Annotated in this window: 46 protein-coding genes and 3 tRNA genes (2 of these 49 running past the window's edge); 22 read left to right on the forward strand and 27 right to left on the reverse strand. The window is 62.5% G+C overall.

The features are described from left to right. The 4 genes from AC2T4A_RS29660 to yacG all read left to right on the forward strand — a co-directional run. Positions 1–824: the 3' portion of a type II secretion system F family protein gene (locus AC2T4A_RS29660; RefSeq protein ID WP_416745725.1), read on the forward strand. 394 nt of this gene lie to the left of the window's left edge; only the last 824 of its 1,218 coding nucleotides appear in the window; its start codon lies beyond the left edge, outside the window; the stop codon is at positions 822–824. A 3-nt stretch (positions 825–827) separates the two neighbouring features. Continuing rightward, positions 828–1,700 (forward strand): prepilin peptidase, encoded by an 873-nt coding sequence (locus tag AC2T4A_RS29665; RefSeq protein WP_416745727.1) that lies wholly within the window; start codon positions 828–830, stop codon positions 1,698–1,700. Between the two features lie 65 nt (positions 1,701–1,765). After that, on the forward strand, positions 1,766–2,374 hold the full coding sequence (gene coaE / locus AC2T4A_RS29670; RefSeq protein WP_416745730.1) for a dephospho-CoA kinase: 609 nt from the start codon (positions 1,766–1,768) through the stop codon (positions 2,372–2,374). Next, entirely contained in the window at positions 2,371–2,574 is a 204-nt protein-coding gene (gene yacG / locus AC2T4A_RS29675) for a DNA gyrase inhibitor YacG (RefSeq protein ID WP_416745732.1), read from the forward strand. The genes coaE and yacG overlap by 4 nt, the downstream gene beginning before the upstream one ends. 186 nt (positions 2,575–2,760) lie before the next feature. On the opposite strand, the gene AC2T4A_RS29680 is transcribed toward yacG, so the two are convergent. From AC2T4A_RS29680 to AC2T4A_RS29690, 3 genes are all read right to left on the reverse strand, one after another. After that, entirely contained in the window at positions 2,761–2,976 is a 216-nt protein-coding gene (locus tag AC2T4A_RS29680; RefSeq protein WP_416745734.1) for a hypothetical protein, read from the reverse strand. Between the two features lie 106 nt (positions 2,977–3,082). Then, on the reverse strand, positions 3,083–3,772 hold the full coding sequence (locus tag AC2T4A_RS29685) for an energy-coupling factor ABC transporter permease (protein WP_486742452.1): 690 nt from the start codon (positions 3,770–3,772) through the stop codon (positions 3,083–3,085). Then, complete coding sequence (locus AC2T4A_RS29690; protein ID WP_486743740.1) at positions 3,769–4,203, reverse strand: FAD/FMN-containing dehydrogenase; 435 nt, start codon at positions 4,201–4,203, stop codon at positions 3,769–3,771. The genes AC2T4A_RS29685 and AC2T4A_RS29690 overlap by 4 nt, the downstream gene beginning before the upstream one ends. A gap of 121 nt (positions 4,204–4,324) precedes the next feature. On the opposite strand from AC2T4A_RS29690, the gene AC2T4A_RS29695 reads away from it, so the two are divergent. The 3 genes from AC2T4A_RS29695 to AC2T4A_RS29705 all read left to right on the forward strand — a co-directional run bounded on the left by AC2T4A_RS29695 (position 4,325) and on the right by AC2T4A_RS29705 (position 6,571). Beyond that, positions 4,325–4,954, forward strand: coding sequence for a DUF1780 domain-containing protein (locus AC2T4A_RS29695; RefSeq protein WP_416745738.1), 630 nt, complete (start codon positions 4,325–4,327; stop codon positions 4,952–4,954). Between the two features lie 94 nt (positions 4,955–5,048). Continuing rightward, complete coding sequence (locus tag AC2T4A_RS29700; RefSeq protein ID WP_416745740.1) at positions 5,049–5,219, forward strand: DUF3094 domain-containing protein; 171 nt, start codon at positions 5,049–5,051, stop codon at positions 5,217–5,219. Positions 5,220–5,272: 53 nt separating this feature from the next. Further along, entirely contained in the window at positions 5,273–6,571 is a 1,299-nt protein-coding gene (locus tag AC2T4A_RS29705) for an NAD(P)/FAD-dependent oxidoreductase (protein WP_486742453.1), read from the forward strand. A gap of 205 nt (positions 6,572–6,776) precedes the next feature. On the opposite strand, the gene cyoE is transcribed toward AC2T4A_RS29705, so the two are convergent. The 13 genes from cyoE to AC2T4A_RS29770 all read right to left on the reverse strand — a co-directional run bounded on the left by cyoE (position 6,777) and on the right by AC2T4A_RS29770 (position 27,737). After that, positions 6,777–7,664 carry a heme o synthase gene (gene cyoE, locus AC2T4A_RS29710; RefSeq protein WP_065084247.1) on the reverse strand — a complete coding sequence of 296 codons (888 nt, stop codon included), beginning with the start codon at positions 7,662–7,664 and terminating at the stop codon, positions 6,777–6,779. Between the two features lie 11 nt (positions 7,665–7,675). Then, on the reverse strand, positions 7,676–8,041 hold the full coding sequence (gene cyoD / locus AC2T4A_RS29715) for a cytochrome o ubiquinol oxidase subunit IV (RefSeq protein ID WP_478377355.1): 366 nt from the start codon (positions 8,039–8,041) through the stop codon (positions 7,676–7,678). Then, the gene (cyoC, locus tag AC2T4A_RS29720) at positions 8,041–8,670 is read right to left on the reverse strand and encodes a cytochrome o ubiquinol oxidase subunit III (protein ID WP_015475724.1); all 630 of its coding nucleotides are present in this window, start codon (positions 8,668–8,670) and stop codon (positions 8,041–8,043) included. Before cyoC ends, cyoD begins: the two co-directional genes overlap by 1 nt. Before the next feature lie 4 nt (positions 8,671–8,674). Continuing rightward, positions 8,675–10,657: a cytochrome o ubiquinol oxidase subunit I gene (gene cyoB, locus AC2T4A_RS29725; protein ID WP_486742454.1), complete on the reverse strand. Its 1,983-nt coding sequence runs from the start codon at positions 10,655–10,657 to the stop codon at positions 8,675–8,677. A gap of 6 nt (positions 10,658–10,663) precedes the next feature. Beyond that, positions 10,664–11,644 carry a ubiquinol oxidase subunit II gene (cyoA, locus tag AC2T4A_RS29730; protein ID WP_478377357.1) on the reverse strand — a complete coding sequence of 327 codons (981 nt, stop codon included), beginning with the start codon at positions 11,642–11,644 and terminating at the stop codon, positions 10,664–10,666. Positions 11,645–12,571: 927 nt separating this feature from the next. Then, positions 12,572–13,897 carry a TolC family protein gene (locus AC2T4A_RS29735; RefSeq protein WP_478377358.1) on the reverse strand — a complete coding sequence of 442 codons (1,326 nt, stop codon included), beginning with the start codon at positions 13,895–13,897 and terminating at the stop codon, positions 12,572–12,574. 283 nt (positions 13,898–14,180) lie between these two features. Then, positions 14,181–15,488 carry an HlyD family type I secretion periplasmic adaptor subunit gene (locus AC2T4A_RS29740; RefSeq protein ID WP_478377359.1) on the reverse strand — a complete coding sequence of 436 codons (1,308 nt, stop codon included), beginning with the start codon at positions 15,486–15,488 and terminating at the stop codon, positions 14,181–14,183. 6 nt (positions 15,489–15,494) lie between these two features. Then, positions 15,495–17,681 (reverse strand): type I secretion system permease/ATPase, encoded by a 2,187-nt coding sequence (locus AC2T4A_RS29745; RefSeq protein WP_486742455.1) that lies wholly within the window; start codon positions 17,679–17,681, stop codon positions 15,495–15,497. Between the two features lie 261 nt (positions 17,682–17,942). After that, a complete protein-coding gene (locus AC2T4A_RS29750) occupies positions 17,943–18,842 on the reverse strand; it encodes an OmpA family protein (protein WP_486742456.1) in 900 nt (299 codons plus the stop codon). Between the two features lie 103 nt (positions 18,843–18,945). Next, a complete protein-coding gene (locus AC2T4A_RS29755) occupies positions 18,946–27,111 on the reverse strand; it encodes an Ig-like domain-containing protein (RefSeq protein WP_486742457.1) in 8,166 nt (2,721 codons plus the stop codon). A gap of 382 nt (positions 27,112–27,493) precedes the next feature. Continuing rightward, positions 27,494–27,569, reverse strand: a tRNA-Lys gene (locus AC2T4A_RS29760). Positions 27,570–27,575: 6 nt separating this feature from the next. Further along, positions 27,576–27,652 (reverse strand) — tRNA-Pro (locus AC2T4A_RS29765). A gap of 9 nt (positions 27,653–27,661) precedes the next feature. After that, positions 27,662–27,737: transfer RNA gene (locus tag AC2T4A_RS29770), tRNA-Asn, on the reverse strand. Positions 27,738–27,954: 217 nt separating this feature from the next. Here AC2T4A_RS29770 and AC2T4A_RS29775 point away from each other — a divergent pair. Together AC2T4A_RS29775 and AC2T4A_RS29780 are read left to right on the forward strand one after the other, a co-directional pair. Next, positions 27,955–30,255, forward strand: a complete 2,301-nt coding sequence (locus tag AC2T4A_RS29775) for a DUF1631 domain-containing protein (RefSeq protein ID WP_416745759.1) — start codon at positions 27,955–27,957, stop codon at positions 30,253–30,255. 11 nt (positions 30,256–30,266) lie between these two features. Next, the gene (locus AC2T4A_RS29780; protein ID WP_416745761.1) at positions 30,267–30,620 is read left to right on the forward strand and encodes a PilZ domain-containing protein; all 354 of its coding nucleotides are present in this window, start codon (positions 30,267–30,269) and stop codon (positions 30,618–30,620) included. 127 nt (positions 30,621–30,747) lie between these two features. Here AC2T4A_RS29780 and clpB read toward each other — a convergent pair whose 3' ends face one another. From clpB to rluD, 3 genes are all read right to left on the reverse strand, one after another. Beyond that, on the reverse strand, positions 30,748–33,312 hold the full coding sequence (gene clpB, locus AC2T4A_RS29785) for an ATP-dependent chaperone ClpB (protein ID WP_416745763.1): 2,565 nt from the start codon (positions 33,310–33,312) through the stop codon (positions 30,748–30,750). 274 nt (positions 33,313–33,586) lie between these two features. Further along, positions 33,587–34,312 (reverse strand): peptidoglycan editing factor PgeF, encoded by a 726-nt coding sequence (pgeF, locus tag AC2T4A_RS29790; protein ID WP_486742458.1) that lies wholly within the window; start codon positions 34,310–34,312, stop codon positions 33,587–33,589. Next, a complete protein-coding gene (gene rluD / locus AC2T4A_RS29795; RefSeq protein ID WP_024763099.1) occupies positions 34,309–35,268 on the reverse strand; it encodes a 23S rRNA pseudouridine(1911/1915/1917) synthase RluD in 960 nt (319 codons plus the stop codon). The genes pgeF and rluD overlap by 4 nt, the downstream gene beginning before the upstream one ends. Positions 35,269–35,415: 147 nt before the next feature. Here rluD and AC2T4A_RS29800 point away from each other — a divergent pair, with 147 nt between their 5' ends. The 4 genes from AC2T4A_RS29800 (at position 35,416) to AC2T4A_RS29815 (ending at position 39,760) form a co-directional block, all read left to right on the forward strand. After that, the gene (locus tag AC2T4A_RS29800) at positions 35,416–36,441 is read left to right on the forward strand and encodes an outer membrane protein assembly factor BamD (protein ID WP_416745769.1); all 1,026 of its coding nucleotides are present in this window, start codon (positions 35,416–35,418) and stop codon (positions 36,439–36,441) included. A 143-nt stretch (positions 36,442–36,584) separates the two neighbouring features. Further along, complete coding sequence (locus AC2T4A_RS29805) at positions 36,585–36,827, forward strand: PP0621 family protein (RefSeq protein WP_416746438.1); 243 nt, start codon at positions 36,585–36,587, stop codon at positions 36,825–36,827. After that, a complete protein-coding gene (locus tag AC2T4A_RS29810; RefSeq protein ID WP_416745771.1) occupies positions 36,817–38,406 on the forward strand; it encodes a sensor histidine kinase in 1,590 nt (529 codons plus the stop codon). Before AC2T4A_RS29805 ends, AC2T4A_RS29810 begins: the two co-directional genes overlap by 11 nt. Positions 38,407–38,422: 16 nt before the next feature. Then, positions 38,423–39,760 carry a sigma-54-dependent transcriptional regulator gene (locus tag AC2T4A_RS29815; protein ID WP_416745773.1) on the forward strand — a complete coding sequence of 446 codons (1,338 nt, stop codon included), beginning with the start codon at positions 38,423–38,425 and terminating at the stop codon, positions 39,758–39,760. Between the two features lie 13 nt (positions 39,761–39,773). Here AC2T4A_RS29815 and thiO read toward each other — a convergent pair whose 3' ends face one another. Continuing rightward, positions 39,774–40,883, reverse strand: coding sequence for a glycine oxidase ThiO (thiO, locus tag AC2T4A_RS29820; RefSeq protein ID WP_486742459.1), 1,110 nt, complete (start codon positions 40,881–40,883; stop codon positions 39,774–39,776). Between the two features lie 194 nt (positions 40,884–41,077). On the opposite strand from thiO, the gene AC2T4A_RS29825 reads away from it, so the two are divergent. From AC2T4A_RS29825 to AC2T4A_RS29860, 8 genes are all read left to right on the forward strand, one after another. After that, positions 41,078–41,590, forward strand: coding sequence for a GspH/FimT family protein (locus AC2T4A_RS29825; RefSeq protein WP_486742460.1), 513 nt, complete (start codon positions 41,078–41,080; stop codon positions 41,588–41,590). Positions 41,591–41,740: 150 nt separating this feature from the next. Then, the gene (locus tag AC2T4A_RS29830; protein ID WP_416745779.1) at positions 41,741–42,262 is read left to right on the forward strand and encodes a GspH/FimT family pseudopilin; all 522 of its coding nucleotides are present in this window, start codon (positions 41,741–41,743) and stop codon (positions 42,260–42,262) included. An 11-nt stretch (positions 42,263–42,273) separates the two neighbouring features. Continuing rightward, on the forward strand, positions 42,274–42,843 hold the full coding sequence (gene pilV, locus AC2T4A_RS29835) for a type IV pilus modification protein PilV (RefSeq protein ID WP_416745781.1): 570 nt from the start codon (positions 42,274–42,276) through the stop codon (positions 42,841–42,843). Beyond that, a complete protein-coding gene (locus AC2T4A_RS29840; RefSeq protein ID WP_416745783.1) occupies positions 42,840–43,625 on the forward strand; it encodes a PilW family protein in 786 nt (261 codons plus the stop codon). Before pilV ends, AC2T4A_RS29840 begins: the two co-directional genes overlap by 4 nt. Positions 43,626–43,632: 7 nt before the next feature. After that, positions 43,633–44,118 carry a pilus assembly PilX family protein gene (locus AC2T4A_RS29845; RefSeq protein WP_416745785.1) on the forward strand — a complete coding sequence of 162 codons (486 nt, stop codon included), beginning with the start codon at positions 43,633–43,635 and terminating at the stop codon, positions 44,116–44,118. Positions 44,119–44,126: 8 nt separating this feature from the next. Continuing rightward, entirely contained in the window at positions 44,127–44,474 is a 348-nt protein-coding gene (locus AC2T4A_RS29850; RefSeq protein WP_416745787.1) for a hypothetical protein, read from the forward strand. Next, positions 44,474–48,622, forward strand: a complete 4,149-nt coding sequence (locus tag AC2T4A_RS29855; RefSeq protein ID WP_486742461.1) for a pilus assembly protein — start codon at positions 44,474–44,476, stop codon at positions 48,620–48,622. Before AC2T4A_RS29850 ends, AC2T4A_RS29855 begins: the two co-directional genes overlap by 1 nt. Beyond that, on the forward strand, positions 48,622–49,059 hold the full coding sequence (locus AC2T4A_RS29860) for a type IV pilin protein (protein WP_416745791.1): 438 nt from the start codon (positions 48,622–48,624) through the stop codon (positions 49,057–49,059). Before AC2T4A_RS29855 ends, AC2T4A_RS29860 begins: the two co-directional genes overlap by 1 nt. Positions 49,060–49,115: 56 nt before the next feature. On the opposite strand, the gene ispH is transcribed toward AC2T4A_RS29860, so the two are convergent. The 6 genes from ispH to murJ form a co-directional block, all read right to left on the reverse strand. Then, on the reverse strand, positions 49,116–50,060 hold the full coding sequence (ispH, locus tag AC2T4A_RS29865; protein ID WP_486742463.1) for a 4-hydroxy-3-methylbut-2-enyl diphosphate reductase: 945 nt from the start codon (positions 50,058–50,060) through the stop codon (positions 49,116–49,118). 97 nt (positions 50,061–50,157) lie between these two features. Beyond that, a complete protein-coding gene (gene fkpB, locus AC2T4A_RS29870) occupies positions 50,158–50,595 on the reverse strand; it encodes an FKBP-type peptidyl-prolyl cis-trans isomerase (RefSeq protein ID WP_416745795.1) in 438 nt (145 codons plus the stop codon). Further along, a complete protein-coding gene (gene lspA / locus AC2T4A_RS29875) occupies positions 50,588–51,097 on the reverse strand; it encodes a signal peptidase II (protein WP_088421667.1) in 510 nt (169 codons plus the stop codon). The genes fkpB and lspA overlap by 8 nt, the downstream gene beginning before the upstream one ends. Continuing rightward, positions 51,090–53,924, reverse strand: a complete 2,835-nt coding sequence (gene ileS, locus AC2T4A_RS29880; RefSeq protein ID WP_486742464.1) for an isoleucine--tRNA ligase — start codon at positions 53,922–53,924, stop codon at positions 51,090–51,092. The genes lspA and ileS overlap by 8 nt, the downstream gene beginning before the upstream one ends. A gap of 21 nt (positions 53,925–53,945) precedes the next feature. Continuing rightward, a complete protein-coding gene (gene ribF, locus AC2T4A_RS29885; protein ID WP_416745800.1) occupies positions 53,946–54,884 on the reverse strand; it encodes a bifunctional riboflavin kinase/FAD synthetase in 939 nt (312 codons plus the stop codon). A gap of 106 nt (positions 54,885–54,990) precedes the next feature. Then, the gene (gene murJ, locus AC2T4A_RS29890; protein ID WP_486742465.1) at positions 54,991–56,529 is read right to left on the reverse strand and encodes a murein biosynthesis integral membrane protein MurJ; all 1,539 of its coding nucleotides are present in this window, start codon (positions 56,527–56,529) and stop codon (positions 54,991–54,993) included. Between the two features lie 252 nt (positions 56,530–56,781). Here murJ and rpsT point away from each other — a divergent pair, with 252 nt between their 5' ends. Continuing rightward, a complete protein-coding gene (gene rpsT / locus AC2T4A_RS29895) occupies positions 56,782–57,051 on the forward strand; it encodes a 30S ribosomal protein S20 (protein ID WP_009617555.1) in 270 nt (89 codons plus the stop codon). A gap of 214 nt (positions 57,052–57,265) precedes the next feature. On the opposite strand, the gene AC2T4A_RS29900 is transcribed toward rpsT, so the two are convergent. Beyond that, positions 57,266–57,671, reverse strand: partial view of a CreA family protein gene (locus tag AC2T4A_RS29900; protein WP_478377378.1) — the 3' portion only. It continues 50 nt past the right edge of the window; the window shows 406 of its 456 coding nt (coding positions 51–456); its start codon lies off the right edge, out of view; it ends in the stop codon at positions 57,266–57,268.

The raw sequence follows: 57,671 nt of genomic DNA on the forward strand, positions 1-57,671 counted from the left end.
TGTACTGCAACCTTGTGGATGCAGGCGAGCAATCCGGTGCTCTAGAAACTTTGCTGGACCGGGTTGCCACCTACAAGGAAAAGACCGAGTCGCTCAAGGCCAAGATCAAGAAGGCCATGACCTATCCCATCGCGGTCATCGTGGTTGCCGTTATCGTTTCAGCCATTCTGCTGATCAAGGTCGTCCCGCAATTCCAATCGGTATTTGCTAACTTTGGTGCAGAACTTCCAGCATTCACACGCTTGGTTATCTCCATTTCAGAGGTGTTACAAGCATGGTGGTTCATCGTCCTGATCGCTCTGTTCGTCATTGCCTTCATTCTGAGGGAAGCTCATCGGCGATCAGAACCTTTCAGAGACATGGTTGACCGTGGGGTACTGAAGCTCCCGATTATCGGCGACATCATCTACAAGTCTGCTGTAGCCCGTTATGCTCGCACCTTATCCACAACATTCGCCGCCGGGGTTCCACTAGTTGAAGCCTTGGACTCTGTATCCGGTGCTACCGGTAATGTGGTGTTCCGCACGGCAGTGAACAAGATCAAGCAAGACGTTTCTTCGGGCACCCAACTGAACTTCTCCATGCGTACCACCGGCGTATTCCCAAGCATGGCCATCCAGATGGCCGCCATCGGTGAAGAGTCTGGCTCGCTGGACGCCATGCTTGACAAAGTGGCCAGCTACTACGAAGAAGAAGTCGACAACGCCGTCGACAACCTGACCACCCTGATGGAACCCATGATCATGGCGGTCCTAGGTGTTCTGGTAGGCGGCCTGATCATCGCCATGTACCTGCCGATCTTCCAACTGGGCAACGTCGTATAACCCATGTCCGTTCTTAACTTCCTGGCCAGCACCCCGCTGGCCTTTGTTTTATGCGTCACCCTCCTCGGTCTGCTGGTCGGCAGTTTCCTTAACGTGGTGATCCATCGCCTGCCGCGGATGATGGAGCTCGACTGGCAGCAGCAGGCGCGGGAAACCCTGGGCCTGCCGGAGGGCGATAAGCTCCCGACCTACAACCTGGTCCTGCCCAACTCCCAGTGCCCGCATTGCGCCCACGAGATCAAGGCCTGGGAAAACATCCCGGTGGTCAGTTGGCTGGCGCTGCGTGGCAAGTGTTCGTCCTGCAAGGCGCCGATCAGCAAGCGTTATCCGCTGGTGGAGCTGGCCTGTGGCGCGCTCTCTGCCTTTATCGCCTGGCACTACGGCTTCGGCTGGCAAGCCGGGGCGATGCTGCTGCTGACCTGGGGTCTGCTGGCGATGAGCATGATCGACGTCGATCACCAGTTGCTGCCGGATGCCCTGGTGCTGCCGCTGCTCTGGCTCGGGCTGATCGTCAATCACTTCGGGCTCTTCACCAGCCTGGGCGATGCGCTCTGGGGCGCGGTGTTCGGTTACCTGAGCCTGTGGTCGGTGTACTGGCTGTTCAAGCTGATCACCGGCAAGGAAGGCATGGGCTACGGCGACTTCAAGCTGCTGGCCATGCTTGGCGCCTGGGGTGGCTGGCAGGTACTGCCGCTGACCATCCTGCTGTCGTCGCTGGTGGGCGCGGTGCTGGGGGTGATCATGCTGCGCCTGCGCAATGCAGAAACCAGTACGCCGATCCCCTTCGGCCCCTATCTGGCCATCGCCGGCTGGATTGCGTTGCTCTGGGGTGATCAAATAACCGCGACCTATCTGCAGTTCGCCGGTTTCCGCTAGCCTTCTCCTGCGCCGAGCCCCATCGGCGCATCTGGACGGCCACCGGGCCGGCTGAAAGGAGAACCATGAAACCCTGGATCCTGGGCCTCACCGGCGGCATTGGTAGCGGCAAGAGCGCCGCTGCCGAGCATTTCGCCTCGCTAGGCATACATATGGTTGATGCCGACCACGCCGCGCGCTGGGTCGTGGAGCCCGGCCGCCCTGCCCTGGCAAAGATTGTCGAGCGCTTCGGTGACACCATGCTGCTGCCGGACGGCCAGCTCAATCGTGCTGCCCTGCGCGAGCGCATCTTCAAGGCCGAAGACGAACGCCGCTGGCTGGAACAGCTGCTGCACCCGCTGATCGGCCAGGAGATCGTCAGCAACCTGGCGCAGGCGCAGTCGCCCTACGCCATCCTGGTTTCGCCGCTACTGGTGGAGTCCGGGCAGTACCGCATGGCACAGCGCGTGCTGGTGGTGGATACCCCCGAACACCTGCAACTGGAGCGCACCATGCGCCGGGACCAGGTGTCCGAAGAACAGGTCCGCTCGATTCTCAAGGCCCAGGCCTTGCGCGATGACCGACTCAAGCACGCGGACGACGTGCTGCTCAACGATGGCGACCTCGGCCACCTGCACCAGCAGGTCGAGCGTCTGCATCAGTTCTATCTAGGCCTGCGTGGAGGACAACCATGAGCCAACCCTTGACCGTGGAATGCCCCACCTGCGGCGCCCCCGTGGAGTGGAGCCCGAAGAATGAATACCGCCCCTTCTGCTCGCACCGCTGCAAGCTGATCGACCTCGGCGCCTGGGCGGCGGAAGAGCACGCCATTCCCGGCGACAACCTTGAGGATGAGCTGTTCTCCGGTGATCTGGAGAAGCCACGCGGACATTGAGCCGTGAAAAAGCCGCCCTTCGGGGCGGCTTTTTTATGCCTGATAATTCCAGCTCGGTGATGGCGCCTTTTGCAGGAGCGAGCTTGCTCGCGAACCGCCCGAGCGCCGGGGCGGCAAGGAAGAGCGTTCGCGAGCAAGCTCGCTCCTACAACAGAGCAAAAGCCCCGCGGATGGGGGGGCCTTCAATCAGGGGCGCATGAACGAGTAGTCCCGCTCCTCGTCCAGGTTGTCGGCGAGGAAGTGCAGTTCGTGACCCAGGTCTTCCTGCGTTCGAACCTGCGAGTTGGCCTGCACCACCACGCTGAGCAGCGCGCGCACCACCAGTTGCGGGTCCTGCCCGGCCGCTTCGGCTTCGATCAGCAGTTCGTTGAGGCGCTGTTCGGCCCAGCTGTGAATGCTCATCGGCAATCTCCTTGCGAATGGGGGCCAAGCTTCCCTGATCGCAGGACGTTTCCGAACTGACCTGGGTCAAACCGCGGGGGCAATGGACCTAGCAGATGGCCGAACATCAACGCGACTCATCGTCATCCTTCCACGGCGCTTGCAGGTAGCGCGTACGGTTGAAGGTTTCCAGCCAGTCCGGATAGAAGACCACCAGCCCGGTGACGATGGTGCCGTTGATGAAAGCCTCGGGGAACATGATCAGCCACAGGTAGCCAATGAAGTCCTCGATCCACGGCGGCATGGGGAACAACCCGTCCATCCACAGCAGTCCGAGGCCCAGCAACAGGCTGCACACTGCCGCCAGCGCCGCTGGGAAGAAGCCCGAGCAGAAGATGTAGACGAACAGGTTGCGCGGCTGCCGGCGCTCCACCAGTATTGCCGCCACCTCGGTGATCAGCACCGGAATCAGGATCAGCAGGAGGCCGTTGACGCCGATGGCCGCCCAGTCCTGGCGGTCGATCAGGCACAGGCCGATCTGCGCCACCAGCCCGACGATAATCGCCAGCGGCCAGTCCAGCAGCAGGGTCACGGCGGTCATGCCGATGAAATGGAAGGACACTCCGGAAGCGAAGTCACGCCGCACCAGCCAGAGCAGGAACAGCCCGAGCATGGTGCCGAATACCAGGTGCTGTCGGCGGAAGTCGCTGACCAGCTCCAGCCAAGGCGCGCGCCAGATGGCCCAGGCGACGATGGGCAGGTAGATCGCCCAGCCGATCTCCAGGGTTTCCGCCGACAGCAGCTGCGCGGCAATCACGGTGTGCCCCGCTCCATCGCCTGGCGCAGGGCTTCAGCCGACTCGAACTGCTGGGTGGCGACAACTGCGCCCTGCTCCAGCTGCAGCCAGGTCACCGTGTCGGCCTTGGCCGGGAACCGACTGGCCACGCGCGGCTCGCGGTCCAGCAGTACGCGATAGGAGTAGTCACGCATCGCGGGGACCGCGAACAGCTTCGAGATAGGCGCAGGCATGCGGCTGATGTCGGCGACAAATACCGCGCCACGAGACTCCAGATAGCCTGCCGGGCGATCCAACAATGCGGCTTTCACCAGCTTGGAGCCGGCCATGTCGTGGGCGACCAGCAGCACTTTCAGGTCAGCTATCGCCGTGTAGGGCTTGTCGAACTGATCCAGCAGCGTCCATCCGATGGCCGACGACTCCTGCGCCAACGCCACGCTCGCCAGCACCATCAACAGCATCCCGCCCAGCACTCGTCTCACGCTCCCTCCTTGCCCGAAGCCGCCAATGATTGGCAACAGTCTACACCGCCATCGACGCCCGCCCGCGCCCGCCAGCAACTATGCTTGAAGCATGAACGAGTCCGACTATCTGCGCCTGCTGACGCGCCAGGCGGAACAAGCCAACGACTTCCTCTCCAACGCCCGCAAGTGGGAGCGCGAGTGCTGGGCCTGCCAGCGCCTGCTGCAGGCGCTGAAGGTGCCGTATCGCCAGGAAGACTTCATTGCGCCAACCCAGCAGCCGCCGGACGTATTGTTCCGCGACGCAACCTTCGAGGTGTTCTTCGTGCTCGACCAGGGCCGCCGGCTCAACGAGGAGTGGAAGGAAGAACTGCTACGCCGGCGCATGGCCCAGAGCATCAACCAACTGATTCGCCGCGAGCAGCGACCACGGCGGATTCCCTGCGCGGAGCTGCAGGCGCGCCTGGCGCCGACGCTGCGCAAGAAAGCGCACAACTACACCGAGCGCGGCATCGATCCACGTGAGCTAGACCTGCTCGCCTTCGTCAGCCTCAAGCGCGAGACGCCGGACTTCAACACCCCTTTTCCGCCGCCCACCGAGTACCTGCGGCAGGGTTGGCGCTCGTTGTCGGTGGTCGGCCCGACTTTCGCCCGCGTGCTCTTCGCCCACAGTGATGCGCCGGACTTCCTGCGCAGTAGCCTGGGTCGCAGCATCCTTTTCGACATGGGCGTCGGCCTGTAAATAGGCGCCGACGCAAAGCTGCATTGATCGGCGGCGCATTGAGAGGCCGCCCAAGCCCTACTAGAATGCTCGACATTATAAACGGAGGCCGCCCATGCCCAGTCGCCTGAGCCCCGAAGACCAGCAGAAGGTCGATCACTACCTCAGCTCTCCCGTGCACCAGGTCGAACGAGCGCCGTTCAAACCCTGGCTGATGATGGGAGCCTTGCTCGCTGTGGTCATCGCCCTGGGTTTGCTGAGCCGCCTCCTGGCCTACCTTGCGTGAGCGCCGTGCCGCCACGGGCCGATACAGGATTCCTTAAGCTATGAGAATGCACCATGTCCCATCGTATCGTGATCGTCGGCGGCGGCGCCGGCGGGCTGGAGCTCGCGACCCGTCTCGGCCGCACCCTGGGTAAAAAGGGCAAGGCGCGCATTACGCTCGTCGACGCCAACCTCACCCACATCTGGAAACCCCTGCTACACGAAGTCGCCGCCGGCTCGCTCAACTCTTCCGAGGATGAGCTGAACTACGTCGCCCAGGCGAAATGGAACTGCTTCGAATTCCAGCTCGGCCGCCTCGACGGTCTGGACCGCGCGAGCAAGCGTATCCAGCTCGCCGCCACGCTCGACGAGCAGGGCGAAGAACTGGTGCCTGCGCGCAGCCTGGAGTACGACACGCTGGTCCTGTCCATCGGTAGCACCACCAACGACTTCGGCACTGCCGGAGCGGCGGATCACTGCATCTTCCTGGATACCCGCGAGCAGGCCGAGCGCTTCCACAAGCAATTGCTGACCCACTACCTGCGCGCCCACGCTGGGCAGGACAAGGACGACCAGATCAGCGTCGCCATCGTTGGTGCCGGCGCCACGGGTGTCGAACTGTCCGCCGAGCTGCACCATGCGGCGCAGGAACTGGCGGCCTATGGCCTCACCGGCATCCAGCCGCAGAACATGCGTATCACCCTGATCGAGGCTGGCCCGCGCGTGCTGCCAGCGCTGCCCGAGCGCATCAGCCAACCGGTCCATCAGACGCTGGAGAAACTCGGCGTGCGCGTGGCGACCGGGTCGGCGGTACAGGAAGTGACGGCCGACGGCCTGCGGACTTCGGCTGGCGAGTTCATTCCGGCGAGCCTGAAGGTCTGGGCGGCGGGCATCCGCGCGCCGAGCCTGCTCAAGGAGATCGACGGCCTGGAAACCAACCGTATCAACCAACTGGTGGTGCGCTCGACGCTGCAGACCACCCGCGACGACAACATCTTCGCCTTCGGTGACTGTGCCGCCTGCCCGATGGGCGATGGCAGCGAACGCACCGTGCCGCCGCGCGCCCAGGCCGCGCACCAGCAAGCTTCGCTGCTGGCCAAGGCCCTGGTCGCGAAGCTCGATGGCAAGCCGCTGCCGGAGTACCGCTACACCGACTACGGCTCGCTGATCTCGCTGTCGCGCTTCAGTGCGGTGGGCAACCTGATGGGTAACCTGATGGGCAGCGTGAAGCTGGAAGGCTGGCTGGCGCGGATGTTCTATGTGTCGCTGTACCGCATGCACCAGATGGCGCTGTATGGACCGTTCCGCACGGCGCTGCTGATGATTGCGGACCGTATCGGGCGCAGTACCGAGCCACGCTTGAAGCTGCATTGATCGGGTAGCAATGGCGGGTTAAGTCCGCTCCTGCGGGAATTGCCCCTTGTAGGAGCGAGCTCGCTCGCGAACCGCCCTAGCCTTGTGCTGCCGGCAAAGAGCGTTCGCGAGCAGGCTCGCTCCTACACAACGCTGTATCGCCGATAAATACCAGGCACAAAAAAGCCGCCCCGAGGGGCGGCTTTTTCGTTACAGCCGAGCAGCCTTACAGCGCCGCCAGCATCGACTGGGCCGGGATGGCCTGGAAGTCGATGGACATCATCAGGCTCAGCACGCTGATCGCGATGATGGAGAAAGCGAACAACTGACGTGCCCAGCGGCGGTCATCTTCGGCACTGAAGCCTTTCACCGCGATGAACAGCCACCAGGCGCTGACAGCCAGCGCCACCACCAGATAACCGTAGCCGGCGAAGCCGGTCACGGTCAGCAGCAGGGTCGCCAGGCCGAAGGCCAGTACGTAGTAGAGGATCTGCTTCTTGGTCGCTTCGATACCCCGCTCCACCGGCAGCACGGGAATCCCGGCGGCGCGGTAGTCGTTGAGGCGGAAGATCGCGATGGCGTAGCTGTGGGGCATCTGCCAGAGGCAGAAGATCAACAGCAGCACCGCCGCGCCCATGTCGAAGTGACCACTGGCGGCACAGTAACCCACCACCGGCGGCATGGCCCCGGAGAGACTGCCGACCAGCGTGCCGTAGACCGAGCTGCGCTTGAGCCAGAGGCTGTAGAGCACGACGTAGACGAAGAAGCCGAACGCGGCCAGCAGGGTCGCCTGCACGTTGGTCTTCCACGCCAGCAGGCCGAAGCCCGCCGCGCCGAGGACCACACCGTGGGCCAGGGCGGCCTTCAGCGAGATCTGCCCGGTCACGGTGACACGGCTGCGGGTACGCTCCATGAAGCGATCGATGTCGCGGTCGATGCAGTTGTTGAACACACAACCGCTGGCAACGACCAGGGACAGGCCGATCACGGTGGCCAGCAGCAGCATCGGGTCAACGCTGCCGCGAGCGGCGAGGAAGTACCCCCCCGCCACCGCGATCAGGTTTCCGAAGATGATGCCCGGCTTGGCGACCAGGAGATAACGCTTGAGTTTCACGGCATCGGCCCTCAGGGCATCGGCATCATCAGGGTGTCTGCGGTGTAGATGATCCACAGCGACAGACCGACCACCAGCAGGATGATGATGGCGGTGAAGATGAATGCCATGACGTTCCAGCGGCCTTCGGAGCTGAAGTTCATGTGCAGGAAGCAGATCAGGTGCACGACGACCTGAACCAGGCCCAGGATCACCATGGTCAGCAGGGTGGCGTGACGCGAGAAGCCGCCGTCGATGACCATGTAGAACGGGATCGCGGTCAGGATCACCGAGAGCACGAAGCCGATGGCGTACGAACCCAGGCTGCCGTGGCCGGCACCGTGGGAATCGTGGCCGTGGGCGCCGTGGGAGTCGTGTTGATGTGCAGCAGCGGACATTACAGAGCCCCCATCAGGTAGACGACGGTGAATACGCAGATCCAGACGATGTCCAGGAAGTGCCAGAACAGGCTCAGGCACATCATGCGGGTGTTGTTCTGCGCGGTCAGGCCGCGGGTGCCGATCTGCGCCATCAGCACCAGCATCCACAGCAGGCCTGCGGAAACGTGCAGGCCGTGCATGCCGACCAGGGTGAAGAAGGACGACAGGAAGGCGCTGCGGCTCGGGCCGAAGCCTTCGACGATCAGGTGATGGAACTCGTTGAGCTCCATGCCGATGAACGCGGCGCCGCAGAGGAAGGTCACGCCCAGCCAGGCGATGGCCTTGCCCTTGGCACCCTTGTGCGCGGCCAGCATGGCCAGGCCGTAGGTGCAGGAGGAGATCAGCAGGATCGCGGTTTCGACGGCCACGTAGGGCAGTTCGAAGATGTCCTTGCCGCTCGGGCCGCCGGCCGTATGGTTGACCAGCACGGCATAGGTGGCGAAGACGCTCGCGAACAGGATGCAGTCGGTCATCAGGTACAGCCAGAAGCCGAAGACCGTCATGCCGCCGCTGTCATGGGCGTGGTCGTGATCGTGCGCCGCTTCGTGCGTATCGACCAGGTGTTGATTCAGTACTGCCGTCGACATGGTTTTATACCTGCTGCGCGGTGGCGAGTTTCTGGAAGTTGGCGTTTTCGATGCGCTCGATCTCATCCGGCTGGACGTAGTAGTCCACGTCGGTGATGTAGCTGCGCACGATGACCGAAGCGATCATGCCGACGAAGCCAACACCCACCAGCCACCAGATGTGCCAGATGGCGGCGAAGCCGAAGAGGAAGGCGAACACGGCGATGGAGAAGCCAGCGGCGGTGTTCTTCGGCATGTGGATCGGCGCGTAGGCCGGCAGTTTTCGGTACGCGGTACCGGTCTGCTTCATGTCGTGGAACGCGTCGATGTCGTTGACCTTCGGCAGTTCGGCGAAGTTGTAGTACGGCGGCGGCGAGGAGGTGGACCACTCCAGGGTACGGCCGCCCCACGGGTCGCCAGTCAGGTCGGCCAGCTTCTCGCGGTTCTTGATCGACACGAACAGCTGGATCAGCTGGCAGGCGATACCGAAGAAGATCAGCACGGCGCCGCAGAAAGCCACCACCATGTACGGCTGCCACATCGGGTTTTCATAGTGGTTCAGGCGACGGGTCATGCCCATGAAGCCGAGGATGTACAGCGGCATGAAGGCCATGTAGAAGCCGACCAGCCAGCACCAGAAGGAACGCTTGCCCCACTTCTCGTCCAGCTTGAAGCCGAAGGCTTTCGGGAACCAGAAGACGAAGCCGGCCAGGTAGCCGAACACCGCACCACCAATGATGGTGTTGTGGAAGTGGGCGATCAGGAACAGGCTGTTGTGCAGCAGGTAGTCAGCGCCCGGGATGGCCAGCAGGACGCCGGTCATGCCACCGATGGTGAAGGTGACGATGAAACCCAGGGTCCACAGGATCGGGGTGTCGAAGCGCAGGCGGCCACGGTAGATGGTGAACAGCCAGTTGAACAGTTTCACCCCGGTCGGGATGGAGATCAGCATGGTCGCAACGCCGAAGAAGCCGTTGACGTCGCCGCCCGAACCCATGGTGAAGAAGTGGTGCAGCCAAACGGTGAAGCCGAGGAAGGTGATCGCGGCGCTCGCCCACACCATCGAGGTGTAGCCGAACATTTTCTTGCCAGCAAAGGTCGCGGTGACTTCGGAGAAGATACCGAAAGCCGGCAGGATCAGGATGTACACCTCAGGATGGCCCCAGGCCCAGAAGAGGTTGATGTACATCATGGCGTTGCCGCCCAGCTCGTTGGTGAAGAAGTGCATGTCGAAGTAGCGGTCCAGCGACAGCAGGCCCAGGGCCGCGGTCAGGATCGGGAACGACGCAACGATCAGGATGTTGGCGAAGGTGCAGGTCCAGGTGAAGATCGGCATCTGCATCAGCTTCATGCCGGGGGTGCGCATCTTGAACACGGTCACCAGGAAGTTGATACCCGTGAGCAAGGTACCCATACCCGATATCTGTAGTGCCCAGATGTAGTAGTCCACACCCACGCCCGGGCTGTAAGCCAGCTCGGACAGCGGCGGGTAGGCGACCCAGCCGGTACGGGCGAATTCGCCCAGGCCCAGCGAGACGTTCACCAGCATGGCGCTGACGACCAGCAGCCAGAAGCTCAGCGAGTTCAGGAACGGGAACGCCACGTCGCGCGCGCCGATCTGCAGCGGCACGGCCAGGTTCATCAGACCGGTCATGAAAGGCATGGCCATGAAGATGATCATGATCACGCCGTGAGCGGTGAAGATCTGGTCGTAGTGTTCCGGCGGCAGGTAGCCGTGGTTGGCGCCTTCAGCCAGCGCGAGCTGGCCGCGCATCATGATGGCGTCGGCGAAGCCGCGCAGCAGCATGACCAGGGCGACGATGATGTACATCACGCCGATTTTCTTGTGGTCGATGGACGTCAGCCATTCGGTCCACAGGTAGGTCCACTTGCGGTAGTAGGTGATCGCGCCGAACACACCGAGGCCCAACAGGGCTACGACGGCCAGCGTGATGACGATGATCGGCTCGTGATACGGCACGGCCGACAGTGTCAGTTTCCCGAACATCTGCGGTTACTCCTGGCTCGGATTCATTTGCATGCCGGGCATGCCTTGCATGTTGCTCATGTCGTGGCCCGCCATGGCGGCCTCTTCATGCGCTTCGCCGTGCTCGCCCTTGGCCGCCTGCTCGGCTTTCGCCATGGCGTGGCCAGCGTGTTCCCACTTGTTCAGCACGTGGGAGAACAGCTCGGGGCTGACGGTTGCGAAGTAGGTCGCCGGGACGTTCTCGGTCGGTTTCACCAGCTCCGGGTACTGCTCCAGGTTCAGGGTTTGCTGCGAGGCCTTGACCTTCGCGACCCACTCCTGGAAGCCCTGCTCGGAGGTGGAAATGGCCTTGAACTTCATGCCCGAGAAACCGCCGCCGCTGTAGTTCGCGGAGATGCCGTCGAACACGCCTTCTTCGTTGGCGATCAGGTGCAGCTTGGTGAGCATCCCGGCCATGGAGTAGATCTGGCTACCCAGTTGCGGGATGAAGAACGAGTTCATCACCGAATCCGAGGTGATCTGGAAGTTCACCGGGGTGTCTTTCGGGAAGGCGATTTCGTTGACGGTGGCGATACCCTGTTCCGGGTAGATGAACAGCCACTTCCAGTCCAGCGAGATGGCCTGGATGGTCACCGGCTTGACCTCGGAGTCCAGCGGACGGTACGGGTCCAGCTTGTGGGTGCTCTCCCAGGTGATCCAGCCGAGCACGGCGATGATCAGGCAGGGGACCAGCCATACCACCAGCTCGATCTTGGTCGAGTGAGACCAGTCCGGCATGTAGGTGGCCTTGGTGTTCGAAGCCCGGTATTTCCAGGCGAACGCGAAGGTCATCAGGATGACCGGCACCACCACGATCAGCATCAGCAGGGTTGCCGTGATGATCAGGGACTTCTCGTCAGCGCCGACCTGCCCTTTCGGGTCGAACAGCGCCATGTTGCAACCACCGAGCATCAGCATCGGCAGCCACGCAAGTCTCTTCAAAATTCCTGTGTACTGCTCTTTTTTCATCTTGCGGCCTTAGTGGATGAAAATCGCTTCACCGCCCATGAGCCTTCGCCACGCATCGCTCGACGACTCGTTACCCGCGACCCTTCCAGGTCGCCTGCCAGGGCTGTCATGGATTCACGAACGCGGCCGCAAGGATTCCAGGCAAAGGGAGGTCGCCCGGTCTTCGCGATGCGAAACCGATTTCGTCAGCTGATTCGTTCCGTGAGTATTCAGCGTGTGGTGTCTGGACTGGCGGCTTGTTGAAGCGCGCGCGTCGCACACCGATTGCACGAGCGGATTGCCCGACTCGTCTTATGACAGGAGCCCACCGATGGCAGCCCCCTGTTGTTATGCCGCTGCACCGAAGGGTGAGCACTGGCTTTGATCTACGTCAGTGCGACTCAGCGATTTGGGGGTAGGAAATGGACGGCGGGTATTACAAAGCATTTCAGAAACGCCTTTCAAGGCCCATTCCGCCCATTTTTAACAAGATATTTTCTCAGTCCGAGAAACAGTTCGAACTGGAATCGCTCAGAAAACGATCAAATCCTACCAATGGCGCAAGGTTTCCCCTCGCTGCCAGGGGCTTGCACGCGCGTGCCACACGACTGTGTCAGAACCGTGAAACACGGGGCTTCCAGCCCATCACCAAGAGGGCATCAGGAGGTGCCAACGCCTTTGGCAAAGACCTTGCCATGATGGGGATCAAGAACCGTTGCGAAAGAAGCGTTAACGCCTTGCGCACCCTGCGACACATCGACGCACTGGAATTTTTGCAAGACTGAAAGTCATTCAATTTGTGACGACAGTACCCGGAGAATCAGATCGATCCCACGACATGCTCGTATGGTTCCAGGGACGAACTCGGCTGCCATGGCCGCCGAGACGGCCATGGCAGGAAGATGAAATACCCGGGGCGAAAACGCTCCCGACACCGAGCGCTGTCGATCAGTAGCTGGAGGCTTCGTGCCCGGGCGCCAGCCAGGCCATCAGACCGCTGGTCTCGGCACGAATGCGCAGATCGGAGGTGACCGAGTTGTAGTAGGTGTCCGACGCTTCGAGCTGGTGGGAGTAGTACTCGTTCTCGGCGATCAGCACATCCAGCAGGGTGCGCTTGCCCAAGTGGTACCACTGGTCATAGAACATCTTGCGGACCCGATCGGACTCGGTCAGCAAGTCCTTGTAGTCGGCCGCCCGGGCGGCCGACAGATCACGCTGCTGGGCCAGGTTGCGAATGGTGTACTCCGACTCACGACGGGTCGCTTCCATTTTCTGCTCCGCCGCGCTGGCCCGCGAGTAGGCCGCACGCTGCGCCGCCGATGCCGAACCACCGGTGAAGGCCGTCCACTCCACAGCAAGGCCCGTCGACCAGGGCACATCGTTGTTCATCATGTTGCCACCGGCACTGCGCCCGAGGACCCAGTTCAGCTTCGGCATGCGCGAGGACTTCACCGAGTCCGCGTTGGCCAGCGCTGCCTCCTGCTCCCAGCGTGCCTGGCGAATCGCCGGCACATCCGACAACTGAGCCAGCGCCTGATCCAACGGCATAGGAGTCCAGTCCCATTTCGCATTGGCCGGCACCGTTACGTCTTCGCCGACCAGTCTGGCCAGGGTGGTTTTCACTTCCTCGAGCTTGGCTTGCACCGTGTCACGCGCGGTCTCCGCCTGCAGGAGGCGCGAGCGAGCCTGCACTGCCTCACTGGCTCGACCGGGGTCCACCTGGGCGATTTTCGACAGCATGTCCACCAACTCCCGCATGCGGGTCACGTACTGGTCACTGATCTCCAGCGCCTGTTGCTGGTGAGCCAACTCCACCACGGCCGACGCCGTGTTGTACGCAACGGTGACCTCCGACTGCGCCATCGCTTCCTGCTGCGCATTCGCGGTTTTCTCACGGCTATCGATGGTGTGGCCGATGGTGCCGAAGTCATAGATCGGCGTAGTCATTTGCACGGTGGTGCTGCCGCTGTTGTCGTACTGGTCGCTCTTCTTGCTCTGCCAGGACTTCGAGGCCGCGCTGACCTGGACCTGCGGCCAGCGTGCACCCTTGGCCTGGTCCACATCACCTTTGGCAGCCTGCCAGTTGGCATCGGCCTGCTTCATCTCCGGGCTGATCTGCAACGCGGTGCTGACCATCTGGCGCAGGTACGCCAACGAGGCCTCGGAGCTTCCCAGGCTGGGGGCGGAAACACTGCTGCCTGAGCCGAACGAAGTACCAACGCCGACACCTATCGGCACACTCAGGTCCAGCTTGGGCTCGACGACTTGCTTCATCGGCCTGGCCGGAGCAACGGACGCAGTTGCCAGGGTTACGTTCGCGCTTTCGACAAGCGGAGCAGCGCTCGAGGGCGTGGCGACAACCGCCGCTGCCGGGGCCAGCTCGGCAGCCTGAGTCGATCTCGGCGCGGAGTAGAAGGTCAACGTGTCGCTGAAGCCATCAGCAGAAGCATCGGCGAGGCCTGCCAGCGACGACATCGCAATGACCAGAGCCGGGCGACAGATACACCATCGGTGATTATTGAATGGGTGGAAGCTGAATGTACGGCTGCTCATTGCATTATCTCTCTCGGAAGGCCTCACGCGCCTTGAGCGCGGGTTTGAGGATGTAGTCCAGGATGGTTTTCTCCCCGGTACGCATCTCGACCGTCGCGGTCATACCGGGGATGATCGGGAAGTGTTTGTCGCCGCGAGTGAGCTCGGCCTGGTCGGTGCGAATCAGTACGCGGTAATAGGTGTCCGGCTTGCCCTGCTGGCGGGCGCGGTCGTCGTCCTTGATGGTGTCCGGGCTGATGAGCTCGACCTTGCCGCTGAGGCCGCCGTAGATCGCGAAGTCGTAGGCGGAAATCTTCACAGTGGCCTCCAGCCCGGGGCGCAGGAATGCCACGTCGGAGGGCAGGATCTTGGCTTCCACCAGCAGCTTGTCCTCCAGCGGGACGATTTCCATGATGTCCTGGCCCTGCTGGATGACGCCGCCGATGGTGTTGACGCGCACGTTCTTCACGATGCCCTTCAAGGGAGCCGTCAGCGTGGTGCGTTTCATCACATCCTCGCGCCCCGCCGCGCTCTCCACCGACTGCGCGAGCTCACTTTCGACGCGGGTCAGTTCGGCGTTGGCGTCAGAGCGGTACTTGTTACGGCGCTCGCTGATCTGCAGGTTGAACTCGTTGGCCTGGCGTTTCATGCGCAGGATTTCGACGTCGGAGATCAGGCCTTGCTTGGCCAGGCGCTCCGAGACGGCCAGTTCACCGTTCGCCAGTGACAGGCTCTTCTGCAGCCCCGAAATGCCCTCGTCCAGAGCTTGTTTACGGGCGTTGTAAGCCTCGGTCTCGGCACTGACGATCGACGGCACGGCGATCACATCCGCAGGGAACACCAGCGGCTGACCGTAGGCCTCCGAGCGCAGGCGGGCGAGCTGCCCCTTCAGCGCCAGGGCTTTCGACTGCGCCTCACGATAGGAGGCGCCGGCACGGGTCGGGTCGATCTTCAGCAGGACCTGCCCGGCCTCCACCACATCACCCTCGCGCACGTTCATCTGCTCGAGGATGCCGCCTTCCAGGCTCTGGATAACCTGCTCGCGACTGGACGGGATCACCCGGCCCTCGCCCTTGGTGATTTCTTCCACCCGAGCGAAATAGGCCCAGATGAGCAGACCGAAGAACACCGCGGCGATCAGCAACAGCACCACCATGCTCGCGGTGGTCTTCTGGGCGATCAGCGCTGCCTGCAGGTCCGAGACATAGGCAATGTCGTTGTCGCGCAGCCGTGCGACTTCTTTCGAGTAAGGAGAAACGTTCGTGGTCGCTACGGCCTTTTTGGGCTGAGCGACGGCGGGCACCGTTGCCGGCTTGGTTGGTGTATCGGTCATGAGGGTTTACCTGGCGGCGGCCGGAGCCTTGCCCGGCGCCGTGGAGTTGTTGGCCTGCAGGGCGCGCAGCACTTCGCCCTTCGGGCCGTCGGCGACGATCTGGCCGGCATCGATAACTATCAGTCGCTCGATCTGCTCCAGCACCGAGAAGCGGTGCGTCACCACCACCAGCGTGCAGCCCCGGGTAGCGGTCTCCAGGCGTTGCAGGAATTGGCGTTCGGTCTGCATATCCATGCCGCTGGTAGGCTCGTCCAGCAGCAGCACCTGGGGATGCAACAACAGGGAGCGCGCCAGGGCGACGAGCTGCCGTTGACCACCGGAAAGCGCCTGGCCCATTTCCCCTACCGGGCGGTCGAAGCCTTGCGGATGACCCGCGACAATGGCGTCCAGGCCGGTCAGGCGCATCACATGCAGCACTTCCTCGCTGGTCGCAGACGGGTTGCCGATCAGCAGGTTGTCACGCAGTGAACCGAAGAACAGTCGCGCATCCTGGCCAACGAAACCGACCGTGGAATTCCAGTCCGCCGGGTCGATCTGCTCGGCATCGATGCCGTTGACCAGCAGTTGGCCTTCCACCGGCTGGTAGAGGCGAGCCATGACCCTCAGCAGCGTGGATTTGCCGCTGCCGATACTGCCGACAATGGCAACGCGCTCGCCGTGCTTGATGCTCAGGCTGATGTTGTTCAGCACGGTCGGCCGCGGTTGCATCGGCGGAGCCGGATAGGAGAACTTCAGCTTGCGCAACGACAGCGTCGCGTTCTTCGGCGCGTCCAGATAACGGCGGCTGTTGTCGCGAACCGTGGGAATTTCCATCAACTGATTCAGCGAATTCAGCGCGGTCTTGGCCTGCTGGTAACGCACGGCCAGGCCCACGGCACTGGCCAGCGGCGCAAGCGCGCGGCCACTGAGCAACACCATGCCGACCAAGGCGCCCTGGGTCATGTCGCCATCACCGATGCGATACACGCCCCACAACACCAGGACCACCGTGGTCATCTGAGTGATCAGCGAAACCGAGTTGGCGGCCAAGTTCGACAGGGATTTGGTCTTGATCGACGAAGCCGCCAGCTGCGCGCTGAAATCTTCCCAGCGACGCAGCATGCTGCCCTCGGCGTGCGTCGCCTTGAGCGTCTCGACACCCTCGATCGCCTCGATCAGCAGGCCGTGTTTCTGCGAGGCCTCGCGTAGGTTCTCCTTCATGTAGCGCGACAGCGGCAACTGGATGTAGGCACACACGCCGAGCAGGACAAACATCGAGCCCAGCGGCACCATCGCCAGTGGGCCGCCGATGAGGAACAGCACCAAGACGAACAGAGTGCAGAACGGCAGGTCCGCCAGGGTCGCCAGGGATGCCGAGGTGATGAAGTCACGCACCGACTCGAACTCGCGGAACTGGTTGGCGAAGGAGCCGGCGGACGGCGGCTTGTGCTCCAGTCGCACTTCCAGCAACTGACGGAACAGCTTCGCGCCGAGGATCAGGTCGGCCTTCTTGCCGGCAGTATCGATCAGGTAGGCGCGAACCTGGCGCGAGGTGAATTCGAAGGCGATCGCCATCACTACACCCGCCGCCAAAGACCAAAGCGTCACATAGGCCTGGTTGGGCACGACGCGGTCATAGACGTTCATGATGAAGAAGGTGCTGGCCAGCGCCAGGATGTTGATCAGCACGGTCGCCAGCGCACCGCTGTAGTAAAAGCGGCGGTAGTTCCACAGGGTGGAGAACAGCCAGTGGCCCTTGCTCTCCCCGCGCGGAATTTCGGTGCGCGCATCCGGCGCCGCCTTGGGCCGCACCAGCAGCGCGTAGCCCAGGTAATTCTCCTGCAGCTCTTCCGCACTCAGGGTGATGGTGCCGCCGCCAGCCTCGGGGATGATCAGGTCGAATTCTTCACCCCGGCGGGCCACCAGGATACGGGCTTCGCCATTGCGGAACAGCAGCATCAGCGGGAACAGGTAGGAGGACAGCTCGGCCGGGCGTCGCTTCACCCAGCCCGCCCCGATACCGGCCTGTTCGAGCATGCGCACCACCAGGCTGGGTCTCAGGCGCTGATCGCGCGGCAATCCGGCATAAAGAGACTCAAGGCTCGCTGGTCGCTTGAAGTGCGCGCAGAACCAGCGCACACCGGCCAACAGGCTGTCGCTGTCGGAAGCAACGCCCAGGTCGACAACGGCCTCGGGCGTTAAAGAGGGATTCATGGGCACACCTTCAGGGACCAGGGAGGAAAAACTGTCCGCATGGTAGAAATGCGCCGATTCCGGCGGCATCGGAAAAGACTGATTGGACTGGTGTACCTTTCCCTCACCTGCCTGGGGCAATGCGGGGTGTGCGGTTTCAAGGGGGGATAAGAGAGAGGCCAGCGCGAGGGGGCAGGCATACAGCGAGAAAAGATCCCGCCAGAACCGTGCCGCGATGGCACGTCCCGGCGGGATCAGGCGGGAGATGGAAAGTGAGTTGGATCAGTTGCCCGCGGTGTTCTGGATGATCAGCTCAACGCGGCGATTCGGCGCGTTACAGGCAATATTCTGGCTGCGCGCCCCGGAGTTGCACTGCACCACCGGCTCGGAGCTGCCGCGACCGCTGGCATGCACCAGTTGGCTCTGTACACCGCTATCCAGCAGCGCGGCGCGTACCGTCTCGGCGCGCTGCTCGGACAAGCGCAGGTTCGCTTGAGCTTTACCAATCGGGTCGGCGTGGCCCACCACTTCGATGCTGGTGATGTTCTCCTGCTTCTGATTGATCTCTTCGACTACCTGACGCAGCTGGGCATGACCTTCGGGTGTCAGGTCGTTGTAGCCGCTCTTGCCGAACGTGAACAACACGTCGCTGCGCAGGCTCAGCTTGGTCTGGGTCTGGCACGGCACCACGGAAGCGGCACGGCTGATCACATGAATCTGCCGGCGCATGCCCTGCAGGCTCTGCTCGGCGTCCTGACCGCTGTGCACGATCGGGGTGCTCTGATTCGGGACGACTGGCGTTTCCAGAACATAGGTGCGGCCGCCGTCGAATTTCGCGTAGCTCTGCGGATTGCGCTTGCCGGTGTATAGCGGCTCATCGCCGATATAGGACTCTACCGAGTGCTCGCCTGCAGGCGTGCAGAACACGGTATAGCCTCCAGGCATGAGAGCGCTGTGCAATTGGCCGTCGATGTAAACGTGGGCGGCATTCTTGCCGTCGTCGTGGCCACGGAACATCACGATCTGGGCCTGCTGGGCGATGACGGACTCTGTCCGCTGGTAAGTCTCGCCAAAGATCTTCTGATTAAGCTCGAAGGCCATGCTTTGCGGAGCATGGACAGCAGCCATCACAGCCAGGGCTGCCAGCGTCAGGGACCACTGGCGCTTGATAGACGATTTCATTGTCAAAACTCTCTGGTTGGCGTCGCCCGGTGGGCGACACGCAGGAATTGGGATGGATGACGGGAGACGGGACGCATGTCCCATCTCCCCTTCAAGGCCATGATTAGACGAGGGTGCTGGTCACCGCCTGCTTGATCAGAATCTCAGCGTCCAGGTTGCTGTAGCTGTAGACGTTGTAAGTCTCGCCACCGATGGATGCCGTACCGGCACTCTGCCAAACGCCAGGGGCGGTACCGTGATCATGCAGGTTGGATAGCTCCACCCGATCGCCCGCATCACCATCGACCATTACCTGGACCTTGCCATCGGCACGGAACAGGTTGGTTTCGCCCAGGTTCAACACGTCGTTGAGGGAGATCTTCAGCGTGTTGTCGCCGGTGCCGGTGATGTCGAACTTCTCGATGCTGGCGATCTTGCCTTGGTCGTGGTCGCCGATGAGCCTGGTCAGGTCAAGGACCTGATTCGCACCGGTCAACTTCAGCGTGTCGAGACCCGCGCTGCCGTGGATGTGCGCGCCGTCCTGGGCAAAGTAAGCCACTGGGTCGACAGCCATCGAGATGATGTCGCCGCCGGACAATATCGACGAGGAAACGTGGGTCACATAGGTGCCGCCTTGGTCACCCGTGATCTCGATTCTGCCAATGTTGTTGCTGCTCGACTCGTAGGAGAACGACTGGATGTCGTAGGTACCGATGGGGTTGAGCATCTGGACAGTATCCAGCACGGTTCCGTCGGTACTGTAGACCGTCATTACAGCTGCATTCCCGGTCCCTGGCTCGATACCAGTGACGCCGATCTCGACTGTGGAGCGTGCCGTGTCGAAGGTGATAACCGCCGTCTTGTCCGCAGCCACGAACATTGAACCGCTCGTGGCGTTGGCCCACATGTTGCCGCTCGATGCCGTCTTGGTGGCAGTGCCGGTGACAGTAAAGGTCCCACTGGTGCTGTGATAGCTAGCCAAGGACGTACCATCGCTGAAGGATTGCACAGCAAAGGATTGACCCTGCCACGAGAGCTCTTTCGTTGCATTGGCCCCGTCGTAGTATGTCTCCCAACCATGGTCAACCAAACTCTGGCCGGACGATGCCGACGTCGCCAAGGTGGTAGTGAAGTTGTCCAGCAACGTACCGTTCTTGTCCTGGTAGACCACCGCTTTGCCAATGTTCATCCCTTCCGGCGCGGTATAGGACACTTGCTCATAGTTGTAGGTAGAACCGCCGTTGTTCACGACATAACGGTCGAAGATCAAGGCACCATTGGTGTCGTAGACCTCCAGCCGGGAGCCGTTGTTGGCGATGGCCTGCTGGGTTTCCAGGCCCCACAGGTTGTAGGAGATGGACTGCACCGGCTGGTCGAAGGTGAAGATCGCTGCCGAGTTGCTGATCGCGCCGGTGCCGGTACCGATGTAAAGGTATGAGCCATCCAGGTTGTGCTCGACGTCACTGCGTACCGATACAGTGCCCTGCGATGTCAACGTGAAGTGCCCCTCATCGCTGTGATAGCCAGTGCCCGAGGTAGCCTTGCCAACTTCATTGGTAAATGTGTCGTTGTAGCCAGGCACGTGATGGACCTGAGAGAACTTCAGGGTATCAAGAACGACACCGCCTCCGGCCGCGCCCGAGCTGTTCACACCATCGCCATAGATCATCACTTTGCCGATGTCCGTACCAACCGGTGCGGTGAAGCTGTATTTCGCCGAGGCGCTGACACCACCACTTCCGTCAGCCAGGACATTCGAATCGGAAAGGACATTACCCTCGGTGTCGTAAACCACCACGCGCGAGCCACCCGAGGTGTTCTGCAGCGAGCTAATGTTGACAGAGAAGCTATCCACCGCCGTGGTGAAGTTGATCTGCGCATAGTTGGTGGTTGCGCCACTCGACGGGTTATCGAAGTACAGGCCGTCGTTACCCGAAGCGGTCGCAGCAAGGTGAGTAAGGGTGCCGTTGGAGGTGATGGTAATGCCACCGCCCTGGTAGACCGTTTGCGAGCCAAAGGTGGTGACGTTGCGGTTCAGGTCATCGATAGCCAGCGTCTCCCAACCCTGGCTGTGAACCTGGAACGCCGAACTCGGCAAGCTCACCTGCCCCTGCGGGGTGACAATTTGAGCGGTGACCGCGAAGTCCCACTGGCCGCCCTGGGTAGTGGTCTGCTGGGTTGGAACATTGGCCGTCACAGTGCCCGACGCGATGTCGCCAGCGGTCAGAACCTGATCATAGGTAGTGTCGCCCCAGACGATGTGCAAGGTGTCGCCCGCCTTGGCGTTGGTACCGGCCAGGGAGACGTTTACATCGCTACCGTCGGCCGCCTTGTCCGTGGTGTATGCGCCGACAGCATCCGGAATACCGATGATTGTCGGCGCACCACCTGCCGCGCCCAGTAAGGTCACGTTCTGGCTGGCCACATCGGTCTGCACCACACTGCCATCCACAACACGGGCCTGGATAGTCCAGTTACCGGTGTGTGCGCCGGTGTCTACGGCAGTCCAGTTCAGGTTGTTCGTGGCAGCGTCTTTCCAGGTAGCGCCGCCATCGAAGGTAACCTGAACCTTTTGATTGCCGGTCAGTGCCTGCGCAACGGTGCCGTACACACCACGTCCAGCCCCACCATCCTGGGTGATGAAATCGCCGGAGTGCGCCATGTCGTTGGCCGAGTCCTTGCTCATGCCGGTGATGAACACCGCGTTCAGCTGGACCTGATACGAATGACTGGCAGTGATGTCGCCCGCGTTACCCGCCGCATCATGCGCCACAAGGGTCGCATCGATCTGGCGGGTACTGTCGGCCACCAGCACAGAACCCGGAATAGCCACGCTCCAAGTGCCATCCGCGCTTACATCGGCGCTGTAGGAGGAGCCATCGAGCACAAAGCTGACCTTGTCGCCGGCAATGAACTCGCCGGTCACCTTGCCGCTGATGGTGACATTGCCAGCTGCTTCGACGGAATCGACGATGTCATCGCCTGCTACCGCATTGATGGTCAACTGGGTACTGGCCGAGTCTGGCGGGGTTGTGTCGATGATGACCGGATACGACTGCGAAGGCTCGCTGATATTGCCCGCCGGGTCTTCTGCCCTGGCAGTGAAATCATGCGCGCCTTGGTCCAGCGCCTTGCCAGCCGGGACTTCGAACGACCAGCTGCCATCGTCGTTGGCAACGACGGTGCTGCCCAGTTCGGTCTCGCCATCGAACACATGGATGATGTCGCCCTTCTCGGCGCCGCCACCGGAAATGACCGGCGTGGTGTCGTTGGTCGAACCGTCCTTCGGTACGTCGATCAGGTGTGCTGGATCATCGTTGTTGACAACCGCGTCGATGGTCGGGGCGCTCGGTGCAGTCGTGTCGATGTGAATCGGGTACGGCTGCGACGGTGCGCTCTGGTTGCCAGCAGGATCTTCGGCGACCACGGTGATGTCGTGCTCACCCTCGTCCAGTGCCTTGTCGGCCGGGACTTCGAATGACCAGGTGCCATCGTCGTTGGCAACGACGGTGCTGCCCAGTTCAGTCTCGCCATCGAACACATGGATGATGGCGCCTTTCTCGGCGCCGCCACCGGAGATTACCGGCGTGGTGTCGTTGGTCGAACCATCCTTCGGTACGTCGATCAGGTGCGCCGGATCATCGTTGTCGACGACGGAGTCGATGGTCGGGGCACCTGGGATGTCGGTGCTGATGTTGACCGGGTAAGGCTGCGACGGCTCGCTGATATTGCCCGCCGGGTCTTCTGCCTTGGCGGTGAAATCATGCGCGCCTTGGTCCAGTGCCTTGCCAGCCGGGACTTCGAACGACCAGGTGCCATCGTCGTTGGCAACGACGGTGCTGCCCAATTCAGTCTCGCCATCGAACACATGGATGATGTCGCCCTTCTCGGCGCCGCCACCGGAGATTACCGGCGTGGTGTCGTTGGTCGAACCATCCTTCGGTACGTCGATCAGGTGCGCCGGGTCATCGTTGTTGACGACCGCATCGATGGTCGGAGCATTCGGTGCCGTCGTGTCGATATGAATCGGGTAAGGCTGCGACGGTGCGCTCTGGTTGCCAGCAGGATCTTCGGCGACCACGGTGATGTCGTGCTCACCCTCGTCCAAGGCTTTGTCGGCCGGGACTTCGAATGACCAGCTGCCTTCAGGATCGACCACCGCAGTGCCGATCTCGGTGCCATTGTCGATCACGTGGATGGTGTCGCCCGGTACGGCGCCGCCACCGGAGATTACCGGCGTGGTGTCGTTGGTCGAACCGTCCTTCGGTACGTCGATCAGGTGTGCTGGGTCATCGTTATCGACGATGGAGTCGATGGTCGGAGCGCCTGGGATGTCAGTGCTGATGTTGACCGGATAGGGCTGCGAAGGCTCGCTGATATTGCCCGCCGGGTCTTCTGCCTTGGCAGTGAAATCATGCGCGCCTTGGTCCAGTGCCTTGCCAGCCGGGACTTCGAACGACCAGGTGCCATCGTCGTTGGCAACGACGGTGCTGCCCAGTTCAGTCTCGCCATCGAACACATGGACGATGTCGCCCTTCTCGGCCCCGCCACCGGAAATCACCGGGGTGGTGTCGTTGGTCGAACCGTCCTTCGGTACATCGATCAGGTGTGCCGGATCATCGTTGTCGACGACGGAGTCGATGGTCGGAGCGTTCGGTGCGGTCGTGTCGATATGAATCGGGTACGACTGCGACGGTGCGCTCTGATTGCCAGCAGGATCTTCGGCGACCACGGTGATGTCGTGCTCACCCTCGTCCAGGGCCTTGTCGGCCGGGACTTCAAACGACCAGTTGCCTTCAGGATCAACTACGGCGGTGCCGATCTCGGTCCCATTGTCGTTCACGTGAATGGTGTCGCCCGGTACGGCGCCGCCACCGGAAATTACCGGCGTGGTGTCGTTGGTCGAACCATCCTTCGGTACGTCGATCAGGTGCGCCGGATCATCGTTGTCGACGACGGAGTCGATGGTCGGGGCACCTGGGATGTCGGTGCTGATGTTGACCGGGTAAGACTGCGAAGGCTCGCTGATATTGCCCGCCGGGTCTTCTGCCCTGGCAGTGAAATCATGCGCGCCTTGGTCCAGGGCTTTGCCAGCCGGGACTTCGAACGACCAGGTGCCATCGTCGTTGGCAACGACGGTGCTGCCCAGTTCAGTCTCGCCATCGAACACATGGACGATGTCGCCCTTCTCGGCCCCGCCACCGGAAATCACCGGGGTGGTGTCGTTGGTCGAACCGTCCTTCGGTACATCGATCAGGTGTGCCGGATCATCGTTGTCGACGACGGAGTCGATGGTCGGAGCGTTCGGGGCGGTCGTGTCGATATGAATCGGGTACGGCTGCGACGGCTCACTCTGGTTGCCAGCAGGATCTTCAGCGACCACGGTGATGTCGTGTTCACCCTCGTCCAGGGCCTTGTCGGCCGGGACTTCGAATGACCAGTTGCCTTCAGGATCAACCACGGCAGTACCGATCTCAGTGCCATTGTCGCTCACGTGAATGGTGTCGCCCGGTACGGCGCCGCCACCGAAAATGACCGGCGTGGTGTCGTTGGTCGAACCGTCCTTCGGTACATCGATCAGGTGCGCCGGGTCATCGTTGTTGGCGACGGAGTCGATGGTCGGAGCATTCGGTGCGGTCGTGTCGATGTGAATTGGGTACGGCTGCGACGGCTCACTCTGGTTGCCAGCAGGATCTTCGGCGACCACGGTGATGTCGTGCTCCCCCTCGTCCAGGGCCTTGTCGGCCGGGACTTCAAACGACCAGTTGCCTTCAGGGTCAACCACGGCAGTACCGATCTCGGTGCCATTGTCGATCACATGAATGGTGTCGCCCGGTACGGCGCCGCCACCGGAAATTACCGGGGTGGTGTCGTTGGTCGAACCGTCCTTCGGCACGTCGATCAGGTGTGCTGGGTCATCGTTATCGACGATGGAGTCGATGGTCGGAGCGCTCGGTGCGGTCGTGTCGATATGAATCGGGTACGGCTGCGACGGTGCGCTCTGGTTGCCAGCAGTATCTTCGGCGACCACGGTGATATCGTGCTCACCCTCGTCTAGCGCCTTGTCGGCCGGGACTTCGAATGACCAGCTGCCTTCAGGATCAACTACGGCGGTGCCGATCTCGGCCCCATTGTCGATCACGTGAATGGTGTCGCCCGGTACGGCGTTGCCACCGGAAATCACCGGCGTGGTGTCGTTGGTCGAACCATCCCTCGGTACGTCGACCAAGTGTGCCGGGTCATCGTTGTTGACGACGGAGTCGATGGTGGGGGCACTCGGAGCGATGGATTCGATCACGATCGGCAGAACACCAGGCTCGCTCTGGTTGCCCGCAGGGTCGGTGACAACGACGCTGATGTCGTTGTTGCCTTCAGGCAGTGGCTGGGTCGGCGTCACCGACCAGTCACCGTTCTCGTCAGCCTTGGTGTGGATTTCTTCACCGGTCGGGAAGGTGACGGTCACGTCAGAGCCCGGCTCGGTCTTGCCATCGATGGTCGGTGTGGTGTCGCTGGTGATGTTGTCGCCCTTGACGCCCGAATCGGACGCAGGATCGAGCCAGGCCTCCGGTGCAGCCGGAGCCTGTGTGTCGATGACCACGCTGATGGTAGTCGGCTCGCTCTGGTTACCGGCCAGGTCGGTAGCGACGACGGTGATGTCGTTGCTCCCTTCGGGCAGCGGCTGGGTCGGGGTCACGGACCAGTTGCCGTCATCGTCAGCCGTGGCGGTGACGATTTCGCCGGTCGGGAAGGTGACGGTGATCTCCGCACCCGGCTCGGTCTTGCCATCGATGGTCGGCATGTTGTCGTTGGTGATGTCATCACCCTTGATGCCCGAGTCGGACGACGGGTCCAGCTTGGCCTCGGGCGCAGTCGGGGCGACGGTGTCGACCACCACGGTAATGACAGCCGGCTCGCTTTGGTTGCCCGCCGCGTCGGTAGCAATGATGGTGATGTCGTTGTTGCCTTCAGGCAGCGGCTGGGTCGGGGTTACCGACCAGTCGCCATTCTCGTCGGCCTTGGTATGGATCTCTTCACCCGTGGGGAAAGTAACGATCACGTCAGCGCCGGGTTCGGTCTTGCCGTCGATGATCGGCAGTGTGTCGCTGGTGATGTCGTCGCCTTTGATGCCGGTGTCCGAAGCCGGGTCCAACTGGACCTCCTGAGCTGTCGGGGCAATGGTGTCGATGATGAGCGGAATGACGATCGCGGTCTGATTGCCGGCCGGGTCCTGTTCGATCACCTGAATATCATTGCTGCCTTCCGGCAGCGGCTGGGTCGGAGCGGGAGCGACCCAATCACCATTGGCGTCCACGGCGGTGGTCACGGTCTCCCCGGTCGGGAAGACGATGATGATGGTGTCGCCCGGCTCGCCCTTGCCATGGATGGTCGGGATATCGTCGTTGCTGTAGGTGTTGTCGCCGTCGATCTTGGCGCCTTCGATCTCGGCGCTCGGCGCGGCCGGCGGCGTGGTGTCGACCACGATGTCGACGATGTTGATCGGTGCGCTGGGTTTCTCGCCCGGCAACTGCTGGGTGATATCGATGCTGTGCGCGCCGTCGGCGAAATCAGGTGTGAACGACCAGGTGCCATCCGCCGCTACGATAGCGGTGCCGATTTCCTGGCCATTGTCGTAAACATGAATGGTCGCGCCAGGAATGCCGTTGCCGGATATCTCCGGGTGCGCATCATCGGTAACGTCACCGTTGTGCAACTGGCCCTGGATGGGGCCGACATCGTCAGTGGCGACTGTGTTGGCCGGCGCGCCCGTGGTGTGGGTTTTGTGGCTATCCTGCCGGTTGTGGTGGATGATCGCCGCGGTCGCAGCACCGACGCCAGCCAGCGCGGCCAGCCAGGGCCACAGGGCGAAGCCTGCTGCGTCAACGAGTCCGTTCGCCAGATAAGGGGCGCCATCGGCCAGGGCATCACCGCCCAGCGCAATGGAGGCTGATTCGCCGTCCGCCACCAGCAATTGGCCGTAGAAGCCCTCGCCGTCGGTACGTACGTACGCGTACAGCTGGCCATCCTCAGCCACACCGTACAGTTGGCTATCCATGCCTTCGGCGAAGAAGTTCGCGATCGTCAGATCGGGCTTGTCACTGCCCTCGAAGAAGACCTGCAGGTCCTTACCAGCGCGTTTGACCGTGACGTTTTCGGGAGCGATGTCACTGCCATCAGCCTGGAGAAGATACTTGGTACCTGACTCCGCCTTGATCTTCCCACCGGCCTTGACCGCAACCTTCCTGGCTGCGTTTTCGGTGACGGCGACAAGACCGATATTTTCAATTGCCATTTAACAGCCCACCTCAGGGAACACGGTTTGTGAGGTGGAAAGCTTAATTTTCTACTGGAGGCAAGAAGATCAGTCCGATCCGAGCTCTGGAGCGGTTTTTCTGGTCTATATCAAGGACATCCGTAGGAATCTCCAAGTTACCTGAGAGAAAGCAGGCACGGAAATGAAGGAAAAAGCGAAGGTCTGACGAATTGAACTGATGGGACCGGCCGGCGCTGATATCGCAAACCAAGAAGAAAACCGTCACAGCGGTTGAACTATCCGCCGTGCCATGAGCGAAATCCCATTGAAAACTCAAAAAAAAACCCACCTGAAAAGGTGGGTTTCTTCCGAAGCGAGTTATTTTTCGCTTCAGCACCTGTAGGGAACAGGTACTTTAATATGGTGGGTCGTGTAGGATTCGAACCTACGACCAATTGGTTAAAAGCCAACTGCTCTACCGACTGAGCTAACGACCCAAATGTTGGTCGGGGTAGGGGGATTCGAACTCCCGACATCTTGCTCCCAAAGCAAGCGCGCTACCGGACTGCGCTATACCCCGTTTGAAAGTTGGCTCCGCGACCTGGACTCGAACCAGGGACCCAATGATTAACAGTCATTTGCTCTACCGACTGAGCTATCGCGGAACGACGAGCCTTTCAATCTCCTCCACTTCGCTTCCGGCTTCACCGGAATCCCGTATCAGAGGCGCGCCATTTTACGTATATCGAAACGCCTGTCAACACTCTGATCCAAAAAGTTTTTCTCTGCTTTGCAGGTGGCCGGACAGGTTGCTATATCTGCATGGAAAAACACGAGTGATCCACCGCGGGTGTAAACGGAAAGATCACGCACAGGATGGCCATGAGCACCAAGGACACCCCACCGCCCTCCCCAATCGCCAGCCGGGTCATTCAGCCCCGCTTCGGCGAACTGGTGCAGGGCTGCCGTCAGCTGGCGATGAATCACCTCGCCGAGCTACTGGGAAATGTTTTCGCCCAGGTGGACGACACGCTCTTCGAATGCGCCGAGAAAGCCGAGAACAACCAGGTCCAGGCGCTGTTCTTCGACGCCATGCGCGAAGTCCGTCGCGAACGGCCGAACCTCGAGCGCTTCTACCACCAGCGCATTGCCCAGGGCCTGAGCGACTTCCTCGAAGGCAAACTGCCCCTCGTGGAACCGCTGGACGAACTGGACATGGACCAGTTGACCCTGGTCGGCAACGACGAATATGAAGAGACGCTGCTGGTGACCAACATGGTCAACCAGGTGCGCGCCCACTGCGCCCAACTGCTATTCGCCCTGGATCAACGCCTGGCGCTGCTCAACAACGGCAGCAAGCTTGGGGAGGATCGAAACCCCTTTGGCCCGCAAGCCATTGCCCAGGCGTTCCGCGACACCCTGGCGCGCAGTGTCTTCCCACTGCGGATCAAGACCATCCTTTATGTGCTGTTCGATCAGCAGGTCATGCAGCACCTGCAGCCGTTATATGAACAGCTGAACAAGCGACTGGCCGACGCCGGCATCCTGCCGAACCTGAAATACCGCCCACAGGGTCAACGCTCGGCGGCTCCGCCTGCCCACCGCCCGGCCGCCGTGGAAACACACTCTGCCACGACAGACGGCATGACAGCGTCGGCGCCTGCCTATAGCTCCGGCGATCTGCCGGATATGCCGCCCGGCGACCGTAACGCCCTGTTCGATGGCCTCGCCGTGCTGCTCGCCGAGCACCGCCGGCGCGGGAACAAGGCCACGCTGTTCGGCAATACCCAGAGCATTGTCAGCTTCGGGCCGAACTCGGCCACGACGACCTACAGCGCCAATGAGCTGCTGGAGGCGCTGAACCGGCTACAGCGCGAGTCCGCCAATGAACTGGCCCAGCGACTTCGCCAGCCACAGCCGGTCGACGCACTGAAAGCCGACCTGCAACGCCAGCTCGAAGCCGGCAGCGCGCAGCCGACCAATACTCGGCTGACCGAACAGGAGGCCGACGTCATCGATCTGGTGGGCATGGTCTTCGACTTCATCCTCGACGACGAGAACCTGCCTGACAACTGCAAGACCACCCTCTCCCACCTGCACACGCCCTTCCTCAAGGTGGCGCTGCTGGACAAGCAGCTGTTCACCCAGCATCACCACCCCGCGCGCAAGCTGCTCAACGCCATGGCCCAGGCCGGCGTGCTCTACGGCGGCGAAGGCGAGGAGCGCGCGCTGCTGGCGAAGATGCACTGGGTGGTCGAGCGAGTGATCCAGGATTTCGTCGGCGACCTTGCGCTGTTCGATACCCTCCTGGGTGAGTTCAACGAGTACGTTGCCAACCTACGGCAGAAAGTCGAGCTGCGCGAGCGCCGCGCCATGGAGGCTGCCCGCGGCCGCGATCGCCTTCTGGCCGCACGGGAGCACGCGCTCGACGCCATCGCTAAGGTGACCCATAACCGCGATCTGCCGGAGTTGGTACGCAATTTCCTGGAAATGAGCTGGTGCGACGCTCTCACCTTCATCGTGCTGCGCAGTGGTGAACACAGCGACGAATGGAGGCGTGCCTGCGAGGTCGGTGAGCAACTGGCCTGGAGCGTGACACCACTGGACGCCGCTGGTCGCGATCATCTGCAGGCGATCCGCCTGGCCCTGCTGGAAGAGTTGCGCAAAGGTCTGGAAGTTCTGGGCGGCTACCACGAGGACGGCATCCGCCGGCTGCTGCAGGATCTGGTCGCCTGCCAACGCGCGATCCAGGCGCAACAGCCGCAGATCGCTGCGCAGCTCAAGCAGGAGCTGCCGGAAAGCCCGCTGGGCGCGATGCTCGGTGCCGAGGGGCACACCCTGGTCAAGCCCAACGGCGGGGAGCTGTCCGAGCGCGCGCGAACCCTGATGAAAGAGCTGAGCCACCTGGAGTTCGGCACCTGGTTCGAGTTCAGCGATACCACGCCGGCCCGCCGCCTCAAGCTTTCGTGGTTCAGCCCGACCACGCGCAACTACATGTTCGTCGACCACACCGGACAGCGGGTGGCGGTCAAACCGATAGTGCAGTTGGCCCAGGAGATGGAAGCGGGCAAGGTCCGCCTGGTGCCGACAGAACAATCTGCCCCGCTGATGGATCGCGCCTTGAATGCGATTTACCGGGTCCTGCAACGCTTTACTTCCGGGCGCAGCCCGGCACAGACCTGAAGGAGCAGTCGATGGGAGAACGTCGCCAGCATAGCCGGCAACAGACCGGGCTGACCGTGGAAGTCTTCGACCGCCACTCCGGGCGCAGCCTTGGCCGCCTCGCCGACCTGTCCGCCGAGGGCTTCATGCTCTGCGGCGTGGAAGTGCCCGAAGCCGATTCCGTCTGGGACTGCCGGCTCGTACCGGCGCCGCCGCTGGACGAGATCGGCGAGGTCCACCTGGGTGCAGACTGCCTGTGGAGCCGCGCCGGCGCCGATGGCCAACTGGGCTGGGCTGGCTTCCACATCATCGATATCGCCGAGGATCAGGCCGAGCTGATCGAGCAATTGCTGGTCATGCTGAGAGGTGGCGACCAGTCCAGCTGAGCATTTGCAGGAGCGAGTCTGCCGGCGAACCGAGCCCCACTTCGGAGGCTGTTCGCGAGCAAGCTCGCTCCTACGAAGAGCCCAAGGAAAAGCCCGCCAATTGGCGGGCTTTTTCGTGGAGCGCGGATCAGGCGAAGACGATCTCGTCGTTCTCGACCTTGGCATGGATTTTCGCGCCAGGGTTGAACTTGCCGGCCAGGATCATCTGCGCCAGCGGGTTCTCGATCCAGCGCTGGATTGCGCGCTTGAGCGGCCGCGCGCCATACACAGGGTCGAAGCCGACGGCGATCAGCTTGTCCATCGCCTCATCACTCAGGTCCAGGCTCAGCTCTCGCTCAGCCAGGCGTTTGCGCAGGCGGCCCATCTGAATCTGGGCGATGCCGGCGATCTGCTCGCGGGCCAGCGGCTCGAAGACCACCACCTCATCGATCCGGTTGATGAATTCCGGGCGGAAGTGCGCATTCACCGCATCCATGACGGCAGCGTGCTGGGCTTCGCGGTCGCCCACCAGTTCCTGGATCTGCGCCGACCCCAGGTTCGAGGTCATCACCACCACGGTGTTGCGGAAGTCCACGGTACGACCATGGCTGTCGGTCAGGCGACCGTCTTCCAGCACCTGCAGCAGCACGTTGAAAACGTCCGGATGGGCCTTCTCGACCTCGTCCAGCAGCACCACGGAGTAAGGCTTGCGGCGCACGGCTTCGGTCAGGTAGCCGCCTTCTTCATAGCCGACGTAGCCCGGAGGCGCGCCGATCAGGCGAGCCACAGAGTGTTTCTCCATGAACTCGGACATGTCGATGCGCACCAGCGCCTCCTCGGTATCGAAGAGGAACTCGGCCAGGGCCTTGCACAGCTCGGTTTTGCCCACGCCGGTCGGGCCGAGGAAGAGGAACGAGCCGCTGGGGCGATTCGGGTCCGCGAGGCCGGCACGGGAACGACGCACAGCGTTGGAAACGGCCACCACGGCCTCATGCTGGCCGATGACGCGCTTGTGCAGCTCATCTTCCATGCGCAGCAGCTTCTCGCGCTCGCCTTCGAGCATCTTGGACACCGGAATACCCGTCCATTTGGCGACGACTTCGGCGATTTCCTCGTCGGTCACCTTGTTGCGCAGCAGTTGCTTCTCGGTCTGGCCGTGCTGGTCGACCATCTGCAGGCTGCGCTCCAGGTCTGGAATGGTCTGGTACTGGATGCGTGCCATGGTTTCCAGGTCACCCTTGCGCCGCGCGGTTTCCATTTCCTGCTTGGCCTGCTCGATCTTCTGCTGGATCTGCGCGGAACCCTGGACCTCGGCTTTCTCCGATTTCCAGATTTCCTCGAGGTCGGCGTACTCGCGCTCGAGCTTGGCGATGTCTTCTTCCAGCTTGGCAAGGCGCTTCTTGGTGGCCTCGTCGTCTTCCTTCTTCAGCGCTTCGCGCTCGATTTTCAGCTGGATCAGGCGGCGATCCAGGCGGTCGAGTTCCTCCGGCTTGGAGTCGATCTCCATGCGGATGCGGCTGGCGGCCTCGTCGATCAGGTCGATGGCCTTGTCCGGCAGCTGGCGGTCAGTGATATAGCGGTGGCTGAGCTTGGCCGCGGCAATGATCGCGCCGTCGGTGATGGTGACACCGTGGTGCACTTCATAGCGCTCTTTCAGGCCACGCAGGATCGCGATGGTGTCTTCCTCGCTCGGCTCATCCACCAGGACTTTCTGGAAGCGGCGCTCCAGAGCGGCGTCCTTCTCGATGTACTGGCGGTATTCATCCAGCGTGGTGGCACCCACGCAGTGCAGTTCGCCTCGGGCCAGGGCCGGCTTGAGCATGTTGCCGGCGTCCATGGCGCCCTCGGCCTTGCCGGCACCGACCATGGTGTGGAGTTCGTCGATGAACAGGATGATCCGGCCTTCCTGCTTGGACAGCTCGTTGAGCACGGCTTTCAGGCGCTCTTCGAACTCGCCGCGGAACTTGGCGCCAGCGATCAGCGCGCCCATGTCCAGCGCCAGCAGGCGCTTGTCCTTCAGGCCGTCGGGCACTTCGCCGTTGACGATGCGCTGGGCCAGACCTTCGACGATGGCAGTCTTGCCGACGCCGGGCTCGCCGATCAGCACGGGGTTGTTCTTGGTGCGGCGCTGCAGGACCTGGATGGTCCGGCGGATTTCGTCATCACGGCCGATCACCGGGTCGAGCTTGCCGTCCTCGGCGCGCTTGGTCATGTCGACGGTGTATTTGTCCAGTGCCTGACGAGACTCCTCGGCATTGGGGTCGTTCACCGCTTCACCGCCGCGCAGGTTTGCCACGGCGTTTTCCAGGGCCTTCTTGGACACGCCCTGGCCGGTCAGCAATTTGCCCAGCTTGGTGCTGTCATCCATGGCGGCGAGCAAAACGAGCTCGCTGGAGATGAACTGATCGCCCTTCTGCTGGGCCAGACGGTCCGCCTGGTTGAGCAGGCGCGCCAGATCCTGCGACAGGTTCACGTCGCCGGTGGGGTTCTGGATCTTCGGCAGCGTGTCCATCTCCTTATTAAGAGAGGAACGCAGCGCGGGAATATCGAAGCCGACCTGCATCAGCAGGGGCTTGATGGAGCCGCCCTGCTGATCGATCAGCGCGGATAGCAGGTGCACCGGCTCGATGGCCGGGTGGTCATGTCCAACGGCCAGGGACTGGGCATCGGAGAGTGCAAGCTGGAGCTTGCTGGTCAAACGGTCGATTCGCATGAGGGTCGTCCTTCCTTTCTATAGCGGGCCGGAGCGATGAGTGCCCCTGGTCACGACAAAGCCCGCCGGGATGCCAGATAGATAAGGACGATTTTGGTCGGTTCAAGCCATTTGGCCATGACGCCCGTCAGTTTGTGCCTACAGAAGGCCATAAGGTGCAAGCCTGCAAAGCTTCAGCGCAGGAGAAACCTGTAGGAGCGAGCTTGCTCGCGAACCTCACCCGGTACCACGGCATCAAGTGGTTCGCGAGCAAGCTCGCTCCTACAAACCCGGCTCAGGCCAGCCAGATCAGGCTGGCGAGGCGGCCGGTACGGGGGTTGCGGCGGTAGGAATAGAAGCGCTCGGTGTCGGTGAAGGTGCAGAAATTCCCACCATAGACGGCGGTCACACCTTTTGCCGCGAGACGGATGCGCGCCAGCTCATAGATGTCGGCCATGAACTTGCCGGCATTGGCGCTGGGTACGAAGGCACGTGCGGCTTCGGCGTGGTCCGCCAGGAAGGCTTCGCGTACTTCCGGGCCGACTTCGAAGGCCTGCGGGCCGATGGACGGGCCGAGCCAGACCAGCAGCTCTGCCGGTGCGACGCCCAAGGCATCCACGGTCGCTTCCAGCACGCCACCCGCTAGCCCGCGCCAGCCGGCGTGGGCGGCGCCAACCCGTGTGCCGGCGCGGTCGCAGAACAGTGCCGGCAGGCAATCGGCGGTCATGATGGTGCAGGCTATGCCGGGCGCGGCGCTCCAACTGGCATCGGCAGTGGCGACGGCGGACGGGGCAGCCTCGACCACGTCAATACCATGCACCTGGCTCAGCCAGGCTGGCTGGCAGCCCAATTCGGCCGTCAGGCGGCGGCGGTTCTCGGCCACAGCGGCCGGCTCGTCACCGACGTGGTCACCGAGGTTGAACCTGTCAAAAGGCTCGACGCTGACGCCGCCGGCGCGGGTGGTCACGCAGGCGCGAACATTTGCCGGAGCCGGCCAGTCAGGCGTCAGCCAGGCGGTCATACGAAGGACTCGTTGTCCTGACGCAGCAGACTCAGCAGCCAGGTGAAATCATCCGGCAGCGGGGACTCCCACTTCATGCGCACGCCGGTGGCCGGGTGATCCAACTCCAGGAACCGCGCATGCAGGGCCTGGCGCGGGAAATCACGCAGAGACTCGACAAGGGTCGGGCTGGCACCCGGCGGAATGCGGAAACGCCCGCCGTAGGTGGGGTCGCCCACCAGCGGGTGGCCGATGTGCGTCATATGGACGCGGATCTGGTGGGTACGCCCGGTTTCCAGCTTCACCCGGGTGTGGGTGTGCGCGCGGAAACGCTCCAGTACGCGGTAATGGCTGATGGCGACCTTGCCAGTCTCGATCACCGCCATCTTCTGCCGCTGTACACCATGGCGACCGATGGGCGCGTCGACGGTGCCACCGGCCACGATGACACCGGTGACGATCGCCTCGTAGATGCGGCTGACCGAGCGCGCCTGCAACTGGGCGACCAGATTGGTATGGGCCTCCAGGGTCTTGGCCACCACCATCAGGCCGGTGGTGTCCTTGTCCAGGCGGTGCACGATGCCGGCGCGCGGCACGTTGGCCAGGTGCGGTACGTGGTGCAACAGTGCGTTGAGCAGGGTGCCGTCCTGGTGGCCGGCGGCGGGATGAACCACCAGGCCGGTCGGCTTGTCGATGACCAGGATGTGATCGTCTTCATAGACGATATCCAGTTCGATGTCCTGGGCGACCCATTCACCCTGGGCCTCCAGCTCGACGTCCAGTTCCAGGCGCGAGCCGGCATGGACGATGTCGCGCGGACGCAGCACGGCGCCGTCGACCTTGAGACGGCCGTCCTTGATCCAGCCAGCCAGGCGGGAGCGGGAGTGGTCGGAGAAGAGCTGGGCGGCGACCTGGTCGAGACGCTGACCACCGAGGTCGAACGGCACTTCTGCCGCGAGTTGGATCATATTGGACATGACGGGACACGAAGGGCGCGCGGCCTTTTGGTTCGGCTGCACGCTGTGGTTAAATACGGGGCCTTTGTCCCAGGGGTATCCCTGGGGCGCCAATCATAACAGACGGTTGCGGCCGCGACAGCCGACCGTCCAGGGACGCAAGCCGCCATGCAAGTGAAACACCTGCTGCTGATCGCCACCCTCGCCTTCGTTACCGCCTGCTCCTCCAAGGGCGAGAAGGTGGATGAGAACCTGAGCGAAAGCCAGCTGTACCAGCAGGCACAGGAAGACCTCAACAACAAGAGCTACACCAACGCCGTTTCCAAGCTGAAGGCGCTGGAGTCCCGCTATCCGTTCGGCCGCTATGCCGAGCAGGCCCAGTTGGAACTGATCTACGCCAACTACAAGAACATGGAGCCCGAGGCCGCCCGCGCCTCCGCCGAGCGCTTCATCCGCCTGCACCCGCAGCACCCGAACGTCGACTACGCCTACTATCTCAAGGGCCTGGCCTCCTTCGACCAGGACCGTGGCCTGCTGGCGCGCTTCCTGCCGCTGGACATGACCAAGCGTGACCCGGGCGCCGCCCGCGACTCCTTCAACGAGTTCGCCCAACTGGTCAGCCGCTACCCCAACAGCCGCTACGCCCCGGACGCCAAGGCGCGCATGATCTATCTGCGCAACCTGCTGGCGGCCTACGAAGTGCACGTCGGCCACTACTACCTCAAGCGCCAGGCCTATGTCGCCGCCGCCAACCGTGGTCGCTACGTGGTCGAGAACTTCCAGGAAACCCCGGCCGTCGGCGATGGCCTGGCGATCATGGTCGAGGCCTACCAGCGCCTGGGCCTGAACGACCTGGCCGATTCCAGCCTGGAAACCCTGAAGGCGAACTACCCGGATAACCCCAGCCTGAAGGATGGCCAATTCGTCCCGCGTGAGGACGAAGCCGACAACCGCTCCTGGCTGGCCAAGGCCACTCTGGGCCTGATCGAGACCAATGATGCCCCGCCGCATATGGAAACCCAGGCATCCAAGGACGTGATCAAGCAGTACGAAGACGCCGAGCAGCAGATTCCCGCCGAACTCAAGCCCGAAAACCAGAGCGACGTGGAAGAAGAACAGCACGAAGCCGAAGGCAACGCCGGCAGCAACGATCGCTCCTGGTTCAGCTACATGACCTTCGGCATCTTCGACTGATACCGGCAGGTTCGACGAAAAAGGGAGGCTTCGGCCTCCCTTTTTTCATCCTGCAAATTCACGTGCGCTTTTTGCCGCGCTCGCACAGGCTCACTGTGCGGCACCGCCCGGCTTGGATAAACTGCCGACTTTCTGCACAAGGGATTGCCATGACCCGTCTGCTGTTCTGGATCGCGCTTTTCGCCTTCGGCTGGTGGCTGTGGCGCAAAGCCACTCGCCCGGCACGTCCCATCGACAAGCCCAAGGGCGACGATCAGGCCGCGCCGATGGTCCGCTGCGCCCAGTGTGGCGTGCACGTGCCGCAGAGCCACGCCCTGCAGGACGAGAGCCAGTGGTATTGCAGCCGAGCGCACCTCGAACAGGACCGCACTGACCGTGGTCGCTGAGGGCATCTCCCTCACGGGCCAGGGCCTGCGGGTCCTGCGCCTGTACCACCTGTATCGCCTGACGATCGGCCTGGTTCTGGTGCTGCTGATCTCCAGCAGCCTGGACGATGAACTGCTCAAGCTCGCCCACCCCGAACTGTTCCACGTCGGCTGCTGGGTCTACCTCGTCCTCAATATTCTGATCGCGGTGCTGATGCCGACGCCGCGCCAGCTCTTACCGCTGTTTATTCTTGCCGCGCTGGACATACTCCTGCTCTGCGCGCTGTTCTATACCGCTGGCGGCATTCCCAGCGGCATCGGCAACCTGATGGTGGTCGCCGTGGCCATCGCCAACATTCTGCTGCGCGGGCGCATCGGCCTGCTGATCGCCGCCATCGCCGCCATCGGCCTGATCTACCTGACCTTCTACCTGAGCCTCAGCCAGCCCACCGCCATCAACCACTATGTGCAGGCTGGCGGCCTGGGCGCCCTGAGCTTCGCCTCGGCACTGCTGATCCAGGCCCTGGCCCGGCGCCAGCAGATCGTCGAGAGCATTGCCGAGCAGCGCGCCACCACGGTAGCCAATCTCGAAGAGCTCAATGCGCTGATCCTGCAACGCATGCGTACCGGCATCCTGGTGCTGGGCGACCGTCACCGTGTGCTGCTGGCCAACCAGAGCGCCACCACCCTGCTGGGCGGCCACGACCTGCCCGGCCATTCGCTGGCCGAGTACAGCCCGCAGCTGGTTTCCAGCCTGCAGCAGTGGCAGCAGAATCCCGCCCTGCGCCCACCGAGCCTGCAACCCGTGGAGTCCGGCCCGACCGTGCAGCCGAGCTTCATCCCGCTGCGGCGAGGCAACGAACAACACATCCTGATGTTCCTCGAGGACATTTCGCAGATTGCCCAGCAGGCACAGCAGCTCAAGCTCGTCGCCCTCGGCCGCCTGACCGCCGGGATCGCCCACGAGATCCGCAACCCGCTGGGCGCGATCAGCCACGCCGCGCAACTGCTGCTGGAGTCGGAGGAGCTGGACAAACCCGACCGGCGCCTGGCGCAGATCATCCAGGACCAGTCACGGCGAATGAACCTAGTCATCGAAAACGTCCTGCAGTTGTCCCGCCGCCGTCAGGCCGAGCCGCAGCTACTCGACCTGAAGTACTGGCTGCATCGCTATGCAGGCGAGATGCGCGAAGGGCTCCGGGAAGGCCAGCAGATCCATGTGGAGACTGGACAGGGCACGGTACAGACGCGCATGGACCCGCACCAGTTGACGCAGGTACTGACCAACCTCGTGCAGAATGGGTTACGGTACAGCACTCAGAAGAACGGCACCGGTCAGGTCTGGCTGCGGCTGTTCCGCGACAGCGAAACCGACCTGCCCGTGCTGGAAGTGCTTGATGACGGCCCCGGCATCGCAGCCGAACAGCGCAGCAAGCTGTTCGAGCCGTTCTTCACCACGGAAAGCAAGGGCACAGGCCTTGGCCTGTACATCTCCCGCGAGCTGTGCGAAAGCAATCAGGCTCGGCTGGATTACAAGACGCGTGACGAAGGCGGCAGCTGCTTCCGCATCACCTTCGCCCACCCGCGCAAACAAAGCTAAGAAGACGCAAAACACCATGAGCCGTCAAAAAGCCCTGATCGTCGACGACGAACCCGACATCCGCGAGCTGCTGGAGATCACCCTCGGCCGCATGAAGCTGGATACCCGCAGCGCCCGCAACGTCAAGGAAGCCCGCGACTTCCTGGCTCGCGAGCCCTTCGATTTCTGTCTCACCGACATGCGCCTGCCCGATGGCACTGGCCTGGACCTGGTGCAGTACATCCAGCAACGCCATCCGCAGATGCCGGTGGCGATGATCACCGCCTTCGGCAGCCTGGACACCGCAGTGCAGGCACTCAAGGCCGGCGCCTTCGACTTCCTGACCAAGCCGGTGGACCTCGCCCGCTTGCGCGAACTGGTGAACTCCGCGCTGCGCCTGCGCTCACCGGACGCCGAGGAAGCGCCGGTGGACAACCGCCTGCTCGGCGACTCGCCCCCCATGCGCACCCTGCGCAACCAGGTGGCCAAGCTCGCCCGCAGCCAGGCGCCGGTGTACATCAGCGGCGAGTCCGGCAGCGGCAAGGAGCTGGTCGCCCGGCTGATCCACGAACAGGGCCCGCGTGAGGTCCAGACCTTCGTGCCGGTCAACTGCGGCGCCATCCCTTCCGAGCTCATGGAAAGCGAATTCTTCGGCCATAAGAAAGGCAGCTTCACCGGCGCTGTGGAAGACAAGCTCGGCCTCTTCCAGGCAGCCAACGGCGGCACCCTATTCCTCGACGAGGTCGCCGACCTGCCGCTGCCGATGCAGGTCAAGCTGCTGCGCGTCATCCAGGAAAAGGCCGTGCGCGCTGTGGGTGGCCAGCAGGAAGTCGCAGTGGACGTGCGCATCCTCTGCGCGACCCACAAGGACCTGGCCGCCGAAGTAGCCGCCGGCCGCTTCCGCCAGGACCTCTATTACCGTCTGAACGTCATCGAGTTGCGAGTGCCGCCGTTGCGCGAGCGCCGCGAGGACATTCCGCTGCTGACCGACCGCGTGCTCAAGCGCCTGGCCGGCGACAGCGGGCTGGTGGCCGCCTCGGTCAGCGCCGATGCCCTGGAAAAGCTCAAGAGCTACCGCTTCCCAGGCAACGTGCGGGAGCTGGAGAACATGCTGGAGCGCGCCTACACGCTGTGCGAGGACGATGTCATTCAGCCCCACGACCTGCGCCTCGCCGAGAGCAGCGCCCCGGACAATGGCGGCGAAGCCAGCCTTGCGCAGATCGACAACCTCGAGGACTACCTCGAGGACATCGAGCGCAAACTGATCATGCAAGCACTGGAAGAAACGCGCTGGAACCGCACCGCAGCAGCACAGCGCCTGGGCCTGACCTTCCGCTCCATGCGCTACCGCCTGAAGAAACTGGGGATCGACTGATCCCCGGACGTACTCAGACGATGGGCGTTGCGACCAGACGCCCAGCCGGCGCGTAGGGCGCCGCCTCAATGATTGGCTGACGCTTCTGCATCAGGTCCGCCAGCAACTGGCAGGACGCCGGCGCCAGAACCAGTCCATTGCGGTAATGCCCGGTGTTCAGCCACAGACCGCGATGGCCGGGCACCTCGCCGATGAATGGAATCCCCTGCGGCGAGCCCGGACGCAGCCCCGCCCAATGGTTCACCGGCTCCATCTCCGCCAGCGCGGGAATCAGCTCCTGCGCCGAGGCGCGCAGGCTGTTCAGAGCTTCGTCCGACGGCGTCTTGTCGAAGCCCGCATGCTCCAGCGTGCTGCCTATCAGGATGTGCCCATCGCGGCGAGGAATCGCGTAACGACCTTTCGCCAGCACCATGCTGGAGAGAAAATCCGCAGCGCAACGGTACAGGATCATCTGCCCCTTCACCGGCTCCACCGGCAACTCCAGCCCCAGCTTCGCCAGCAGTTGACCACTCCAGGCACCGGCCGCCAACACCACCGAATCAGCGGTGATATCGCCTTCGTTTGTGCACACGCCCGTCACGGACTCTCCATCGCGCAAGAAGCCGGTTACCTCAACCTGCTCCCGCACGCTGACATTCGGCAGCCGCACCAGCGCCTCGCGCAGCGACTTTGCCAGCCGCGGGTTGCGCACGTTGGCCACGCCGGACATGTACACCGCGCGTTCGAAGCCCTGCCCCAACACCGGAACGGCCTCATGCACGGCGCCAATCTCCACTTCCGAAAGCGGGCGGCCATGAGCCTTGGCCCAAGCCATTGCCTCGGCCTGATCATCCAGATCGAGCCAGTAGAGACCGGTGACATGTACTTCCGGATCAAGCCCGGTATCGGCGAGCAGGCGATCACCCAGTTGCGGATAGAAGTCCTGCGACCAGTGGGCCAGGTTGGCGACCGCCGCACTGTAGCGCCACGGATAGAGCGGCGAGACGATGCCGCCACCGGCCCAGGACGCTTCACGCCCGGTCTCGCCACGCTCCAGCAGCACCACCTCGGCGCCTGCCTGCCCCAGCGTCCAGGCAGTCAGCATGCCAACCACCCCTCCGCCCACCACGATCATGTCCGGCATACCACGCCCCACATCACAGGAAAATCAACGGCCCATCGCCGGTCGCACACTATACCGGGCGTGCGCCACTGACGGAGCACGACAGAAGTCGGTGCGGCATCGGACCGCTCCTACATCATCCATCCAACTCGACGACAAGCGCCCTCCCCACCGCCGCCAATACTTTCCGTACCTCAACTGCTCGGAAGCGAACCATGGCCAGGGAACGGGGCTTCACTCTTGTCGAACTGCTGCTTACCCTTGCGCTGCTCGCCATCGCATTGTCCCTCGCAGCTCCGTCCTTCAGCGAAATGCTGCGCAACCAGCGAACGAGCACCGCAACCCAGGAGCTGCGCAACGCCCTGGACTTCGCCCGAGAGTCAGCCGCGCATAGCGGGCAGCCGATCAGCATTGCGGCGGCCAACGCAGACTGGGCCTCCGGCTGGGAGGTTTTCGTCGACACCGACAATCGCGGCGTCCGCGCCCCACAACAACCATCGCTCGCAGCCCACGGCCCTATGGGTGACATCAGCATCCGCACCGACAGCCTCTCGCGCCGGTACATCCACTTCACCCCACGCGGCAATGCCATCCAACCCAACGGCGCCTTCCTCTCAGGCACGCTGACGCTCTGCGGCGCGGGTCGCACGAGTTTTCGCGTCGTGTTCAACAAGGCCGGGCGGATTCGCACCGAAGCTGGCAATACCGAAGACTTCTGCCCTCGCTGACCGACTTCGCACAGCTTGCGCGACAGGGTTCACAGAACCCCGGAAGGCATGACCGAACGTCCCCCTAATACGAACGGTCATCCATAGAAAACAGACATTTCCCACACGACTAGGCAGCATTGCCCTCGATAAAACGAGAGGACTGCGCTGATGTTGCGCTCCAAGGAAATGACCGGGTTCACCCTGGTGGAGTTGATGGTTACACTTGCCGTGCTGGCAATCCTGATCTCCATCGCTGCTCCATCCATGGGCGACTTCGTGACTCGACAACGAATAGCCAGCCAGGCTTCCGACTTGGCCAGCACGTTGGCGACTGCCCGAGCCGAGGCCGCCAAGCAAAACACCAATATGGTCGTGATTCCGGCGGCCAGTGGCTCCAATGGCTGGGTCAGTGGCTGGTGCTTTGGCCCTGCGACCATCGCCAACTGCCAGGATGCTGCCGCGATCCAGCACTACGACGCCATGAGTGGTGTCGAGGTATCCAGTGACTACCAGCTCAGCGCCAACAAGCTGACCTTCCGCCGCGACGGTAGTCTGCTGAGCGGTCTCAGCGCCCGGCCATTCAAGATAAACGCGCCATCCTCATCGTCCGTGACGGAGGGGCGCTGCATCGACATCAATGCCGTGGGACGCGCCACCGTGCGTACCGTGGCGCGTGCCACTTCGTGCTGAGGGGAACAACCATGATGCGTACTCCCCAACGAGGCATCACCTTGATCGAGGTGCTGGTCACTCTGCTGGTGTTCACCGTCGGACTCCTTGGAGTCGCAGCCCTTCAACTGAATGCGCTGAAGGGTATCGCCGACAGCAACCAACGCTCACAAGCAACCTGGGTGATGCAGGAGCTTGCCGAGCGTATGAGAGCCAATAGCGTTGGTGGGGAAAGTGGCTATACGACGGCGCCAAACTGCTCGACCTTGCCCACGAACTGGTGCGCCGACCATTACAACCCCGTGTCCGGCGCCAAGGTCAATGCGACCACCTGCACCAGCGACCAGATGGCGGCCTTCGATCGTTGGGAAGCCCAATGCTCCTATGCAGCCAGCGCCACCTACGCAGCGAATGCAACGGCCGCAGCGGGGCGATACACCAGCACGGATTTTCTCACGGCGCCAGCGCAAGGCTCATCCATGACAGTCAGTGCCAACAACCATCTGCTGACCGTTACAAGTCGATGGACCAGCAAGGGTGACGAAGCCAAGCAACAGAGCTCGGAGTCGGTACTGAGCGCCACCCTGGGGGTCCGCCGATGATTTCCCGTAACCGCCGCCAGGCAGGTCTGACCCTGGTCGAGTTGATGATCGCGATGACCCTCAGCCTGGTTCTCATGCTGGGCGTCATCCAGGTCTTCCTGTCCGTCCGACAAACCTACAGCGCTAACGATGCAACCTCGCGCATGCAGGAAAGCGGGCGCTTTGCCTTGACCTTCATTTCCAGCAGCGTGCGCCTGGGAGGCTACCTGGAGCCGGGCTCGATTGCTGCCAAGCCCATGGCCATCCAAGGTCCAAACTGTGCAGGCCCGGATGACTCTCCCTGCAGCAGCAATGGTGCTGGCAATGCCTCCGATAGCATTGCCGTGGCGTTCCAGGTTCCGCCGGACAGCTCCGACAGCAACAAGCGACGCGACTGCGCAGGAACGGAGATCACGACCGCCAACGCAGGCAAGGTTGTGGTGAACGTCTTCCGAGTCAGCGATGGCAACCTGACGTGCAGCTCGTACTTCCTTGGTGAGACATCCTGGCTCAGCCAGAACCAGGCACTGGTGCCAGGCATCGATGCCATGCAGGTGCTCTACGGTGTCAGCACCGACGGCAATGCAGAGGGCGTCACCCGCTACGTGTCGGCCAACAGAGTTTCGAAGTGGGCGGATGTGCGGGCAGTTCGTGTCGCGGTGCTGGCCAATTCGCAGACGACGGTGTCGCCGCGGCCACCACAACGTGGCTTCTACCTGCTGGACGCCGCTGCGCTGACGCCGAACGACGGGCTCGCACGCCAGATTTTCAGCACCACCATCGGTCTTAAGAACACTTACTGAGGCTCGCATGCGGAACGCCCTTTCACTTCGAAACCAACAAGGCGCCGGCCTCATTGTCGCCCTGGTCTTCCTGGCCGTACTCACCATTGCCGGCATCACTGCCGCGCGCCTGACCAACATGGAAGAGCGCATGGCCGGCAACGCACAGTTCAGGGGATTGACCTACCAGAACGCCCAGAGCGAAATCCGTTCGCAGATGGCGGCATACAACGCCAATCTGCTCGGGCGCAAGCCCTTGCTGGATGCAGCCAACCAGGGCGCGGATCCCATTACCAATTTTCCTGATCGCCGCCGCGCCTTGGCTGTGGACGCCGTCCTGAGCAACGCGAATATCGCTACCAACACCATTCGCTTCATGAACAAGGGAATCTGCGAAGGCGCCAGCGCCGGCAAGTTCGAATGCTCTACCTATGAGATCAACTCGGTCTCCCGTTTGGACAACGGCGCATCGTCCAACCAGATCCAAGGCATCTACTTCATCAATTCGAAATAGGCCCTCGTATGAGACGCATCCTCCTGTTCGCTCTTGCGATTTGCGCCAACGCCTTTAGCGTCGCGGCCCATTCAGAAGACGAAGAAAAAACCGGGTACATCGAAGATACCCAGATGATCATCAACGCGAGCTCCGGCCCCAACGGGGCGGCTGGTGTAATTCTCGCCCTGCCTTGCGCCGAGTGCCCCAGCCGCCGCTTCACTTATAACCACGACACGGTCTTCGTGCTCGGCGGCGCTCCGGTGGAGTTCAGCGAGCTGGGAGGAAAAATCGACTGGAGCGGCATGATCATGTTTCCGATAGCCGACCCCACCCGTGCGTCCAAGGTTTTCCTGCGTAAACCGGAGTCCCCGTGATGAAACTCAAGCGCAATCTTCTTCTCGGGCTCTCTGCCTTCGCCTATGTCTCGGGTGGCCTGCAAACCGCAATGGCCGATGATACCGAGATCTATGTCACCCGCGACCTTCCGGCGGACCAGCGTATCCGCCCGAACCTGATGTTCCTTATCGACACCTCCGGCTCCATGCTCAGTTCGGTACCGGGCACCAACTGCAAGACGCTGAACTACAACGGCACCAACACCGTGCCGGAGAACTGGTGCACCAACACGAACAGGACCAAAGGCACCAAGACCCGTATTCAGGTGGTCAAGGAAGTAGTCAATTCGCTGGTGGACGAGCTGGCCGCCAGCAATGACGTGAACATCGGCCTGGCGCGTTTCGACTCCTCGAGTAACGGTGGCTTCGTCAACATCCCCATGCAGCGCGCTGGCGACGTATCCGCGGCCTTCAAGACTGCGCTGAGCACCTACTTCGCCGACGGGGGGACGCCCCTGCTGGAGTCTTACTACGAGACCTATCTGTACATGTCGGGGGGCACTCCGAGCTGGGGTCTCAATTCCAAGGGCTATATAGAGAACAAACTCGACTCCAAACTGGTCAGCCCCTGGAAGAGCGACAGCGGGTCCTTGACGGGCAGCAAGTACAAGTCGCCGATCCAGTATTCCTGCCAGAAGAGCAACATCATCGTCCTGACCGATGGCCTGCCCAGCAACGACGTCGGGTCCAACAGCACCGTCCAGAGTCTCGTCTCGTCGGTCAATCAGACTTACAAATCGTGCAATCGAAACTACCCGACCGACGATAACGGTTCGACTTCCGGCTGCTGGATGCCCGGCCTCGCCGAGTACATGGCGAACCAGGACGTGAGTTCGAGCCAGACCGGCAAGCAGACGGTCAACACCTATACTATCGGCTTCGGCAACATCAGTGACACGCGCCTGCTGGAGGACACCGCGAGCCTGGGCGGCGGGCGCTTCTTCACCACTAGCAATACGTCGGAACTGGCTGAAGCGCTGCGCTCGATCGCCGTGGATATCCTGGCCGAGAACACCACTTTCGCCACCCCCAGCGTTTCCGTCAGTGCGTATAACAACCTCGGCTATCGCAATGACCTCTACTACGCTCTGTTCCGCCCCGCCGCGGGGGCTCGCTGGTTCGGCAACATCAAGAAGTACAAGCTGGGCAAAGACAGCACCGGCAACTCCATCGTGATGGATAGCGCTGGACGGAACGCCGTAGATCTCTCGACGGGCTTCTTCAGCGGGACTTCACAGAGCTACTGGAGCACCGTCACCGATGGCAAGGATGTGAAGCTGGGCGGCGCGGCGGGTCGACTGACCAACCCGAGCAGCCGAAACATCTACACCTATGTGGGCGACGAGCGCGCTCCCGGCCTCACCGGCTCCGTGGCGCTGAGCGCACTGTCCACCAGCAACACCGGGATTACCAAACCCCTGCTCGGCCTGGCAGCCGGCGCCAGCGACCAGTCGCGCCTCGACACCATCAACTGGGGCGTCGGCATCAACCCCAGCGACGGCTCGGCCCGCCTTGCCATCGCCGATATCCTGCACAACGAGCCGCGTCTGGTGGCCTATGTGACGGACGAAAACCTGCAGCGAGTGGTCAACTCCCAGACCACACCGCCGACGGCTACGTCGACCGAGCGTCTGGTGCTGTTCTACGGTACCAACGAAGGTTTCATCAACGCCGTCGATCCCGCCACCGGTACCGAGATTTTCTCCTTCATACCCAAGGAACTGCTGCCCAACCTCAACTTCTACCTGAACGATCCGAAGGGGACAGCCAACAAGCGCTACGGAATGGACGGGCAGATGGAGATGAGCGTGACCTATGGCGCGCTTAGCTCCAACCAGGCTCGCACTGTTACCCAGGCAACGCTCTATGCCGGCATGCGCCGCGGCGGACGCAACTACTACGCCCTTGACGTATCCCCCTCCAGCACCAGCGGCCCGGTCAGCATCACCCCCAAACTGAAATGGGTGATCAAGGGCGGAACCAGCACCGGTTTCGAGAAACTGGGGCAGACCTGGTCGACGCCCAAGCAGGCGAAAGTGAAATTCAACGGCAGCAACAGGAACGTACTGTTCTTCACGGGGGGCTACGACACCAACCAGGATACCGAGTCGCCTAACACGCCCACCAACGACACCGTCGGCAACGCACTCTACATGGTGGATGCAGATACCGGCGCGCTGCTCTGGCATGCGGGCGTGACGTCCGAAACTTCCGCCAACCTGAAGATTGCCACTCTGACCAACAGCATCCCGGCTGACCCGACGCTGGTGGACATCACCGGCGATGGGCTGATCGATAGCATCTTCATGGCGGATACACGCGGCCAGGTCTTCCGTATCGACCTCAACTCCGGCAACGCCGGCGCGAGTAACTTCGCCACCGGCGGCCGAATCGCCGCGCTGGGCGGCGCCACGGCAGCGGAGAACCGCCGCTTCTACAATGCGCCTGACGTGTCCCTTATTCGCGAACGTGGTGGCAAGACCTACTTCACCATCGCTCTGGGCAGCGGATACCGCGAACACCCTCTCAACGAAGATACTGTCGATCGGTTCTACGTGCTTCGCGACAACAACGTGTATTCCGGACCGTCCAGCTACACCACGCTGACGGAGTCAAGCCTGGTCGATGTAACCAGCGTCAACCTCACCAGCCAGCAGGCTCAGGAGATCAAGCAGAACATCGACACGAAACTCGGGCAGATCGCACAGCTGAATCAGGCGACCAGCAGCGCGGATACCAATTTCGACAGCTACAAGAGCAGCATCGGCTACACCCAGAAATACAACCAGTTTACCCAGGCCAACAGCGACGCAACCCAACGCCAGGCGCAGATCGATGCGATCTACAAGGAGAACCCGTTCCTGGACGAGCACGCGCCTGAGACGTCGCAGCAAAGCACGTTGCAGAATCAGTTGCTGACACTGCAGACGTCCCTGAAACAGCTGTTTGCCTTTGACACCGGCTCGGCTCAAGCTCTGGGACAGCAGATGGCTGGCGTCATGATCGTACAGAAGACGCTGGAGAACTCCGCAACCTCCATTACTGCCAAGGAGCAAGCCGTCCTCGATGCCAAGGCAAGTGGCGCCTCCGATGCGACTATCACCGCCCTGCAGACCGACCTGGACCAGTCCCGTACTGCATATCAGGCGTCTACCGCTTATACCCAGCGGAACTCACTCAACGGGGTCGATCTGAGCGCTGCAATCAACAGCCTCAATCAAGCTATCGGCGCCAAAGACGTCGCTGCGGCGAACTCCGCCGTTCAAGCCATCGCCGCGCAACTGGGCCTGACGGACGTACCGAGCAGCGTGGACGTCACCACTCTCAATGAATTGCCAGTGGCCAAGACGGCCTCGGACCTTCAGGCCAAGGCCAGCAGCCAGAATGGCTTACTGCAACTGGCCACCGATCTGGAAACGCAAAGGGTCGGTCTGGTCAGCCAGGCTTCCACCTTGCAGGCTGAGCTCCAGGCTCTATCCAATACGCCGTATGACTCCTCCAGCAACCTGCTGACCTCCGCCGAACTGCAGGACGCGAGAGCCCAGGACAGCACTCCGCCACTGAGCGCTTTCGAGGCCTATGACTACCTGCGCAACAAGGCGCGCAGTACCGCACTGGCACGCATTCCTGTACTGCGTGGCGAAATCAACGCGCTGTACCAGCAACTGACACCCGGCGATAGCTACACCGTCAACTCGGATCTGCTGAATGCCAGTAGTGGTTGGTTCGTGCGCTTCCCACAGGGCGAAAAAGTATTGGCTACTTCGATCAGCTACCAGGGAGCGGTGCTGTTCACCACCTTCAGCCCCAATGGCCAGACCGTCACTACCTGTGGCCCGGATGTGGGGCGCGGCCGCATGTACGCCATGAGCCTGGTGGACGCTTCCGCCGTCTACACCAAGACGGTCAGCGGTTCCGAAACACCCAGCCGCTCGTTCGATCTGATCCGCGGCGGCATTCCGCCGACCCCTGCCGTCATTCTCGGCGACGACAAGACGACCATATTGGTAGGCTCGGAAAAACCCTCGGGAGACGGTAACGGCGGCGACCTGAAATGCACCTTCACCAGCTCCGGCCTGTGCAAGACGAACAACGCCGTAAGCGGTACCTACTGGAGAGAGAATTGATGCGTCAAAAGGGATTTACGCTGATTGAAGCGATGATTGTCGTCGCGATCATCGGCATCATTGCCGCCATCGCCTACCCCAGCTATGAGCAGTATGTGCTGCGCTCAGGACGAGCCGACGGGAAAGCCAAGCTGATGGAAATGCTCCAGGCCCAGGAGCGCTTCTTCTCGCAGAACCAGACCTACACCGCAACGCTGGGCACAGCGAGTGGAGGATTGGGATATACGGCTGACGCCAATGGCGCCGTCGCGAGCGAGTCCCGCAAGTACAACGTCACGGCGGCAGCCTGCAATGGAAAGACCATTGCAAGCTGCGTGAACCTGACCGCGACCCCGACCGGGGCGCAAGCCAATGATAGCCAGTGCGGCACGCTCACCCTGGACAGCACCGGCATCAAGACGAAAAGCGGCAGCGCAGCGCTGTCAGACTGCTGGTAAAGCAAAAAGGGCCGACATTGTCGGCCCTTTTTTTCAGCACATGCATCAACGCGAAATCAGATCGCCTTCACCCGAAGTTCCTTGGGCATCGAGAAAGTAATATTCTCCTCGCGCCCATCCAGTTCCACCTCAGGCTCAGCCCCCCAGTCGCGCAGTTGCTGAATTACACCACGCACCAGCACCTCCGGAGCCGAAGCGCCAGCAGTGATACCGATGCGCTGCACGCCATCGAACCACTCTTTCTGCATATCTTCGGCGCCGTCGATCAGGTAGCCGGGGGTGCCCATGCGCTCGGCCAGCTCGCGCAGGCGATTGGAGTTGGAGCTGTTCGGGCTGCCGACCACCAGCACCAGGTCGCACTGGTCGGCCAGTTCTTTCACCGCGTCCTGGCGGTTCTGGGTGGCGTAGCAGATGTCGTTCTTGCGCGGGCCCTGGATGTGCGGGAATTTTTCGCGCAGGGCGTCGATCACCTTGGAGGTGTCGTCCATCGACAGGGTGGTCTGGGTGACGAAGTGCAGCGCTTCAGGATTGCGCACTTCCAGCGCGGTTACGTCGTCCTCGTCCTCCACCAGGTAGATGGCGCCGCCGTTGGAGGCGTCGTACTGGCCCATGGTGCCTTCCACTTCCGGGTGACCCTCGTGGCCGATCAGGATGCATTCATGGCCGTCGCGGCTGTAGCGCACGACTTCCATATGCACCTTGGTCACCAGCGGGCAGGTCGCGTCGAAGACCTTCAGGCCGCGGTTTTCGGCTTCATTGCGCACCGCCTGGGAAACGCCGTGGGCGCTGAAGATGACGATGGTGTCGTCCGGCACCTGGTCGAGTTCTTCGACGAACACGGCGCCACGGTTGCGCAGGTTCTCCACCACGAACTTGTTGTGTACCACTTCATGGCGCACGTAGATCGGCGGGCCGAATACGTCGAGGGCGCGGTTGACGATCTCGATCGCCCGGTCGACGCCGGCGCAGAAGCCGCGGGGATTGGCGAGTTTGATTTGCATGGTGGCCTCGGGTGCTACGCAAGCCGGCCCACGAGGGGCCGGTAGGAATACTTCGCCTCAAGTGCAACGGCCCGCCAGTGGCGAGCCGCGCAGCCAGTCAGGCTGGTTGAACGTCGATGATATCGACTTCGAACGACAGGGTCTTACCGGCCAGCGGATGATTGAAGTCGATGGTGACGTGCTGCTCATCGAACTCTTTCACGACGCCCGGCAGCTCGGTCTTGGCGGCGTCGTTGAAGATCACCAGCAGGCCCTCGGCCAGCTCCATGTCCTGGAACTGGTCGCGCGGCATGACCTGCACGTTGGCCGGGTTCGGCTGGCCGAAGCCATTCTCCGGCTCGATGGTCAGGGTGCGCTTGTCGCCGGCCTTGAGGCCGAACAGCGCCTGCTCGAAGCCCGGCAGCAGGTTGCCGTCGCCGACCTTGAAGGTGGCCGGCTGCTTGTCGAAGGTGCTGTCGACGACGTTGCCGTCTTCCAGTTTCAGGGCGAAATGCAGGGTGACTTGGGAATCACCACCAATACGGACATCAACCATTGGCGGTCTCTCCGGAATTCTTCGATTTGAACATGTCCAGCGCCAGCATGATGGCACCGACGGTAATAGCGCTGTCGGCCAGGTTGAAAGCCGGGAAGCGCCACTGGTCCTGCCAGTGCACGAGGATGAAGTCCACCACGTGCCCCAGGACCATGCGGTCGTACAGGTTGCCCAACGCACCGCCCAGCACCAGGGCCAGGGCGATGGCCAGCCAGGTCTCGCCGCGCTTGAGGCGCTTGAGCCAGACTACCAGCACGATGCTGACCACGATGGCGATCAGGGCGAACAGCCAGCGCTGCCAGCCGGAGCTGTCGGCGAGGAAGCTGAACGCCGCGCCGGTGTTGTAGGCCAGGGTCCAGCTGAACAGATCGGGGATAACCACGATCTGCTGGTACATGCTCAGCTCAGCCTGGAAGAAGGCCTTGGTGACCTGATCCAGGACGAACACGACCACGGTGATCCACAGCCAGGGCAAACGGCCGAAACGATCGGCGTTAGGCATAGTGACGCACCTCGCCCGCACCTTCGATGTTCTCGACGCAGCGGCCACACAGTTCCGGGTGCGCGGCATTGCTGCCGACGTCGGCGCGGAAGTGCCAGCAACGGCCGCACTTGGCGTGGGACGACTTCACGACCTGCAGCTTCAGGCCCGGCAGTTCACTCTCAACCGCATCGGCGGGCGCTGCGGACAGCGGCGCGACGGTGGCGGCGGAGGTGATGAGCACGAAACGCAGTTCGTTGCCCAGCTTCTCCAGGCGCTTGGCCAGGGAGTCTTCGGCGTAGAGAGTGATCTCGGCCTGCAGGTTGCCGCCGATGGTCTTGGCGCTGCGCAGGTTTTCCAGCTCCTTGTTCACGGCGGCCTTGGCAGCCATGACTTCGTCCCAGTAGGCGCGGTCGAGCTCGGCGTCTGCCGGCAGCTCGGTCAGGCCGTCGTACCAGGTGGTCAACATCACCGACTCGGCGCGCTCGCCCGGCATGAAGCTCCAGATCTCTTCGGCGGTGAACGCCATGATCGGGGCGATCCAGCGCACCAGGGCCTCGGCGATGTGGAACAGCGCGGTCTGGCAGGAACGGCGGGCGACGCTGTTGGCCTGGGTGGTGTACTGGCGGTCCTTGATGATGTCCAGGTAGAAGCCGCCCAGCTCCTGCACGCAGAAGTTGTGCACCTTGGAGTAGACGTTCCAGAAGCGGTAGTCGCGGTAGGCCTCTTCCAGCTCGCGCTGCAGTTGCAGGGCGCGGTCGATGGCCCAGCGGTCCAGGGCCAGCAGTTGGTCGTTGGGCAGCAAGTCCTTGGCCGGGTCGAAGCCGGACAGGTTGGACAGCAGGAAGCGCGTGGTATTGCGGATACGACGGTAGGCATCGGCGCTGCGCTGGAGGATCTGCTGGGAAACGGCGATCTCACCGGAGTAGTCGGTGGACGCGACCCACAGGCGCAGGATGTCGGCGCCCATGCTGTCGATCACGGTCTGCGGCACCACGGTGTTGCCCAGCGACTTGGACATCTTTCGGCCGGACTCGTCCACGGTGAAACCGTGGGTCAGCAGTTGGCGATACGGCGCGTGGCCGTCGATGGCGCAGCCGGTCAGCAGCGAGGAATGGAACCAGCCGCGGTGCTGGTCGGAGCCTTCCAGGTAGAGGTCGGCAGCCGGACCGCTGGCATGGCCCAGTTCAGCGTGGGAACCACGCAGCACGTGCCAGTGGGTGGTGCCGGAGTCGAACCAGACGTCCAGGGTGTCGTTGATCTTGTCGTACTGCGCGGCTTCATCGCCCAGCAGTTCGGCGGCGTCGAGCTTGAACCAGGCCTCGATGCCTTCCTTCTCGACGCGCAGGGCGACTTCTTCCATCAGCTCGACGGTGCGCGGGTGCAGCTCGCCGGTGGCCTTGTGCAGGAAGAACGGAATCGGCACGCCCCAATTGCGCTGACGCGAGATGCACCAGTCCGGACGGCCGGCGATCATGCCGTGCAGGCGCGCCTGGCCCCAGTTGGGCACGAACTCGGTCTGGGTGATGGCCTCCAGCGCGCGCTCACGCAGGGTGGCGCCCGTCTGCGGCTGCTTGTCCATGCCGACGAACCACTGCGCGGTTGCGCGGTAGATCAGCGGGGTCTTGTGGCGCCAGCAGTGCATGTAGCTGTGGCTGATGCTGGCGTGCTTGAGCAGCGCGCCGACTTCATCGAGCTTGGCGACGATGGCCGGGTTGGCCTTCCAGATGAACTGGCCGCCGAAGAACGGCAGGTCGGCCACGTAGACGCCATTGCTCTGCACGGGGCTGAGGATGTCATCGTTGACCATGCCGTACTGCTTGCAGGTACGGAAGTCGTCCTCGCCGTAGGCCGGGGCGGAGTGAACCACGCCGGTGCCGGCGCCCAGCTCGACGTACTCGGCCAGGTAGACCGGCGAGAGGCGCTCGTAGAACGGATGGCGGAAGCGGATCAGGTCCAGCGCTTCACCTTGTGCCGTGGCGATGACCTTGCCTTCCAGGCCGTAGCGTTGCAGGCAGGACTCGACCAGCTCCTCGGCCAGCACCAGCAGGCGCTCGCCGGTGTCGACCAGCGCATAGGTGAATTCGGGGTGGACGTTCAGCGCCTGGTTGGCCGGGATGGTCCAGGGGGTGGTGGTCCAGATGACGATGGCGGCCGGCTTGGGCAGGTTGGCCAGGCCAAAGGCGGCGGCCAGCTTGTCGGCATCTTCGATGGGGAAGGCGACGTCGATGGCGTCGGACTTCTTGTCGGCGTACTCGACTTCCGCCTCGGCCAGGGCCGAACCGCAGTCAAAGCACCAGTTCACCGGCTTCAGGCCCTTGAACACGAAGCCCTGCTTGACCATCTCGGCGAGGGCGCGAATTTCGCCGGCCTCGTTGGAGAAATTCATGGTCTTGTAGGGATTGTCCCAGTCGCCCAGCACACCCAGTCGGATGAAGTCGGCCTTCTGCCCTTCGATCTGCTCGGCAGCGTACTCGCGGCACAGCTCGCGGGTCTTGTCCGCCGGCAGGTTCTTGCCGTGGGTGGTTTCGACCTTGTGCTCGATCGGCAGGCCATGGCAGTCCCAGCCCGGCACGTAGGGAGCGTCGTAGCCGGCCAGGGTCTTGGAGCGGACGATGATGTCCTTGAGGATCTTGTTGACCGCGTGACCGATGTGGATGCTGCCGTTGGCGTAGGGCGGGCCATCGTGCAGGATGAATTTCGGGCGACCTTCGCCAATCTTCCGCAGCTTCTGGTACAGGCCAATGTCGTTCCAGAGCTTCAGGGTCTGCGGCTCGCGCTGCGGCAGGCCGGCTTTCATCGGGAAGTCGGTTTCGGGAAGGTTCAGAGTGGCTTTGTAATCGGTCATCTCAGGGCCTGTTCAGGATCTTCAATCAAGCGGTTGGCCCAGCCAGTAGGCTCGGGCGGCGGCGATGTCGGCGAGGATGGCCGCCTTGAGTGCCTCGAGCGAGGCGAAACGCTGCTCATCACGCAGCTTCTGGTGGAACGTGATATCCAGGTGCTGGCCGTACAGATCGCCGGCAAAGTCCAGCAGATGCACTTCCAGGTGGGGCCGGCCGTCTCCATTCACAGACGGCCGGGTGCCGATGTTGGCAACCCCGTTCCGGCGCAGGCCAGCCACCATCGTGCTGACCAGGTAAACGCCGTTGAGCGGCGCCTTGCGGCGCTTGAGCTGGATGTTCGCAGTGGGCGAGCCCAGGGTGCGACCCAGCTTCTGCCCGTGCAGCACGCGGCCGCTCAGGCGATACGGGCGACCCAGCAGACGCTCGACCATATGCAGGTCGCCATCGGCGAGGTCCTTGCGGATACGCGAACTGCTCACGCGCATGCCGTCGACTTCCACGGTGGTCGCGGCTTCGACGGTGAAGCCCTGCTCCGCGCTGGCGTTGACCAGGAAGGCGAAGTCACCGGAACGGTCGCAACCGAAGCGGAAATCATCGCCCACTTCCAGATGGCGGACCCGCAGGCCCTCCACCAGCACCTGGCGCACGAACTCAGCAGCCGACAGCTCGCGCAGACGGCGGTTGAAGGCCAGGCAGAGGACGAAATCGACACCGTACTGGCGCAGCAGCTCAAGCTTCTCGCGCAGGCGGCTCAGGCGTACCGGCGCGGCGTCAGGCGCAAAATACTCGCGCGGCTGCGGCTCGAAGATCACCACGCAGCTGGGCACGCCCAGCTCCAGCGAACGCTCGCGCAGACGCCCCAGGATCGCCTGGTGGCCAAGATGGACGCCGTCGAAGTTACCGATGGTGGCGACACAGCCCCCGGACAGGGGCCGCAGGTTGTGAAGGCCTCGAAGCAGCTGCATAGCGCGCGTATTGCTCAGAAAGTGGTCGATTATACCCGCACCCGCCGCGGCGCGACAGGCAAAATGCCGTCGCCGCAAACGGATGCAATGCTTTACCCGGTGAAGGCTACAGCACCGCGCGACGGGAGAAGTCCCGCAGGCGGAAGCCAAGGAGCGCCAGCATACCGAAATAGGCAACGATACCCGCCGCCACCAGGGCCCCCAGGCGCACCAGGCGAATCGGCATGCCGCCCTGATCCCAGGCTGGCATGAAGTGCATCATGCCGATCAACACGGCGCACATCACCAGTACAGATACGACTAATTTGGCGATGAACTTGCCCCAGCCCGGCTGCGGATCGAACAACTGGTGCTTGCGCAGCTGCCAATAGAGCAGGCCGGCGTTCAGGCAGGCCGCCAGGCTGATCGCCAGCGCCAGGCCCGCGTGCTTGAGCGGACCGATGAACACCAGGTTCATGAGTTGGGTGGAAACCAGGGTGAACAGCGCGATCTTCACCGGCGTCTTGATGTTCTGCCGCGCATAGAAGCCCGGCGCCAGCACCTTCACCAGGATGATGCCAAGCAGGCCGACCGCATAGGCGACCAGTGCGTGCTGGGTCATCAAGGCGTCGTGGGCATCGAACTTGCCGTATTGGAACAGCGCGACGGTCAGTGGCTCGGCGATCACCGCCAGGGCCAGGGAGCATGGCAGCACCAGCAGGAAGCACAGGCGCAGCCCCCAGTCCAGCAGGCGCGAGTACTCGTGGCGATCGTCGCTGGCATAGGTCTTGGCCAGCGACGGCAGCAAAATGGTGCCCAGCGCCACGCCGAGCACGCCGGAAGGCAGCTCCATCAGGCGGTCCGCGTAGTACATCCAGGACACCGAGCCGGCGACCAGGAAGGAAGCGAAGATGGTGTTGATGATCAGCGAAATCTGGCTGACCGAAACACCGAGAATCGCCGGGCCCATCTGCTTGAGCACACGCCAGACGCCGGAATCGCGCAGGTTGATGCGCGGCAGCACCAGCATGCCGATCTTCTTCAGGTGCGGCAGTTGGTAGAGCAACTGTGCCAGGCCGCCGGCCAGCACCGCCCAACCCAGCGCCATGATCGGCGGGTCGAAGTACGGGGTCAGGAACAGCGCGAAGAGAATCATGCTGACGTTCAGCAGGGTCGGCACGAAGGCCGGCACCGAGAAGCGGTTCCAGGTATTGAGGATCGCCCCCGCCAGCGAGGCCAGCGAGATCAGCAGGATATAAGGGAAGGTCACCCGCAGCAGGGAGCTGGTGAGCTCGAACTTCTCCGGCGAATCGACGAAGCCGGGCGCCGTTACCCAGATCACCCCGGGCGCGGCGAGCATGCCCAGCGCGGTGACCAGCGCCAGGATCAGGGTCAACAAGCCGGACACATAGGCAATGAAGGTGCGGGTCGCCTCCTCGCCCTGCTGGGTCTTGTACTCGGCCAGGATCGGCACGAAAGCCTGGGAGAACGCGCCCTCGGCGAAGATGCGGCGCAGCAGGTTGGGCAGTTTGAAGGCGACGAAGAAGGCGTCGGTGGCCATGCCAGCGCCGAACATGCGCGCGACGATGGTGTCGCGCACGAAGCCGAGCACCCGCGAGATCATGGTCATCGAGCTGACCGCGGCCAGCGACTTGAGTAGGTTCATAGCGTCCAGAACTGGTAGAATGGCCGACCCTGCAGGGCGCGGCACTGGCCTGGGCGAAAGCCCGGCCGCCAGGCGAAGCGCAGCAGTGTAGGGCCGCGGGGCGAATAAATCACCCCATCCGCCGGACAGCGTGCGCCCGTCGCACCACTCGTCGGAGGCCGCGCATACCCTTGACAAGGCCCTGATGCAACGGCATTATTCGCGGCCTTAATTTATTCGCAACATCCCAAGTTTTTTTCGAGGAGCTCGACGGTGGCCAACACACCTTCCGCCAAAAAACGCGCCAAACAGGCTGAGAAGCGTCGCAGCCACAACGCCAGCCTGCGTTCCATGGTTCGTACCTACATCAAGAACGTAGTCAAAGCAGTCGACGCCAAGGACCTGCCGAAGGCCCAGGCCGCTCTGGTTGCTGCCGTACCGGTCATCGACCGCATGGCCGACAAAGGCATCATCCACAAGAACAAGGCCGCTCGCCACAAGAGCCGCCTGAACGCCCACGTGAAGGCCCTGGCCACCGCGTAAGCGTTCCGTTCTTGAAAAACCGGCCCCAGGGCCGGTTTTTTATTGCCTGCGATTTCTCCGGAAACAGCCGCAGGGCGCACAACGCACCAGCGCTATCCGTCAAAAACCAGCGAATCACCTGCCCCAGGTTATTCACCCTGCAGAAAGCCCCCTTATCCACAGGCACACCTTTCTGCGGACAAAAAGAAAGGGCGGTCGCCCGCCCTTCTCTTTCTTACTTTTCAGGCCACGGCATGATCGGAATCGCCGTCACCGCATTCTGCGGACTGCCTTCGATCACCCGGTCGCTGTAGACCAGATAAACCAGCGCGTTGCGCTTCTTGTCGAAGAAACGCACCACCTGCATGGTCTTGAACACCAGCGACGTGCGCTGCTGGAACACCACCTCGCCATCCTTAAGCTCACCCGAGAAGCGGATCGGCCCGACCTGACGACAGGAGATCGACGCCTCGGCGCGATCCTCCGCCAACCCCAGACCGCCCTTCACGCCACCAGTCTTTGCGCGGGACAGGTAGCAGCTGACGCCCTCCACCTTCGGATCGTCAAAAGCCTCGACGACAATCTTGTCGTTCGGCCCGACCCACTTGAAGACGGTGGACACTTCGCCAATCACATCAGCC

Source organism: Pseudomonas sp. PVC-3-1 (assembly GCF_057444315.1).

Coding starts and splice junctions, on each gene's coding strand:
- AC2T4A_RS29665 (WP_416745727.1), top strand. CDS start 828: ATGTCCGTTCTTAACTTCCTGGCCAGCACCCCGCTGGCCTTTGTTTTA.
- coaE (WP_416745730.1), top strand. CDS start 1,766: ATGAAACCCTGGATCCTGGGCCTCACCGGCGGCATTGGTAGCGGCAAG.
- yacG (WP_416745732.1), top strand. CDS start 2,371: ATGAGCCAACCCTTGACCGTGGAATGCCCCACCTGCGGCGCCCCCGTG.
- AC2T4A_RS29680 (WP_416745734.1), bottom strand. CDS start 2,976: ATGAGCATTCACAGCTGGGCCGAACAGCGCCTCAACGAACTGCTGATC.
- AC2T4A_RS29690 (WP_486743740.1), bottom strand. CDS start 4,203: ATGGTGCTGGCGAGCGTGGCGTTGGCGCAGGAGTCGTCGGCCATCGGA.
- AC2T4A_RS29695 (WP_416745738.1), top strand. CDS start 4,325: ATGAACGAGTCCGACTATCTGCGCCTGCTGACGCGCCAGGCGGAACAA.
- AC2T4A_RS29700 (WP_416745740.1), top strand. CDS start 5,049: ATGCCCAGTCGCCTGAGCCCCGAAGACCAGCAGAAGGTCGATCACTAC.
- AC2T4A_RS29705 (WP_486742453.1), top strand. CDS start 5,273: ATGTCCCATCGTATCGTGATCGTCGGCGGCGGCGCCGGCGGGCTGGAG.
- cyoD (WP_478377355.1), bottom strand. CDS start 8,041: ATGTCCGCTGCTGCACATCAACACGACTCCCACGGCGCCCACGGCCAC.
- cyoC (WP_015475724.1), bottom strand. CDS start 8,670: ATGTCGACGGCAGTACTGAATCAACACCTGGTCGATACGCACGAAGCG.
- cyoB (WP_486742454.1), bottom strand. CDS start 10,657: ATGTTCGGGAAACTGACACTGTCGGCCGTGCCGTATCACGAGCCGATC.
- cyoA (WP_478377357.1), bottom strand. CDS start 11,644: ATGAAAAAAGAGCAGTACACAGGAATTTTGAAGAGACTTGCGTGGCTG.
- AC2T4A_RS29735 (WP_478377358.1), bottom strand. CDS start 13,897: ATGAAGCAAGTCGTCGAGCCCAAGCTGGACCTGAGTGTGCCGATAGGT.
- AC2T4A_RS29740 (WP_478377359.1), bottom strand. CDS start 15,488: ATGACCGATACACCAACCAAGCCGGCAACGGTGCCCGCCGTCGCTCAG.
- AC2T4A_RS29745 (WP_486742455.1), bottom strand. CDS start 17,681: ATGAATCCCTCTTTAACGCCCGAGGCCGTTGTCGACCTGGGCGTTGCT.
- AC2T4A_RS29750 (WP_486742456.1), bottom strand. CDS start 18,842: ATGAAATCGTCTATCAAGCGCCAGTGGTCCCTGACGCTGGCAGCCCTG.
- AC2T4A_RS29755 (WP_486742457.1), bottom strand. CDS start 27,111: ATGGCAATTGAAAATATCGGTCTTGTCGCCGTCACCGAAAACGCAGCC.
- AC2T4A_RS29775 (WP_416745759.1), top strand. CDS start 27,955: ATGAGCACCAAGGACACCCCACCGCCCTCCCCAATCGCCAGCCGGGTC.
- AC2T4A_RS29780 (WP_416745761.1), top strand. CDS start 30,267: ATGGGAGAACGTCGCCAGCATAGCCGGCAACAGACCGGGCTGACCGTG.
- clpB (WP_416745763.1), bottom strand. CDS start 33,312: ATGCGAATCGACCGTTTGACCAGCAAGCTCCAGCTTGCACTCTCCGAT.
- pgeF (WP_486742458.1), bottom strand. CDS start 34,312: ATGACCGCCTGGCTGACGCCTGACTGGCCGGCTCCGGCAAATGTTCGC.
- rluD (WP_024763099.1), bottom strand. CDS start 35,268: ATGTCCAATATGATCCAACTCGCGGCAGAAGTGCCGTTCGACCTCGGT.
- AC2T4A_RS29800 (WP_416745769.1), top strand. CDS start 35,416: ATGCAAGTGAAACACCTGCTGCTGATCGCCACCCTCGCCTTCGTTACC.
- AC2T4A_RS29815 (WP_416745773.1), top strand. CDS start 38,423: ATGAGCCGTCAAAAAGCCCTGATCGTCGACGACGAACCCGACATCCGC.
- thiO (WP_486742459.1), bottom strand. CDS start 40,883: ATGCCGGACATGATCGTGGTGGGCGGAGGGGTGGTTGGCATGCTGACT.
- AC2T4A_RS29825 (WP_486742460.1), top strand. CDS start 41,078: ATGGCCAGGGAACGGGGCTTCACTCTTGTCGAACTGCTGCTTACCCTT.
- AC2T4A_RS29830 (WP_416745779.1), top strand. CDS start 41,741: ATGTTGCGCTCCAAGGAAATGACCGGGTTCACCCTGGTGGAGTTGATG.
- pilV (WP_416745781.1), top strand. CDS start 42,274: ATGATGCGTACTCCCCAACGAGGCATCACCTTGATCGAGGTGCTGGTC.
- AC2T4A_RS29840 (WP_416745783.1), top strand. CDS start 42,840: ATGATTTCCCGTAACCGCCGCCAGGCAGGTCTGACCCTGGTCGAGTTG.
- AC2T4A_RS29845 (WP_416745785.1), top strand. CDS start 43,633: ATGCGGAACGCCCTTTCACTTCGAAACCAACAAGGCGCCGGCCTCATT.
- AC2T4A_RS29850 (WP_416745787.1), top strand. CDS start 44,127: ATGAGACGCATCCTCCTGTTCGCTCTTGCGATTTGCGCCAACGCCTTT.
- AC2T4A_RS29855 (WP_486742461.1), top strand. CDS start 44,474: ATGAAACTCAAGCGCAATCTTCTTCTCGGGCTCTCTGCCTTCGCCTAT.
- AC2T4A_RS29860 (WP_416745791.1), top strand. CDS start 48,622: ATGCGTCAAAAGGGATTTACGCTGATTGAAGCGATGATTGTCGTCGCG.
- ispH (WP_486742463.1), bottom strand. CDS start 50,060: ATGCAAATCAAACTCGCCAATCCCCGCGGCTTCTGCGCCGGCGTCGAC.
- fkpB (WP_416745795.1), bottom strand. CDS start 50,595: ATGGTTGATGTCCGTATTGGTGGTGATTCCCAAGTCACCCTGCATTTC.
- lspA (WP_088421667.1), bottom strand. CDS start 51,097: ATGCCTAACGCCGATCGTTTCGGCCGTTTGCCCTGGCTGTGGATCACC.
- ileS (WP_486742464.1), bottom strand. CDS start 53,924: ATGACCGATTACAAAGCCACTCTGAACCTTCCCGAAACCGACTTCCCG.
- ribF (WP_416745800.1), bottom strand. CDS start 54,884: ATGCAGCTGCTTCGAGGCCTTCACAACCTGCGGCCCCTGTCCGGGGGC.
- murJ (WP_486742465.1), bottom strand. CDS start 56,529: ATGAACCTACTCAAGTCGCTGGCCGCGGTCAGCTCGATGACCATGATC.